Origin of the sequence: Exiguobacterium qingdaonense, assembly GCF_018617855.1 — a bacterium.
Taxonomy (GTDB): Bacteria; Bacillota; Bacilli; order Exiguobacteriales; family Exiguobacteriaceae; genus Exiguobacterium; species Exiguobacterium qingdaonense.
Genome location: NZ_JACSKY010000005.1, coordinates 115,343 through 170,319 on the forward strand (window position 1 = coordinate 115,343; position 54,977 = coordinate 170,319).

Annotated in this window: 70 protein-coding genes (2 of these 70 running past the window's edge); 21 read left to right on the top strand and 49 right to left on the bottom strand. The window is 50.3% G+C overall.

What is annotated here, in order from left to right:
* From KNP00_RS07855 to KNP00_RS07885, 7 genes are all read left to right on the top strand, one after another.
* Positions 1-94: the end of a hypothetical protein gene (locus tag KNP00_RS07855; RefSeq protein WP_215143872.1), read on the top strand. It extends 1,628 nt beyond the left edge of the window; 94 of the gene's 1,722 nt are visible here — the last part of the coding sequence; its start codon lies beyond the left edge, outside the window; it ends in the stop codon at positions 92-94.
* A gap of 9 nt (positions 95-103) precedes the next feature.
* Positions 104-394, top strand: coding sequence for an EscU/YscU/HrcU family type III secretion system export apparatus switch protein (locus KNP00_RS07860; protein WP_215143874.1), 291 nt, complete (start codon positions 104-106; stop codon positions 392-394).
* Positions 391-771 carry a flagellar export chaperone FliS gene (locus KNP00_RS07865; RefSeq protein WP_215143881.1) on the top strand — a complete coding sequence of 127 codons (381 nt, stop codon included), beginning with the start codon at positions 391-393 and terminating at the stop codon, positions 769-771. The genes KNP00_RS07860 and KNP00_RS07865 overlap by 4 nt, the downstream gene beginning before the upstream one ends.
* Complete coding sequence (locus KNP00_RS07870; RefSeq protein ID WP_215143883.1) at positions 755-1,657, top strand: flagellin N-terminal helical domain-containing protein; 903 nt, start codon at positions 755-757, stop codon at positions 1,655-1,657. The genes KNP00_RS07865 and KNP00_RS07870 overlap by 17 nt, the downstream gene beginning before the upstream one ends.
* A 25-nt stretch (positions 1,658-1,682) precedes the next feature.
* Entirely contained in the window at positions 1,683-2,126 is a 444-nt protein-coding gene (locus KNP00_RS07875) for a YaaR family protein (RefSeq protein ID WP_215143885.1), read from the top strand.
* A 9-nt stretch (positions 2,127-2,135) separates the two neighbouring features.
* The gene (locus KNP00_RS07880) at positions 2,136-2,801 is read left to right on the top strand and encodes a DUF2225 domain-containing protein (RefSeq protein ID WP_215143887.1); all 666 of its coding nucleotides are present in this window, start codon (positions 2,136-2,138) and stop codon (positions 2,799-2,801) included.
* A gap of 292 nt (positions 2,802-3,093) precedes the next feature.
* Positions 3,094-3,594, top strand: coding sequence for a DUF1572 family protein (locus tag KNP00_RS07885; RefSeq protein WP_215143888.1), 501 nt, complete (start codon positions 3,094-3,096; stop codon positions 3,592-3,594).
* Here KNP00_RS07885 and KNP00_RS07890 read toward each other — a convergent pair.
* From KNP00_RS07890 to KNP00_RS07900, 3 genes are all read right to left on the bottom strand, one after another.
* Positions 3,582-4,103 (bottom strand): DUF402 domain-containing protein, encoded by a 522-nt coding sequence (locus KNP00_RS07890; protein WP_215143891.1) that lies wholly within the window; start codon positions 4,101-4,103, stop codon positions 3,582-3,584. The genes KNP00_RS07885 and KNP00_RS07890 overlap by 13 nt on opposite strands.
* Before the next feature lie 99 nt (positions 4,104-4,202).
* Positions 4,203-4,829: a hypothetical protein gene (locus KNP00_RS07895; protein WP_215143893.1), complete on the bottom strand. Its 627-nt coding sequence runs from the start codon at positions 4,827-4,829 to the stop codon at positions 4,203-4,205.
* A 135-nt stretch (positions 4,830-4,964) separates the two neighbouring features.
* Positions 4,965-5,150, bottom strand: coding sequence for a hypothetical protein (locus tag KNP00_RS07900; RefSeq protein ID WP_031422829.1), 186 nt, complete (start codon positions 5,148-5,150; stop codon positions 4,965-4,967).
* A gap of 160 nt (positions 5,151-5,310) precedes the next feature.
* Here KNP00_RS07900 and KNP00_RS07905 point away from each other — a divergent pair, with 160 nt between their 5' ends.
* On the top strand, positions 5,311-5,688 hold the full coding sequence (locus KNP00_RS07905; protein WP_215143896.1) for a DUF3021 family protein: 378 nt from the start codon (positions 5,311-5,313) through the stop codon (positions 5,686-5,688).
* Between the two features lie 33 nt (positions 5,689-5,721).
* Here KNP00_RS07905 and fliT read toward each other — a convergent pair whose 3' ends face one another.
* The 5 genes from fliT to KNP00_RS07930 all read right to left on the bottom strand — a co-directional run bounded on the left by fliT (position 5,722) and on the right by KNP00_RS07930 (position 8,803).
* Entirely contained in the window at positions 5,722-6,075 is a 354-nt protein-coding gene (fliT, locus tag KNP00_RS07910) for a flagellar protein FliT (protein WP_215143898.1), read from the bottom strand.
* Complete coding sequence (gene fliS, locus KNP00_RS07915) at positions 6,072-6,446, bottom strand: flagellar export chaperone FliS (protein ID WP_215143900.1); 375 nt, start codon at positions 6,444-6,446, stop codon at positions 6,072-6,074. Before fliS ends, fliT begins: the two co-directional genes overlap by 4 nt.
* A gap of 14 nt (positions 6,447-6,460) precedes the next feature.
* Positions 6,461-8,155, bottom strand: a complete 1,695-nt coding sequence (fliD, locus tag KNP00_RS07920; RefSeq protein WP_215143902.1) for a flagellar filament capping protein FliD — start codon at positions 8,153-8,155, stop codon at positions 6,461-6,463.
* Positions 8,156-8,167: 12 nt separating this feature from the next.
* Entirely contained in the window at positions 8,168-8,524 is a 357-nt protein-coding gene (locus KNP00_RS07925; protein WP_114165849.1) for a flagellar protein FlaG, read from the bottom strand.
* 81 nt (positions 8,525-8,605) lie between these two features.
* Positions 8,606-8,803 (bottom strand): hypothetical protein, encoded by a 198-nt coding sequence (locus KNP00_RS07930; protein ID WP_215143904.1) that lies wholly within the window; start codon positions 8,801-8,803, stop codon positions 8,606-8,608.
* 142 nt (positions 8,804-8,945) lie between these two features.
* On the opposite strand from KNP00_RS07930, the gene KNP00_RS07935 reads away from it, so the two are divergent.
* A complete protein-coding gene (locus tag KNP00_RS07935) occupies positions 8,946-9,782 on the top strand; it encodes an endonuclease (protein ID WP_215143906.1) in 837 nt (278 codons plus the stop codon).
* A 443-nt stretch (positions 9,783-10,225) separates the two neighbouring features.
* On the opposite strand, the gene KNP00_RS07940 is transcribed toward KNP00_RS07935, so the two are convergent.
* The 7 genes from KNP00_RS07940 to KNP00_RS07970 all read right to left on the bottom strand — a co-directional run bounded on the left by KNP00_RS07940 (position 10,226) and on the right by KNP00_RS07970 (position 15,874).
* Positions 10,226-11,587: a flagellin N-terminal helical domain-containing protein gene (locus tag KNP00_RS07940; RefSeq protein ID WP_215143908.1), complete on the bottom strand. Its 1,362-nt coding sequence runs from the start codon at positions 11,585-11,587 to the stop codon at positions 10,226-10,228.
* 298 nt (positions 11,588-11,885) lie between these two features.
* Entirely contained in the window at positions 11,886-12,167 is a 282-nt protein-coding gene (locus tag KNP00_RS07945; protein WP_215143910.1) for an amino acid kinase family protein, read from the bottom strand.
* 2 nt (positions 12,168-12,169) lie between these two features.
* A complete protein-coding gene (locus KNP00_RS07950) occupies positions 12,170-12,547 on the bottom strand; it encodes an amino acid kinase family protein (protein ID WP_215143912.1) in 378 nt (125 codons plus the stop codon).
* Between the two features lie 197 nt (positions 12,548-12,744).
* Positions 12,745-14,037, bottom strand: a complete 1,293-nt coding sequence (locus KNP00_RS07955; RefSeq protein ID WP_215143913.1) for a methyl-accepting chemotaxis protein — start codon at positions 14,035-14,037, stop codon at positions 12,745-12,747.
* Positions 14,038-14,159: 122 nt separating this feature from the next.
* Positions 14,160-14,483 carry a hypothetical protein gene (locus tag KNP00_RS07960; protein WP_215143915.1) on the bottom strand — a complete coding sequence of 108 codons (324 nt, stop codon included), beginning with the start codon at positions 14,481-14,483 and terminating at the stop codon, positions 14,160-14,162.
* Between the two features lie 10 nt (positions 14,484-14,493).
* Positions 14,494-15,321, bottom strand: coding sequence for a GNAT family N-acetyltransferase (locus tag KNP00_RS07965; protein WP_215143917.1), 828 nt, complete (start codon positions 15,319-15,321; stop codon positions 14,494-14,496).
* 67 nt (positions 15,322-15,388) lie between these two features.
* Positions 15,389-15,874 carry a hypothetical protein gene (locus tag KNP00_RS07970; protein ID WP_215143919.1) on the bottom strand — a complete coding sequence of 162 codons (486 nt, stop codon included), beginning with the start codon at positions 15,872-15,874 and terminating at the stop codon, positions 15,389-15,391.
* A 156-nt stretch (positions 15,875-16,030) separates the two neighbouring features.
* Here KNP00_RS07970 and KNP00_RS07975 point away from each other — a divergent pair, with 156 nt between their 5' ends.
* Positions 16,031-16,525 (top strand): hypothetical protein, encoded by a 495-nt coding sequence (locus KNP00_RS07975; protein ID WP_215143921.1) that lies wholly within the window; start codon positions 16,031-16,033, stop codon positions 16,523-16,525.
* Positions 16,526-16,562: 37 nt separating this feature from the next.
* Here KNP00_RS07975 and KNP00_RS07980 read toward each other — a convergent pair whose 3' ends face one another.
* On the bottom strand, positions 16,563-16,850 hold the full coding sequence (locus KNP00_RS07980) for a putative quinol monooxygenase (RefSeq protein WP_215143923.1): 288 nt from the start codon (positions 16,848-16,850) through the stop codon (positions 16,563-16,565).
* Between the two features lie 118 nt (positions 16,851-16,968).
* Here KNP00_RS07980 and KNP00_RS07985 point away from each other — a divergent pair, with 118 nt between their 5' ends.
* Positions 16,969-17,883: a YitT family protein gene (locus tag KNP00_RS07985; protein ID WP_215143926.1), complete on the top strand. Its 915-nt coding sequence runs from the start codon at positions 16,969-16,971 to the stop codon at positions 17,881-17,883.
* Positions 17,884-17,939: 56 nt separating this feature from the next.
* Here KNP00_RS07985 and KNP00_RS14325 read toward each other — a convergent pair whose 3' ends face one another.
* From KNP00_RS14325 to KNP00_RS14330, 17 genes are all read right to left on the bottom strand, one after another.
* Positions 17,940-18,995, bottom strand: coding sequence for a GGDEF domain-containing protein (locus KNP00_RS14325; protein WP_215143927.1), 1,056 nt, complete (start codon positions 18,993-18,995; stop codon positions 17,940-17,942).
* Between the two features lie 92 nt (positions 18,996-19,087).
* A complete protein-coding gene (csrA, locus tag KNP00_RS07995) occupies positions 19,088-19,315 on the bottom strand; it encodes a carbon storage regulator CsrA (protein WP_012726976.1) in 228 nt (75 codons plus the stop codon).
* Positions 19,315-19,752, bottom strand: a complete 438-nt coding sequence (fliW, locus tag KNP00_RS08000; RefSeq protein ID WP_215143929.1) for a flagellar assembly protein FliW — start codon at positions 19,750-19,752, stop codon at positions 19,315-19,317. Before fliW ends, csrA begins: the two co-directional genes overlap by 1 nt.
* Positions 19,753-19,767: 15 nt before the next feature.
* Positions 19,768-20,322: a DUF6470 family protein gene (locus tag KNP00_RS08005; protein ID WP_240542784.1), complete on the bottom strand. Its 555-nt coding sequence runs from the start codon at positions 20,320-20,322 to the stop codon at positions 19,768-19,770.
* 27 nt (positions 20,323-20,349) lie between these two features.
* Complete coding sequence (gene flgL / locus KNP00_RS08010) at positions 20,350-21,282, bottom strand: flagellar hook-associated protein FlgL (protein WP_215143934.1); 933 nt, start codon at positions 21,280-21,282, stop codon at positions 20,350-20,352.
* 6 nt (positions 21,283-21,288) lie between these two features.
* Positions 21,289-22,779 (bottom strand): flagellar hook-associated protein FlgK, encoded by a 1,491-nt coding sequence (flgK, locus tag KNP00_RS08015; protein WP_215143936.1) that lies wholly within the window; start codon positions 22,777-22,779, stop codon positions 21,289-21,291.
* 12 nt (positions 22,780-22,791) lie between these two features.
* On the bottom strand, positions 22,792-23,148 hold the full coding sequence (gene flgN / locus KNP00_RS08020) for a flagellar export chaperone FlgN (protein WP_215143938.1): 357 nt from the start codon (positions 23,146-23,148) through the stop codon (positions 22,792-22,794).
* A gap of 113 nt (positions 23,149-23,261) precedes the next feature.
* Entirely contained in the window at positions 23,262-23,513 is a 252-nt protein-coding gene (locus tag KNP00_RS08025; protein ID WP_215143940.1) for a flagellar biosynthesis anti-sigma factor FlgM, read from the bottom strand.
* Positions 23,514-23,536: 23 nt separating this feature from the next.
* On the bottom strand, positions 23,537-23,923 hold the full coding sequence (locus KNP00_RS08030; protein ID WP_215143946.1) for a flagellar protein: 387 nt from the start codon (positions 23,921-23,923) through the stop codon (positions 23,537-23,539).
* An 18-nt stretch (positions 23,924-23,941) separates the two neighbouring features.
* Positions 23,942-24,610 carry a ComF family protein gene (locus KNP00_RS08035; RefSeq protein WP_215143948.1) on the bottom strand — a complete coding sequence of 223 codons (669 nt, stop codon included), beginning with the start codon at positions 24,608-24,610 and terminating at the stop codon, positions 23,942-23,944.
* Entirely contained in the window at positions 24,607-25,764 is a 1,158-nt protein-coding gene (locus tag KNP00_RS08040; RefSeq protein ID WP_215143950.1) for a DEAD/DEAH box helicase family protein, read from the bottom strand. Before KNP00_RS08040 ends, KNP00_RS08035 begins: the two co-directional genes overlap by 4 nt.
* A gap of 120 nt (positions 25,765-25,884) precedes the next feature.
* Positions 25,885-27,519, bottom strand: coding sequence for an alpha,alpha-phosphotrehalase (gene treC, locus KNP00_RS08045; protein ID WP_215143952.1), 1,635 nt, complete (start codon positions 27,517-27,519; stop codon positions 25,885-25,887).
* 81 nt (positions 27,520-27,600) lie between these two features.
* The gene (gene treP / locus KNP00_RS08050; RefSeq protein ID WP_215143959.1) at positions 27,601-29,049 is read right to left on the bottom strand and encodes a PTS system trehalose-specific EIIBC component; all 1,449 of its coding nucleotides are present in this window, start codon (positions 29,047-29,049) and stop codon (positions 27,601-27,603) included.
* 202 nt (positions 29,050-29,251) lie between these two features.
* Positions 29,252-29,959 carry a trehalose operon repressor gene (treR, locus tag KNP00_RS08055; protein WP_215143961.1) on the bottom strand — a complete coding sequence of 236 codons (708 nt, stop codon included), beginning with the start codon at positions 29,957-29,959 and terminating at the stop codon, positions 29,252-29,254.
* Between the two features lie 48 nt (positions 29,960-30,007).
* A complete protein-coding gene (locus tag KNP00_RS08060) occupies positions 30,008-30,856 on the bottom strand; it encodes a DegV family protein (RefSeq protein ID WP_215143963.1) in 849 nt (282 codons plus the stop codon).
* 95 nt (positions 30,857-30,951) lie between these two features.
* Positions 30,952-31,644, bottom strand: a complete 693-nt coding sequence (locus KNP00_RS08065; RefSeq protein WP_276312654.1) for a response regulator transcription factor — start codon at positions 31,642-31,644, stop codon at positions 30,952-30,954.
* Positions 31,645-31,666: 22 nt separating this feature from the next.
* Positions 31,667-32,791 (bottom strand): sensor histidine kinase, encoded by a 1,125-nt coding sequence (locus KNP00_RS14330; RefSeq protein WP_215143965.1) that lies wholly within the window; start codon positions 32,789-32,791, stop codon positions 31,667-31,669.
* Between the two features lie 179 nt (positions 32,792-32,970).
* Here KNP00_RS14330 and KNP00_RS08075 point away from each other — a divergent pair, with 179 nt between their 5' ends.
* Positions 32,971-33,612, top strand: coding sequence for a YigZ family protein (locus KNP00_RS08075; protein WP_215143967.1), 642 nt, complete (start codon positions 32,971-32,973; stop codon positions 33,610-33,612).
* 41 nt (positions 33,613-33,653) lie between these two features.
* Entirely contained in the window at positions 33,654-34,661 is a 1,008-nt protein-coding gene (locus KNP00_RS08080; RefSeq protein ID WP_215143969.1) for an LCP family glycopolymer transferase, read from the top strand.
* Between the two features lie 46 nt (positions 34,662-34,707).
* Here the strand turns inward: KNP00_RS08080 and KNP00_RS08085 are convergent, their stop codons facing one another.
* The 6 genes from KNP00_RS08085 to KNP00_RS08110 form a co-directional block, all read right to left on the bottom strand.
* Positions 34,708-35,754 carry a glycosyltransferase family 4 protein gene (locus KNP00_RS08085; RefSeq protein ID WP_215143971.1) on the bottom strand — a complete coding sequence of 349 codons (1,047 nt, stop codon included), beginning with the start codon at positions 35,752-35,754 and terminating at the stop codon, positions 34,708-34,710.
* Between the two features lie 119 nt (positions 35,755-35,873).
* Positions 35,874-36,281 carry a Rok-like winged helix domain-containing protein gene (locus KNP00_RS08090; RefSeq protein WP_215143973.1) on the bottom strand — a complete coding sequence of 136 codons (408 nt, stop codon included), beginning with the start codon at positions 36,279-36,281 and terminating at the stop codon, positions 35,874-35,876.
* A gap of 219 nt (positions 36,282-36,500) precedes the next feature.
* On the bottom strand, positions 36,501-37,166 hold the full coding sequence (gene pgmB, locus KNP00_RS08095) for a beta-phosphoglucomutase (RefSeq protein WP_215143974.1): 666 nt from the start codon (positions 37,164-37,166) through the stop codon (positions 36,501-36,503).
* 199 nt (positions 37,167-37,365) lie between these two features.
* Entirely contained in the window at positions 37,366-37,701 is a 336-nt protein-coding gene (locus tag KNP00_RS08100) for an Asp23/Gls24 family envelope stress response protein (RefSeq protein WP_215143976.1), read from the bottom strand.
* 74 nt (positions 37,702-37,775) lie between these two features.
* Positions 37,776-38,831 (bottom strand): acyltransferase family protein, encoded by a 1,056-nt coding sequence (locus tag KNP00_RS08105; protein WP_215143978.1) that lies wholly within the window; start codon positions 38,829-38,831, stop codon positions 37,776-37,778.
* A gap of 18 nt (positions 38,832-38,849) precedes the next feature.
* A complete protein-coding gene (locus tag KNP00_RS08110) occupies positions 38,850-39,404 on the bottom strand; it encodes a hypothetical protein (protein ID WP_215143980.1) in 555 nt (184 codons plus the stop codon).
* Positions 39,405-39,655: 251 nt separating this feature from the next.
* Here KNP00_RS08110 and KNP00_RS08115 point away from each other — a divergent pair, with 251 nt between their 5' ends.
* Entirely contained in the window at positions 39,656-40,144 is a 489-nt protein-coding gene (locus KNP00_RS08115) for a hypothetical protein (protein WP_215143982.1), read from the top strand.
* A gap of 5 nt (positions 40,145-40,149) precedes the next feature.
* On the opposite strand, the gene KNP00_RS08120 is transcribed toward KNP00_RS08115, so the two are convergent.
* Entirely contained in the window at positions 40,150-40,749 is a 600-nt protein-coding gene (locus KNP00_RS08120) for an alpha/beta hydrolase (RefSeq protein ID WP_215143984.1), read from the bottom strand.
* On the bottom strand, positions 40,746-41,690 hold the full coding sequence (locus KNP00_RS08125; protein WP_215143986.1) for a VOC family protein: 945 nt from the start codon (positions 41,688-41,690) through the stop codon (positions 40,746-40,748). Before KNP00_RS08125 ends, KNP00_RS08120 begins: the two co-directional genes overlap by 4 nt.
* A gap of 115 nt (positions 41,691-41,805) precedes the next feature.
* Between KNP00_RS08125 and KNP00_RS08130 the strand changes: the two genes are divergently transcribed.
* The 3 genes from KNP00_RS08130 to KNP00_RS08140 all read left to right on the top strand — a co-directional run bounded on the left by KNP00_RS08130 (position 41,806) and on the right by KNP00_RS08140 (position 44,372).
* The gene (locus KNP00_RS08130) at positions 41,806-42,696 is read left to right on the top strand and encodes an ABC transporter ATP-binding protein (RefSeq protein ID WP_215143992.1); all 891 of its coding nucleotides are present in this window, start codon (positions 41,806-41,808) and stop codon (positions 42,694-42,696) included.
* Positions 42,686-43,879, top strand: coding sequence for an ABC transporter permease (locus KNP00_RS08135; RefSeq protein WP_215143994.1), 1,194 nt, complete (start codon positions 42,686-42,688; stop codon positions 43,877-43,879). The genes KNP00_RS08130 and KNP00_RS08135 overlap by 11 nt, the downstream gene beginning before the upstream one ends.
* Positions 43,880-43,943: 64 nt before the next feature.
* Positions 43,944-44,372: a hypothetical protein gene (locus tag KNP00_RS08140; protein WP_215143996.1), complete on the top strand. Its 429-nt coding sequence runs from the start codon at positions 43,944-43,946 to the stop codon at positions 44,370-44,372.
* A 50-nt stretch (positions 44,373-44,422) separates the two neighbouring features.
* Here the strand turns inward: KNP00_RS08140 and KNP00_RS08145 are convergent, their stop codons facing one another.
* Both KNP00_RS08145 and KNP00_RS08150 read right to left on the bottom strand, forming a co-directional pair.
* The gene (locus KNP00_RS08145) at positions 44,423-45,022 is read right to left on the bottom strand and encodes a helix-turn-helix domain-containing protein (protein ID WP_215143997.1); all 600 of its coding nucleotides are present in this window, start codon (positions 45,020-45,022) and stop codon (positions 44,423-44,425) included.
* Positions 45,023-45,112: 90 nt separating this feature from the next.
* Complete coding sequence (locus KNP00_RS08150; RefSeq protein ID WP_215143999.1) at positions 45,113-45,613, bottom strand: PTS sugar transporter subunit IIA; 501 nt, start codon at positions 45,611-45,613, stop codon at positions 45,113-45,115.
* Positions 45,614-45,821: 208 nt separating this feature from the next.
* Between KNP00_RS08150 and KNP00_RS08155 the strand changes: the two genes are divergently transcribed.
* The gene (locus KNP00_RS08155) at positions 45,822-47,516 is read left to right on the top strand and encodes a M3 family oligoendopeptidase (protein ID WP_215144001.1); all 1,695 of its coding nucleotides are present in this window, start codon (positions 45,822-45,824) and stop codon (positions 47,514-47,516) included.
* A gap of 32 nt (positions 47,517-47,548) precedes the next feature.
* Here the strand turns inward: KNP00_RS08155 and KNP00_RS08160 are convergent, their stop codons facing one another.
* From KNP00_RS08160 to KNP00_RS08175, 4 genes are all read right to left on the bottom strand, one after another.
* Complete coding sequence (locus tag KNP00_RS08160; protein WP_215144002.1) at positions 47,549-48,616, bottom strand: TIGR00341 family protein; 1,068 nt, start codon at positions 48,614-48,616, stop codon at positions 47,549-47,551.
* A 132-nt stretch (positions 48,617-48,748) separates the two neighbouring features.
* The gene (locus KNP00_RS08165; protein WP_276312655.1) at positions 48,749-49,642 is read right to left on the bottom strand and encodes an aldo/keto reductase; all 894 of its coding nucleotides are present in this window, start codon (positions 49,640-49,642) and stop codon (positions 48,749-48,751) included.
* Positions 49,639-50,142 (bottom strand): cupin domain-containing protein, encoded by a 504-nt coding sequence (locus KNP00_RS08170; protein ID WP_215144004.1) that lies wholly within the window; start codon positions 50,140-50,142, stop codon positions 49,639-49,641. The genes KNP00_RS08165 and KNP00_RS08170 overlap by 4 nt, the downstream gene beginning before the upstream one ends.
* An 81-nt stretch (positions 50,143-50,223) precedes the next feature.
* A complete protein-coding gene (locus KNP00_RS08175; protein ID WP_215144006.1) occupies positions 50,224-50,550 on the bottom strand; it encodes a winged helix-turn-helix transcriptional regulator in 327 nt (108 codons plus the stop codon).
* A 263-nt stretch (positions 50,551-50,813) separates the two neighbouring features.
* On the opposite strand from KNP00_RS08175, the gene KNP00_RS08180 reads away from it, so the two are divergent.
* The 3 genes from KNP00_RS08180 (at position 50,814) to KNP00_RS08190 (ending at position 54,168) form a co-directional block, all read left to right on the top strand.
* Complete coding sequence (locus tag KNP00_RS08180) at positions 50,814-52,016, top strand: MFS transporter (RefSeq protein WP_215144008.1); 1,203 nt, start codon at positions 50,814-50,816, stop codon at positions 52,014-52,016.
* A gap of 10 nt (positions 52,017-52,026) precedes the next feature.
* Positions 52,027-52,974 (top strand): TIGR03571 family LLM class oxidoreductase, encoded by a 948-nt coding sequence (locus KNP00_RS08185; protein ID WP_215144010.1) that lies wholly within the window; start codon positions 52,027-52,029, stop codon positions 52,972-52,974.
* 84 nt (positions 52,975-53,058) lie between these two features.
* A complete protein-coding gene (locus tag KNP00_RS08190; RefSeq protein WP_215144012.1) occupies positions 53,059-54,168 on the top strand; it encodes a low temperature requirement protein A in 1,110 nt (369 codons plus the stop codon).
* Positions 54,169-54,205: 37 nt separating this feature from the next.
* On the opposite strand, the gene KNP00_RS08195 is transcribed toward KNP00_RS08190, so the two are convergent.
* A complete protein-coding gene (locus tag KNP00_RS08195) occupies positions 54,206-54,634 on the bottom strand; it encodes a CBS domain-containing protein (protein ID WP_215144014.1) in 429 nt (142 codons plus the stop codon).
* Between the two features lie 254 nt (positions 54,635-54,888).
* Positions 54,889-54,977, bottom strand: partial view of an alpha/beta fold hydrolase gene (locus KNP00_RS08200; RefSeq protein ID WP_215144015.1) — the final stretch only. Its footprint extends 712 nt past the window's final position; 89 of the gene's 801 nt are visible here — the last part of the coding sequence; its start codon lies beyond the right edge, outside the window — the gene reads right to left on this strand; it ends in the stop codon at positions 54,889-54,891.

The window sequence follows — 54,977 nt, forward strand, 5'->3', positions numbered from 1 at the left end:
TGTCGTGACCCAATTCAAACCGCTCACGAAAGTCGAGCGCGTCATCGAGGAGCCGACGGTGACGAAGGCGACCGGTTATGACTTTAGAATCTAGGAGGTCCCCATGTACCAACGCACGGATTTGACGAAACGGAAGACGGCCGCGGTCGTCCGCTATGACGAATCGACGGACAAAGCGCCCGTCGTCGTCGCCCGCGGGACCGGAGCCGTCGCTGAAAAGATTTTACAGGAGGCCCGTGCCCGGGGCGTGGCCGTTGAGAACGACCACTCCTTGCTCGGACACCTGCTCGACCTCGACTTAGGGGACGCCATCCCGCCGCAACTGTATGACGTGATGGCGGAAGTACTGTTATTAATAGAAGAACTCGATTCGATTAAAGGAGATCAAGGATGAATTCAACGCAACTATATGAGATGAGGCCAGAAGAACTGACGCAGGCGATGCTACATGCGCTCGTCTATCATTATGAACAGGCGCAAGACACGACGATCGCCGAACGGAACCGCCACCTTCGCCAAGCCCGCGAGCTGTTGGTCAAGCTCCACCAAGGACTCCATGACGGCGGGGGGATCATCGCGGCACAGCTTGATGAGATCTATTTGTATATGGCGAACGCCAGCGTCGAGGCGATCATCGATCAGGATATGAAAAAAATCGCTGAACTACATTCGCTCGCGAGCGACCTCGACAAAACGTGGAGCGAAGCGATGGAACGTGCCAAAATCCAACCCGTCCCGACTGGAGGAAACCGTTATGAAAATTACCAATAACGTGCAAGCCTTAAAGGCCTACACATCCCTATCCTTGAATCAGGCATCGATGAAGAAGACGATGGACCGGCTCTCGAGCGGCGTTCGCATCAACAAGGCGTCGGACGACGCGGCTGGCCTCGCCATCTCCGAGAAGATGCGGATGCGACTCGACTCGCTCTCGATGGCCGAACGCAACACGCTCGACGGCATCTCGCTCACCCAGACGCTTGAAGGTGGAATGAACGAGACCCATTCCCTTCTTCAGCGCATGCGCGAACTGTCCGTCCAAGCGGCGAACGGAACGCTCAGCGAGGAAGATTCGAAAGCCGTCCAAGAAGAGATCAACGCGTTGACCGCCGAAGTGACACGGATCGCCGAGACGACCGAATTCAACTCGAAGAAGATCATGAACGGGGAATACATGCAAGGGAAGAGTACGCTCTTCTTCCAAATCGGTGCCGGCAACAAAGAAGCCGTCATCTTGAACGTCGAAGATATGCGGGCGCATGCGCTCGATATCACGACGACAACAGCAAGTGGCGGGGAACTGCCTGCCGTCGATCACGACAATGATCAGGCGACAGCGTCTGAAACATACTACGCGCTGAGCGTATTGACACCATCAGATGCGGCCGATGCCATTTCGAAATTCGATGCGGCCATCAACAAGGTGTCGCTCGAACGTTCGAAGCTTGGTGCCATCCAAAATCGACTCGAGGCGAACGTCAGCGTCGTCGCCATCGGCTCAGAGAACTTGACGGCGTCCGAATCCCGAATCCGTGATGCCGATATGGCCCGTGAAATGATGGACTTCGCCCGTCTGAACATCTTGAACCAGTCCGGCATGGCGATGATTGCCCAGTCGAACGCATTGCCGCAAGGCGTGTTACAATTATTGAACTAACCTTTAAGAAAGGACGGTTGCCCATATGGACATTCGTCGCATCATGGAGACGCAATCGCTCCTCGGCTCGGGTAAGGCGAAACGCCCCGACGTCGAACCGGGCGTCTCCTTCCAAAACGTGATCGGCCAGAAACGCGAAGACCGCGAGCACGAGCGCTTCCAGCGTCAAATCGCCGCAATCCATGAACAAGGAGAACTCCTCGCCGAGAGCCAGACTGTCGAGGCGCTCGCCGAATATAAACAGATGATTAAAGACTTTATGAAAGAGGCCGTTGACGCGGCACTCCGCCTCGAGGACAAACGCGGATTCAACCGCCGCGGGCGTGCGAAGATCTACAAGGTCGTCGAACAAGTCGACCAAAAACTCCTCGCGCTGACGGATCAGGTCATCTCAGGGGAGGCCTCCCGCCTCTCCCTACTCGACCAGGTCGGTGAGATTCGCGGATTGCTCGTCAACGTCTATGTGTGAGGTGTCGGAATGGCAGAACATTTGTTTTTGAAAAAGGTCAAATGCCCATATTGTTTACAGGAAAGTAAGACGAACCGTGTCTTGTCCCGTCACATCCGTCCGCTCGAAATCGAGAAGGACGGGTATACGACGTACGATGGCCCGAACCCATACTTGTATGAGCCGTCCGTCTGCGGCCATTGTCATCTCGTCTTTCACGATTCGTTCGACAAGGTACGAAAACACAATCGTGAATCGCTTGAGACGCACTACTTTAATCAAGTGAATGCGGATTTGTTGAAAGGTGACCGTACACCTGAACATGTGATCTTCTTGTATAAGTTCGCGGTCATGACGGCCCAATTGAGCGGTCAAAAGCCGTCTGTCGTCGCCATGCTCGGGATGCGGATCGTGTGGATGTACCGATTGATCGGGGATACGGCGTCTGAGAAGGAATGGATGCAGCGGACGCTCGATAAATACAACGAGGTGCAGGAAGCGTATACGGACCCGGTCCGGACCGGGCTACCGTACGACCAGCTCATGTTGCGAATCGCCGACCTCTCGGCCGCGCTCGACTACTATGAGGATGCGCGTCGTTGGTATGGGATTCTCCTTAGCAGTAAAGAAGTATCGGAGCGCATCCGGAATCAGGCCCGCGATCATTGGGAGGATTTTCGGTTGGAGCATACATAACGAGAAGTGTGGGACCTTGTGTCTCACACTTTTTGCATACAAAAAAATCGCGCTCATCCACTCTCGGACAAACGCAATCGGCACGATTGATAGGTGAGCCTCCAAACCGAAAAGAGATACACGCGACATGACTCACGTGAAAACCAAAACAAGGCACCCTCATGCCGACTACGCGGTGGCGTCTTGCACGATAAGTTTAGTATAACGTTTTTTATAATATTACTATAGTTTTTGACCGAGATGAATGTGGGGTATAGTGAAAGCAGATACATACGAAAAGGAGGATGTTTTTATGTTTGAAACAAAGTACCTCGAGACCGTACGTGCCACATTCAAAAGCCAGAAACAACTCGCCGAGCGCGCGCTCGTCCAAGTGAATGACGAGGACCTGTATAAGACGCTTGCACCGGATACACTCTCCCTCGCCCTCATCATTCAGCATATGACGAACAATATGAAGTCACGTTGGACCGACTTCTTGACGACGGACGGCGAAAAGCCGGACCGAAACCGGGACGCCGAGTTCGAGGACCAGCATCTGTCCCGTGAGGAACTCATGCACGTATGGGACGAGCGTTGGCAGCTGTTAGACGATGTCTTGGCCGATCTGACGCCGGACGATTTAGGGAAGGACGTGTTCATTCGCGGGGAAGCCCACTCCGTGATCGATGCGATTGAGCGACAAGTGTCGCATTACGGGTATCATGTCGGGCAGATCGTCTATCTGTCGAAGCTATTCGCCGGAAGTGACTGGGACGTGTTGTCGATTCCGTTGCCGCATCAGCGGAAGTGAGACGTCTTTGATTGGGAAAGTTCGAGGAGACGTCGCTCTAAGGAACCGTCAAACGGGAATTGCTGATGCTCGATTCGTCTTTTCACCTCAGCGACGGTTTTCCAGACGTAGGAAATCAACGCATTCGGATAGCCATATCGTACTCGGTTGAACTCCAACTCTTCTTCGTCGACGAGTCGCCACTCATTCGGTTGCTCTGCAACAAAGTCTAGATCCAAATCAACAAAGTGAATCGCCTCGTCGGTCATGGTCGGTGGAAGCCCAATATTCGAGTACCAACGCATCGTCCCGTCGTGCTCTAAATCGAGTTGGAGCGTGAATCCTTCATGTCGCATAAAGCACTCGAGCGAATGAGAATCATATGTATAACAGGCACCTCGCGTATGATGTTGAAGCGTTCGCCCCGGTCCTGCATACAACAACACATAATCATCCGATTCTTCAATGACGTGACTCGACCATTCATAATGGAGCTGTTGGTCGTATTTGAGTAAAGAGATGTTCTTCATCACTGACCTCCTAAAAGATGGGTTTTCTTCATTATCCTCTATCGCTCGGGTTTAGACTAGACAAATAGGGCGTGCCGATATCACTCGGTACGCCTACTTTCATTTTGTTACATTGATGGTGAATTCGTATCGCTCTTCTGCCACTCTCTCAAACGCTTCGTTCGAAGGTCCACTCGTGAAAAATTTCACTTCAGTCAGCTCTTCAGGTTTTGCTTTGACGAAGAAGAGAACATTCCCTTCCTTCTTCACTTTCCCTAAAAATTCGCCACCAACGTCGTCCGAGAAAAAGAGGTCTGCCTCGACCTGCTCGCCGGTATTCGTGACAATTGTACCTTGATCGGGGTAAAAACTAATTGCATCGTCGATAGTATTCTCTGCAATCACATTCATGGCAACGACCGTCACTTCCTCAGCTCCATCAAATGAATCACGATATACCTCATTTACTTGCAAGCGTGACGTCTGTACCTTGTCGATGGCGAACTGGATTGGTCCCATCGTCTCCGTGATCGTGAGCGCCTTATTCTTCATATAGATCTTGTTTGTGCCGAGTTCACTCTCTTGAACGTCCGTCTCTTCAGTTGATGATTCTTTAGCCGTACTCGCTTCCGCCTCTGCCACTTCTTCCGTATCCGTGGCCGTCGTCTTCAGTTCATCTGCTTCTCCGCATCCAACAAGTAGTGCGAGCGGCACCGCCACCAGTAAGCCAAATCGTTTCATGTTCATCTTCATCTCTCCCTTTCCAAAATCAAAGTGATGTGGTTAAGACGAATATAACGAATTGATAAACGGTACCGTATTAAGAAAAAGTTCCAGGTAAAATAAAAGCCAAGGTCCGGAATCGAACCTTGACACATATACTTATCCTCTTGATTTCAGCTCTTCTTCCTCGTATGGGTCAGGACGATCCTCAAACGGCGTATCGTCCTCGACGTACGCCTCGAGTTTCGGGTCCCGTTCGACGTATTCATCGTACGCTCCCTCTGGACCATAGACGAAATAACGGCGCTTCCGTGACGATACCGGTTTAGACTCTTTCTCACGCATCTCGTTTCCCTCCTCTTTCCAGAAAAGAAGCAACGGCTACATTGATGTTTACCCGATTATAGCGGAAAACAGACGTCATTTCACCCTCGCTTTTAATCCGAAACCTTTTTTGCATGATGTTCGTATATATTCATACCAATCCAACGAAGGGATGATACATATGCAATTATTAAAGAAAGGGTTCGTACGAAGTCTCTTATGGTCACTTCCGTTTGCGATCCTCGCGCCCTACCAAGGATGGTCAGGAAATACAGGCGGCGTACACGCCATGCTCGTCTACGCCGGGGTCGCGTTCTTTCTCGGGCTGACGAGGGTCATTTATGAAGTTAAACAGTGGTCGTTCAAAAAACAGATTTTCATCCACTGGAGCGTCATGCACGTGACGATCTTGCCACTTCTCTGGTTCGGTGGGTCTACGCCAGTCACGTCACTTCAAGACGCCGTGCGCCTCTATTTAAACTTTATGGTAACTGGTTTGATCTTGTTTACCGTCTCGTACTTCATCATCCGGATACGTCGACAAGTCAAAGCCTCTTAACACAAAAGCTCGAAGGCATGTGCCTTCGAGCTTTTACGTCTGCTGGTCGAATAGACCAGAAAAGTTGGAATCAACGTCTTCATAAGGGTCGACGTAGGACTTGACCGTCTTTCGTTCCATCCGGGCCGTCCCGAGCGTCATCCCGAGACGCTGATGTTCGGCCCCAATGAGACGGGCAATCTTTTGACTGTCGTCGACAAGTTGTCGGAGGACCGTCTGATCGGCTTTCTCCAGATCAGGACCGTGCGCCGCGAGCAACTGTTCGCGGTCGTCCAAGAGCTCATGGATTTGTTCCATCCACGTATCATACGTCGGCTCTTCTGGGACTTTCGCCAGCAACTCTTTTAAGCGCTGTGTCTTTAAGATAATCTCATCGATTGGTCTCATGACTGCTTCGCGAGTTTCATCGCTTCCTTCCACGTGTCACGGAGTTCCGTTGTGAAGTCGAGCACCTCGTCGAGGATGGTCGTGTCGTTCTTGACGTTCGCATCGACGAGACGGCGCCACATATAGTCATAGAGCGAGTCTAGGTTTGCCGAGATGGCGATGTCTTTATTGAGTGTGAGACGAAGTTCTTGGAAGATGGCTTGCGTCTTTTGAATGTTGATGTTCTTCAAGTCAGGGTTTCCCTGGTCGATTGCAAGCTTGGCGAGGCGCATGAACTTGAGCGCCCCGTCATAAAGCATAAGCGTCAGTTCCTGTGGGTTTGCGGTCGTGACCGCGCTGTTTTGATATGTTGCGTATGGATTGGCTACCATTTAAATTCCTCCTCTTACATGCCTCCGCCTAAAAACTGTTGAAGTGAAGCGGCTTGTGAGTTCGCCTGGTTCATCGCCGTTTCCATCGCGGCGAAGCGACGGTAATAGGCGTTTTCTTTATCGATGAGTAAATCATTCAGTCGTTGAATTCGTGAGTCGATTTGGGTCATCTCGCGACCCATCGAGTATGATGGGGCGCCTGCTCCATCTGCGCCCGCAATCCGAGTGATGTTTGACCGTGAAGCAGCTGCCGTGTCACGGATTTGCGGAAGGAGTCCCGTTTCTTCATCCGTGAAGAGCTTATACACTTGTTCCGGATCTTTCTCAATGGCTGCTTTTAACTTCTCTTCATTCAGCTCAATCTTTCCGCCGTTCGTAAAGTCAGAACCCGTGGAGAGACCGATTTGGAACAAGCGAGACATGCCTACATCATTCGTGCTCGATGTCGCGCTCGACCACTTGCTACGAAGCGTGTCCATCGCCCCGCGGAGAATTGTATCCCCTCGAAGCATCCCGCTCATCGCTTTTTCTTCCCATTTCTTGATCTCATCTTCAGACAACTCATCACGCTGTGCCTGTGTGAGCGGTGCAAAAGAACGGAATCGTTCTTCGCGTGTCTTCTTGTTCATGAGATCAATCGTCTCATTATACTTATCGACAAAACCTTTGATGTTGTCAAAGATTTTTTGGGTGTCAGTAGCGGCTGATAGTGTGACAGGTCCTCCTGTTTCGAGGAAAGATGATTTCAGTGTCAACGTCATATTGTCAATCGTCGTCGTGTTCGAAGCACGTTCGACTTCAATTCCATTCACTTTAAACTTCGCATTTTGTCCAGTCGAAGCAACCGTCCCCATACTAAAGGCAGATTTGAAGTTAGTATCAAATTGAATGGTCGAAGTGGCTCCGGTCTCTTTCGTCGACAAGGAGATTTTTCCGGTAGAGGATTCAAAGAAAGCAGAAAGTCCTGTTTCTTTACTATTTAACTTGCTCATCAATTCTTTTACCGTTGCGTCCGCACCTAATTCAATCTTTTGATATGTCCCGGCTGTACTAGATTTGTACTGAATTTCAAAGCCAGTCCCAGAGGAGAACGAAGCAGAAACATCTTTTGGAATGACTCCACCAGGATAGTTTGTTGTATTGGTGGCAGTGACTTTACCAGCCGCTGCGTCATACGCAAAGTCCGTAGAATCTAAAACGTTTCCTGCCGCATCTTTTAAGACGACTGTCGAAAAGTCCAAATCTTTCGGAATCGTTAACTCGGTTCCAGCCGTCTCTTGAATGACACGCTTTTGTCCGGCAACAAATCCATTCATGTCTGATAATTTTGTTGTACTCGTCAACTTTTGTCCATTACGATCGACAGCATCTAAAATCGTCGTCGCCGAACTGGCCAACTGTGTAACCGAGTCAATCCGAACCGCACTATTACCACTTGATGGTCCAGCAGTCACGCTGATTTTTGACTCATCCGACGAGCTAGACGTCTTCGCATAGAAGTTTCGGCTGAACATCAAGTCGACCGCACTATTCCGCAATGTCATGAGGGACCGGTTGATTTCGCGATACGCATCGCGCTTCCATTCTGTCGTTTGTTTCTTCTGCTCAAGTTTATCAATCGGCGCTCGCTCGACCTGCATCAGTTGCTTAATAATCGTATCCGTATCGATTCCACTGGCGAGTCCGCCAAATCGGATTGGTGTCGTCATAAGAATCCTCCTTTATACCCGTTCATCGAAGAGTTGATTGAACTCCATGAACGCCGCAAAGAAATCGAGGGACTTCTTGCTTGGGATTTCGCGGATCACTTCGTTGTTCGTATCCACGATTTGAATATAATAGTCGTTCAATTTTTCATGCTTCATAAATTTTAAACCTGTACGCTGTTGTTCTAGGACTTGATTCGCCTTCTCGACGGCCGCCTCTAGCTTGGTAACGTGTTGAGGCGTCGGAAGAATGACGATGCCTTCGTCGGCGAGCTTCGCTTGATTCGCTTCGACGAACACGTTTTTCGTTTGTTCATACGGCAAGACGGAAGAAGGTAGGTGAAGCCGGACTTCTGAAATGGTCGGGTTCATATAGGTCTACTCCTCTTATAATTGTTCTCATGGACTTTATCGGTAGAAATGTAGTGAGTTTATAGTAATTTAGTCAATTGACTATCGTTTCTGAGCTTCAAGAAATTTCACTTGTGCTTGTAGATCTTCAAATTGCTTTTGTAAATGATCTCTTCTTTTCTCATCACACGTTATCGCTTCACATGCAATCGATCGCATCGTTATTAGTAGGTCTTCTAATTCAGCTAATCGCTTTTGTTCGAAAGATATAGCTTTTAATTCTATTAATAATTTTTCCAATCGACAACACCTTCTCTCGCTCTACTTATCGACATGTCAATCAAAATTTGAACGTAAGTCCATGAATTATTAGCACAGGTCATTCGAATAAATCGGGAATGATTTAAGAAAGGTAAAAAATTTGATGAAGGAGAAACACGTCATGGACTGGGAAGGACTATCCGAAGAACAAGTCGCTATTTTGGTCGCTAGTATTTTGGGGGATGGGGAAATCACAAAGTGTTATGCGTATGACAGAAGAATAAACAACAGTTACCGGGAACATTTTAGTTTAGGTCAGTTGAGTTATCGGGAGTGGAAACAGCGAAAACTTCCAAATTTGCTTTATTTACGTAGAGACAATTTAGTGTCACGATCGATTCCACTCATGACAAGACTATTTCCTCTTTTTTATCCGAACAATAAAAAGCACATCCCCTTCGAACTACTGAAAGATATTCATCACCCAGCATGTATACTGACACTTTATTTAGACGACGGTTCGCTTCTTCTCAGCAAACGTTTTAATCATAAAAAGAAGGAAATTCAATTTACACCACATATCGCTTTCTATTTACAAGCCTTTTCGAAAGAACAATTAGAGCAACTCGCTGAATGGATGAAAAACCATTACAATATCAACGTCCGCACATCAGGTACACCGAGCGGAACCGGCTATTACCTAAAGACGACAAAAGTGACCGATACATTTGATATTTTAAATTTACTTCAACCTTACCAAGCTGAACTTCCGGACTTTATGTACAAATTGTCATGGGAAAACCGTTTAGACGCTGAGGTGAATCACTATAAACAAACACACCCTGACTATACGATTCGCGTCTCGATTCCTGCAAGACCTTATAGTCATGAAGACATCGCATCACTGATTGAATGGAAACAGCAAGGTGTGACCGATAAAGAAATTGCCCAACGTTTAAATCGAACGTATTGGTCCGTCGTTTATAAATGGCAAGACGTGAAAAACCGTGAAGCATAAGGCTCCACGGTTTTTAGTATAACGATTAAATACTCAATTGCTATATTAACGGAGCAATTGAAGTACAGCCTGAGGCTGTTGATTTGCTTGCTGGGACCCATATTTTTCAATATGGCCTAGACTATATCTTCACCCTTTTACAATATAAATATATTATTTATTACTATTGCAAAATAGGGGCTGGGCACTTCCCTCGCCGTTTACGAGGTACGGATCTCATAACCATGGACTAGTCAGTCGGTAGGTCGTTCATCCTAGTCGTTGAACCTTCATCACAGTTTCCTGACAGATGCTTGGCTGCTGATTGTCCAATCCCTTCCTTTTTTTCAAAACGTTCACGCTCACCGTTTCCAGTCACGTTGTCGTAAGGAGGGCTCTAAGGAGTTCCAGCAATTCACCCAGTTATATTCTTATCCGTTACCAGATAAGACGCCCGTCATTCCTTACCGAAGGAGTTGAAGTACTGCCTGCGGTGCAGAGTTGGCTTGAGCTAACATTGCTTGTGAAGCTTGGTTGAGGATGTTGTTCTTCGTGAAGTTCATCATCTCTTTCGCCATGTCTACGTCGCGAATACGTGATTCAGCTGCTTGGAGGTTTTCTGCAGATGTGCTCAAGTTATTGATTGTGTGTTCGAGACGGTTTTGAGTAGCACCCATTTTTGAACGTTCTGCAGAAACAGTCTCAATTGCATCATTGATTGTTGTGACTGCCGCACTTGCTGAAGATTGGTTTGTAACATCGATATTTGCTACACCTAATGATTTAGCTCGCATATCATTGATGCCAACACTGATGTCTTGTCCTGCATTTGCTCCAATTTGTAGTTTTAAAGCATTATTTGAGTTGACAGTGATACTAACGTTAGCATCTGCAGTTAATGTGAATTCGAGTCCTTTGTAATCTCCACTAGTCACGGTAACTTTGTTTCCAGTAGCATTGTAAGAACCTCCTAATTCACCAAGATCCATTACTGCATCTGTACCTGTAGCGTTATTTGTAGCAGATGTGCCTGCAAATGTTCCTGTACCAGTTCCAAATTCAATTTTTGTAGCAGAACCTTCACCAACCGATGTAAAAGTAAAACCAGTTCCATTTGCCCATTCTGCTGTTACGCCTGTAGCTGTTGCTTTTTCATTGATTACATCTAAAACATCTTGAACTGTATCAGTTGTTGCAAAGCTAAACGATGTCCCGTTGATTTCAAGAGTACTTGCCGAACCAATAGCTGTACCTGTGTTTGCTAGTGAAGCAGAAGTTGCATCAACATGTGATGCTTTCGATGCTAAAGTAGTATTAGCTGCAGTCAAATTGATTACCCCAGCCTTGGTATCTGCTGTTCCAGTAACATTCTTGACTGTAGTGTTTGATGCAGTAATGTCTACACCAGCACTACCGTTCAGTAATTTTTTAGTGTTAAATTCAGTGTTTTCACCGATTCGATCGATTTCTTGTGTAAGTTGATTAATTTCTTTTTGAATTTCTGTACGATCTGCATCAGTGTTCGTGTCGTTCGAAGATTGTACCGATAGTTCACGCATACGTTGAAGAATTGAATGGGTTTCATTCAAAGCACCTTCAGCTGTTTGAATGAGTGAAATTCCGTCTTGAGCATTACGTGTCGCTTGATCTAAACCACGAATCTGTCCACGCATTTTTTCAGAGATTGCAAGACCAGCTGCATCATCTCCAGCACGGTTAATACGAAGACCTGAAGACAATTTCTCCATTGCCTTACCAGTTTGCGTTGTGTTGAACGACATATTACGGTGTGCGTTCATTGCATTCATGTTATTGTTGATAATCATTGTGATTTCCCTCCATAGGTTTAAAGTTTTTCCGCTCTTCCAAATCCTTTTGTCCGAGCATACAAGGTTTAGGCCGGCCCCTCACCTTGCATTGTTTGGAACGTTTTAGCGTTTCCATACTCTATATCGGAGTCCATCACCATCTGTTTAGTCTTTTTGAAAAAAATCTTCTCATTTTGTGGATTTCTCTTCATTTCGTGTGATTCGACCAATTCTCGTTTGACGCCACTCTCTTTCCTATCACTCACGACACATCCCCCTCTCGGTATGATTGATTCGATACCAAAAGGGGGACTCTTTAGTTCACCATGATTTCTTTCACAAATCTCGTTCCTGTCTTCCCTTCAATCGCCTCGCCAGCTCGTTCGAGCGACGTGATGATGGCTTCACGAACTGGACTTGACATGACGAACGATAGGGCCGACTCTACTTTCGGCAACATACTCCCAGGAGGAAACTGTCCCTCTTGAATATATCGTCTCGCTTCTTCGATTGATACATGATGGAGACCGCACTGCGTCGGCTTTCCAAAATCGATTGCAACTTGATCAACGGCCGTCAAGATGAATAGGACGTCCATATTTAGTTCTCGTGCGAGCAGTTCACTCGTCCGCTATCTTCAACGAAGACCATCCCTTTCTTTTCAAACCGCCCAACTTCATCTTTCTTGTAAAATTGGCCGATTGGCTTAGTCGGCTTTTGAAACGCCGAATCGTCAGAGTCGACGAGCGTCTGCGTCACGACCGAGGCGACCGCCTTGTCGATGCCGCGCTTTTGCAATTCTTCGCGGAGCGCTTGCTGCAGGTGATAGCCGATATACCCTTGACTCATCGCCACGGCCTCCGCCATCGGAACGTTCGGCATCTGTTCGGCTTCATCAAATGCTTGGTGAATCATTCCCACTTGTGGCCCATTCCCGTGTGCGATCACGACCCCGTGTCCCGCTTCACAATGTGCCATTCACGTATTGATGACTTTTCGAATGTCGATGCCAAGTGGTGTACCACGAAAGTCGAGTGTCGGGATGGAGAAGAAAAAACAAGGAGCGTCACCCTTGATTGGGACGACGCTCCTCTGTTCAAAATTGTTTTGAGTTTTTCAGTACCTTCTTAAATATTGGCTTCTCATTACCGACCAACAATGAGATAAGTCATTTCCTACACTTCCACCTTCACTTGCCCCGTCTCATTCTGCAAACTCTCCGCAACCCGAACGAGCTCTGTCATCGCCCCATTCACTTCACCAAGACTTGCCGCTTGCTGGCTCGCCGCTGACGTCACTTCATTCGCATAACGCGATGCCTCTTCGACCATGCCGACGATGCCTGCCGAGTTCGTCACGACCGAATCGATTTGACCGCGTGAGTCATCGAGGAGTGAATCGACCGAATGGACATGGCTGTATACTTCATTTGCCGAGTTGTGGATCGACGCGAACGCACCGCCTGCTTGTTCAACTAAACCGACACCTGTCTCCACTTCTGCTTTCACGTTCGCCATCGACGATGACGTATCGCCAACGAGACGTTTCACGTCGACGATGAGATCTGTGATTTCTTGAGTCGAGTTCGCTGTTTGTTCCGCGAGCTTTTTCACTTCTGCCGCAACGACTGCGAATCCACGTCCATGCTCACCGGCACGTGCCGCTTCAATCGATGCGTTCAAGGCAAGCAAGTTCGTTTGTGCCGAGATGTCACTGATGACATCCGTAATACGTGAGATCTCACCAGTCATTTCTGTCAACTGGCTGTTGAGTGTCGAGGATTGCTCCACTTTCCCAGCAATCGCATGCATCGCGTTGACGGAAGACGAGGCGAGGCCTTTCCCGCTCTCCGCTTCTTGTTGCATCTCGCTCGCCGAATCAAGCGCCGACGACATCTCTTGGCGGATGCTCTCCATCGTCCGTGCGACCGCTCCGAGTAAGTCCATCGAGTTATACGTCGCACTGACGTTGTCCTCTAACATCTTGTTGAGCGAATCCATCGCCGAACGGATGCTTTCGCCGGCAACATTTCCTTCTTGTACGGAAGCTGCAATCTCTTGTGCCGAACCTGTCAATTGGTCTGCTGTGTAACGCATGTTCGTGCCTTGTTCCCGAAGGTGTTCAACCATGTTGTCCATCGACAAGAGCAGACGTCCCATCTCTGAACGATCTGTCGTCTTCTCGCTTGCGAACTGTACCGTCAAGTCGCCGTTCCCGACCTCGACCGCTTTTTCAGACGCCATCTCGACCGCCTTCAATGGACGACGGGCGATCAAATAGATGACGATTCCGCCGAGTGACGAGATGAGTAACGCCACGACCGTACCGACGAGCATGACCTGTCCTTGCTCCATGTCGAGTTCAGTCAACAAGAGTAACGTGATGTAGCCGACCGCCCCGCCTGTAACAAAGGATGTGACCAAAATCCATGCAAGCAATTGCGTCGTAAAGTTTTTAAATACTTTCACTGTGTGTTCCTCCTCATTGTGTTCATCACTTACTATATCGTCCATTTTCCAAAGAATGTATAGCGTTTTCAGTTGAACGTTTGGTCAATGAAAAAACGTACCCCGTAAAGGAGTACGTTCCGTCAAAACGCTTCATCGTCACGTTCGACGTGCGCCAGACGGCGTGGCGTCGTCGCCGCATCAATCGCGAGCGTGATCGCTGCCGCCCAGTGGAGCATCATTCCGACAAACGGGATAATGCCGAGGACCGACGCCGCAATTCCGACTGCCGCCCCGTACGAGAATCGATTCAGTCGAGTGAACGACAGAATCAATACGATCACGTGGTACACGAACATGAATCCGAGGGGAGAATAGCCCATACTGATGATAAACAGACCACCGAGAAGTGGGATTCCGAGAAATGCTTCAAACGCCGCGCCGAGCCATTTCATATTTTTCACCATGTGATTCACCTCATATTTCGATCATATAAAACTCATAGCCGCCATTTTCCGCAAAACCGGCACGTTTATAAATCTCGAGCGCCGCCTTGTTTTCCGTCTCGACATCGAGCTCGACTTTCGTCCGGCCCATGCGGAACAACTGCTGGACCATCTGCTTCAACATTTTCGTGCCGTAGCCCTTGCCTTGCTCACCCGCTTTGACACCGAACGCGTGGATGCTCGCCGCATCCTCATCTACGAGAAGAGCACGGATAATGCCGATCGGCTTGCCGTCGACTTCCCCGATGTACGTCACACGGTCCGGTGTGTCGATTTGTTGATAGATGTTCTCCGTCACATCGACCGGGTCGCCGAACGCCTCGCTGAGCGTCGCGATGATGAGCGGGCGGTCGTCTGCCGTCGCCTCACGTAGCGATACCTCATCCGACTTCAAGAAGAGCTCCGCCTTTTTCAAGACGAGATTGTATTCCGAGAACTGGTACGTCGCCTGAAGATGTTCGAGTACCGCCTTCCCAGATGCCGAGTTTCGGTCGATGACGAACGTGAACGCTTCGCAACCGTTCAGTTTCGCGTCCTGTTTCGCCGTCTCGAGAAGTGCCGTGAAGACACCTTGTTTCCGATATTCAGGGTGGACGAGTGCATTCACCTCATACTCGTTCGGGAGATACGGGAAGAGCATGAGATAGCCGACGAGCGTCTCCCCGTCGTATACCGCATAATCGTTCTGACCGACCGACTCATGACCGACTTTGACATCAATCTTGTCGTTTGCGTTGACCGCCTGTTCTAACGCTTTGACGTCATCTGCCTGTCTTACTTCTTCTACTGTCCAATTCATTCACATCACCTCATCTGTATTGTAGCACAAAGGAAAAAGCCCGCCGTAGCGAGCCCACTTACGAGACTTATAACGTCCGAAACTCTAGCTCAGGGAGCGTCCCGATCAACTCGGCAATCTCATCCGTATGTGCCTCGGCACCCGGGACGGCCTCGGTCGGTTCGACCCAGAAGAACGTCTTATCGTTCGCCCCGAGGTAGTTGCCGTATCCGACCTCTGTCGCGAATGCCTCTTCCGTCAACTCACGGTCGATCAAGTCCAGGTGGAACAGCAGTTGGTCGTCCCCGTCTTCGACATCATAGTACAAATCGAACGTGCCGTAGCTCTTCGTGTCCCCGATGTCGACGACATCTTGCGCCTTCTCGATATAGACGTCCCCCCGCTCGATCGCCTCGACGATTTTTGACGGTAAGACGATCTCATAGCCGAGCTCACGGTCACGAATCGTCTGCGTCGTATCCTCGGTCCGCCCTCGGGACGAGACGACACCGACCGTCGCCACCAATGCACCTGTCACACCGAGCGCGAGCGCCCATCTCATCGATTTGTTCACAAGAACCACTCCCTATTTGTTTATATCCTCACTTGATTATCCCATAAGTCGATGACTTTTCATTAAATATTCTGAAAAAATGTTTCCCCTTACATTGACGACTGTCCGTCAATCCCATACGATGGTAATAACGTACTATAGAAAAGAGGAACTGACATGTCTAACGAAACTACTTTGACGCGCGCCCAGCTCGACGCGCTCTTGAAAAACGTCTTCGCCCTTCAAATCCCGGTCATCGAGAAATTCATGACGGATTTATTTAAGCAGTATGTCTCGACGGCATCCACGTTCAAACAGGATATGGACACGATGAAAGCGACAGACTGGCATAAACACTATTTCGGTCAAAAAGTGATGCCGCACCTCTTCATCGAGAACCTCGGCTTTGGCGCATCATTCCGCCATCAAGGTCAAGAGAAGGTCGTCAACATCCCGGAGAACATGACGGTCGTCAAACCGGACTCGGACGCACAAATCAAAGAGATTCTAGAAAATCTCGACAAGACGCTCGCGTCGATGGACGGCGTCAAAAACAAAGGGCTGGTCAAAAAGTTCTATAAAGAGACGCTCGAACTCATCTGCCAACTCGGTAGCCGTACCGGTATGATGGATGACTTCTATGACAAAGTAAAAGGCAGTCTCACGTCCTGATCCATCACCTCTCGCCTCTCGTATAGGCGAGGGTTTTTTATGTCCGCAGTTCGAGCGCGGCGACCCGCTCCACCCGATCGAGGATTGGTTTCGCCTGATCGATATATTCCTTCACCTCAGGTAGTGATAACGACGCCGCATGAGCCTCCTCACTACGCCATACCTCATAGATGAAGACCGTGTCCGCCTCGTCGAGCGATACATGGACCCGATACGATTCACAGTCCGCTGTCGCCTCCATCTCACGCGCCGCTTCCGACAGAATCGCCACGAGCCTGTCGCGTTGCCCCTTTTGCGTGACCATCTTCCCAATCAATGCATACATCCCTCATCCTCCCCTTTCTCTTGCCTCGTCTCATTCCACTTTCCATGTCAGATTTCCTGCTTTGGCGGTTCATATGTCTCTTTGCTATACTGAAGGAAATGAAAAGGGGGCAACACGTATGCAGCGTACACCCATGCCTTCCCCGACACCAGAGGAAGTGCGGCGCTTAAAGCGCGAACATAATCCGATCAAGGCGTCCGAGCTGTTTGCGAAAGCCGTCCTCTTGCTACTCGGCTCCCTCATCTTCGCCGTGGGACTAGAGGCGTTCCTCGTCCCGAATCAGATTATCGACGGCGGGATTGTCGGCGTTTCGATCATCGTGTCGTATCTGACTGAAACGAAGCTCGCCATCTGGCTCGTCTTGTTCAACTTGCCGTTCATCTATTTCGGCTATCGACAAATCGGGAAGACGTTCGCCGTCGTCACGTTGACGGCGATCCTGCTCATGTCGGCCTTCACCATCGTCTTCCATAACATGAAACCGTTCACGGACGACCTGTTGTTATCGACCGTTTTCGGCGGTTTTTTACTCGGGGCCGGGATCGGGCTCGTCATCCGGGCCGGTGGATCACTCGACGGGACGGAGATTCTCGCCGTGTCCTTCACGAATCGGTTGCCGTTTTCGGTCGGGGAGATCGTCATGTTCTTCAACATCTTCATCCTCGGGACGGCCGGGTTCGTCTTCAGCTGGGACCGGGCGATGTACTCCCTATTGACATATTTCATCGCCTTTAAGACGATCGATGTCGTCTTGGAAGGGATCGATCAATCGAAGGCGGCATGGATCATCACGACCGCTCCTGAAGAGATCGGACAGGCCATCATGGACCGACTCGGCCGAGGGGTGACGTACTTACACGGAGAAGGTGCCTTCTCCGGAGACGGGAAGAAAGTCGTCTTCACGGTCATCAGCCGACTCGAAGAGACGAAACTGAAAGACATCCTCGATGACTATGACGAGACGGCATTCCTCGCCGTCGGTAACATTCATGACGTCCGGGGTGGACAGTTCAAGAAAAAAAACATTCACTAAACGTGAAATCCCCTATAACCGTTGGACAGGATTCGCCAACGGTTATAGGGGAATTTTCATGCAAACCTAACCTGGTCTCGACCATTTCGCTTCGCCACGTAAAGCGCCTCATCCGCTCGCTCGAACACGACCATGCTCGGTTCGTGTCCCGCGACCGCCGCCCCGATGGAGACGGTCATCGGGATGACCTCGTCTTGAAAGGTGAATGTCGTATGTCGCACCGTCTGCACGATGTCTTCTGCCACCTTTTCCATACCTTCACTACCTTCGATGACGAGCAAAAACTCTTCTCCGCCATATCTTCCGACAAACCCAGATGGCGGACAACTCCGCTCCAATGTCTGTCCGATCTGACGTAACGCCGCATCCCCCGCCAAATGCCCATACGTGTCATTCAATTGCTTGAAATGGTCGACATCGATGACCAATAGCGACCACGGCTTCCCGGACATCTCCAAGTCGTTCATGTGTTCAAGTGTCCGATATCGGTTCGGCAGCCCCGTCAATTCATCGATGGTCGCCCGATGCGTATGTAATAGATACATCCAGAGATGCGTCTCGAGCTTCTTCGAGCCCCAATAACAGAGCCATGCCCCGAGCGACAACATAAGGAAGTACGGGACGAACACGTGGAGGAATACAGTTTGATCCACACTCGCGGTCACCTGGATCAAAACGAGGAGCGCACCAAACCCGACATAGATGGCGTACCCTCTTCCCCGATGAATCGGGAAGCGTGACACGACGAGAGAGAATAAGTAAAAGACGATAAACATGAAGATCGCGTCAACGAACGGGGCGCTCATCCCGTGGATCGTCATGCGGCCGATGAAGATGAGACCGAGCGTGACGATTGTCCCGAACGGACCAGCGTACGCGGCCGAGAGCGCAATCGGAATGAGTCGAAGGTCGATTCGTGCGTCACCGAGTTCGATGGCATTGATGCTTAACAGGATGGCCGTCAACCCGTTCGACACCCCGAACCAAAATCGGACGAACCGCGGTGAGGTCGGTTGAATCGGCAAGACCGTCCGCATCACGTAGAGCGTGAGTGACGTGAATAAAAAGAGAAGACTAATATTGATTACAAAGTGGTTGATGACGACTCCCACCGTTTCCCCTCCTTTCGTTCCGTTTCCATCCTATCCCAACCTACCGAGCACTGTCACTCCCAAAGATTGATTTTATAGAAAAAGTCGAAAGCTCACGCTTCCGACTGCTTTTGAATCATCTGCTTCATCAAGTTGGCACTGTTTCGTGCTGACTCGTTTTCTTCCTGCATTTGAATGTACACTTCATGACGATGGATGTCGATATGACGCGGGGCATCGATACCGAGCTTCACTTGATCGCCTTCGATGGCGAGCACCGTGAGCGTCACATCGTCCCCGATATGAATCGCCTCGCCCTGTTTTCGTTTCAATACGAGCATCAGCGCACCTCCGCTTTCGTGCCGCCGAGCGGATAACGGGCCGGATACGCATCGTCTAGGATGACCTGTTTCCCGCGACGTTCCTTCGTCTCGATGACGATCGGCGCCTTCAAGTTGAGCGTCGACGATTCGAACGGTTCGCGAAGGGTGACGATTGAATAGACCGAGACGTGTTCCGCCTCCTCGATCCCGAGCTGCTCCTTCGCGCCATCCGACAATTCGAACGCATAGTCCGACTTATGCCAGAACGGATTCGTCACGACGAACGCGCATGCCTGTTCCTCGATCGACTGAAGCGACCAAAACGGCAACTCTTTTCCGTATGGGATCAATACGAATGTCTTCGACTCCGGGAATCCCGGAATCTCACTGACGAACGAGATCGTCTCCGCTTCATTTATTTCAATCTTGCCAAAGTAGTCTGTTTCAATGAACATGGATTGTCCTCACTTTCAACGCGTTTCATCATACATCCCACCGACTGGCCATATCTCGAGCGACGCCTGTTGACGGAGCGAGATGTCCGTCGTCCATGGTGTGAACGAGATGTCCGCCGGTGTGAGCGATACATCAATCTGTGGCGGTGTAATATTCCATTCGATTTTCACATCCGCCGGTGTATACGTCAACTTGACACGGTCGATCGATTTCGGCATATAGCCCATCTCGACGATCGGATACGGGTCATTCACTTTCTCCGCCGCCATCGACGGGATCGGATTCCCGTTCTCGATGCGCATGAGACGGTCCCCGTCCCGGGCGATGTTTGCCATCGCCTCACGGGCCCCTTGCTCTCCCAGCTGACCGAGGTGTTTCCCAAGTTCAAGCGTCCCTTTCAGGTTACTCTCACTTCTTGCCACCGACGAGTCGACCTCGAGCTTCCCGGGTGTCGTCTGTTGCGTCATCTCGGCCTTCCCTTGCTGAATGGACAGATCGGCACGCCCTTGCCGCATCTCGAGCACCGGTCGATTCGATGTCATCTGGATTGCGGCATGGGTCTGCCGCATCTCAAGCCTCGCAAGATTCATGAGCGCTTACCGGAGGAAGTCGAGGAGCGTCGGCTGGATGATGCGGGCACCCGCAGAGAGCGCCGCACGGTGTACGGTCTCATGCGACTTCAGCTCCATGATGACTTTCTCGACGTCAATGTCTTCGTTGTCGGACATGATCGTCTTCGCGATAATCTCATGGTCTTGCAGACGGTTGTCGACGAGTTCTAGTCGGTTCGCTCGGGCACCGAGTTCGGCACGCTCTGTGATCAAGTTTTGACCGAGTGTGTCAAGCGTGTCGAGTTCAGCCGATAGGTCGGCGCCACCCGTCGCCGGATCATTCAGAAGGGTACTCAACTTATGAAGTCCTTCGAACAGTTCTTTGCCAAACACTGTCTCGGGTTGCATGTTTACTTGAACGTTGATTCCTTTTGACACTTCGAATTCAATCTTCCCGCTCGCTGCCGGGGCCGTCCCACTCTCATAAATCGAGTCGACAGAGCCCGTTGGATTCGCTAAATAGGCTTTCAATTGGTCGATATCAATCAATGGTTGATCCGTTTTCGTCCCGTTGTAAATATATTTCTCGCCCGCTTTCGAGTTGGCGAGAGAGCCGATATGTTCGATTAACTGATCGACCTCACTCTTGATGATGGCGCGTTGCGATGATTCATACGTATCGTTCGCCGCTTGTGTCGTCAATTCACGAATCCGTTTGACGGCCTCCGTCACTTCATTCAATGTCGAGTCCGTCATATCCATCCAGCTCGTCGCCTCGCTGACGTTACGGCGGAATTGATCGACTTCTCGTACCTCGGTCCGGTACCGGATCCCTTGCATCGCGACGACCGGGTCCTCCGATGCTTTTTGAATCCGTTTCCCGCTGATGAGTTGTTCCTGGACACGAGCGAGCGTGTTATAGCTACTTGATAAGTGTTTCAAGTTCGTCTGTGTGAGCATCGTCTGTGTGACACGCATCAGTCATTACCTCCCTACGACACCCATGCCGTTAATGATTTTGTCGAGCATCTCGTCGACAGCCGTGATATTACGTGCCGCCGCGTTGTATGCGTGTTGATATTGGATCATCATCGTCATCTCTTCATCGAGCGACACCGCGCTCACCGACTGGCGGCGCTGGTCCGAGCTACTCAAGAGGGCGAACGTGCTCTTCGCGAGGTTCGCGTTCTGGCTCGCCTCGACAGCCATGTTCCCGATGACGTTTTGATAGTATTTTCCGATCGAAGTCGAGGTCGTGACGGATCCATTAAAACCGAGCGAACTTTCTTTCAACTTCGCGAGCTCAAGAGCTCCGCTCCCATCCCCGATATTCCCGTCTTTCGATGCGGCAATCAAATCTAAGTTCTTCATAAAATCATCGTTGACAGTGATGGTCGCAGCGCTTGTCATTCCTACGAAGAAGTCAGTTCGTCCAGCGTTCCCGTCAGCGTCCATATTCGTTCCGTGCGCCGTGTTGAAGGCTGAGGCGAAGACGTTCGCCATTTCATCCAAATCTTTCAACATGTTCGTATACGAACCATCTACTCCTTCAGGACCACTCGCGCTTCCGTACATTTCAACTAAAGCTTTCCATTTCCCGTTCGGCATGTCGGCATGCGTCAAAGAGGTGTTCACACCCGCCGCGTCCGTCATGGTCATATCTTCCATTTTTCCGACGCCGCCCGTGAGACCGTCCACGAGCTTAACTTCTGTGCCTCCGATGACCACACGAATATCAATCCGACCTTCCGCAACACGTTGCGAGTTCCCACGTGTGCTCCCGTTCAGGTAATCGACCGGCACTCGCTCGAACTCGATGTATTGCGACAACTCATCCATATAGCGGTCGCGCTCGTCATACAGTTCGTTCGGCAGGACACCAAGCGGTTCCGCGTCCCCGATTTGACGATTGACGTCACCGATTTTTGTCAACAGGTCATTGATTTTTTTCGTAACGACGCCCGCTTCTACTTTCAAGTCCTCTTGTACTTTCGATAACGAGGAAGACATATAGTTAAACGTTTGAGCGAGCGTCAACGCGCGCTGCCGGACGACGCTTCGTGCACCCGTATCGTCCGGGTTGACCGACAAGTCTTGGAGCGATGCCCAAAACAAGTCGAGTGATTTGGCGAGCCCGTTCTCCGACGGTTCGTTGATGATATCTTCCATCCGACCGAACGCCGCCTCTTTCGTCGCATAAAATGCGTTCTTCACCGACTCGTCACGATACTGTTGGTCGATCATGAGGTCGCGAATCCGGGCGAGCGTTTCCCCGCGCACCCCGGTCCCGAATTGTCCGGCTTTCGTCCCGCCGAAGTTGACCGAAAGCTGTTCGGTCATCCCGAGTGTGAGACGTTGGCGTGAATAACCAGGGTTTGAGGCGTTCGCCACGTTGTTCCCGGTCGCTTGAAGCGCCCATTGGTGTGTCGATAGACTGCGGCGTGCCGTCTCCAACCCCATAAATGTTGAACCCATTCCACTTCCTCCTTAAACGTCACGGCTGAACGAGCGTGTTTCGAACGCCTGTTGTCCGTATGTGAAATCATCTGCTTCCGGCATGAGCATGTCCAAATGCCAGGTGATATACCGAAGGGATTGTTCGAGTAGCGTCGCATTCAATTCATTCTGTCGCTTCAACTCGAACAACACCGTTCTCAATTCCTCTATCTCTTCATCGTCCATTTCATACGTCCCTTGAAGTCGTTCCGCTTCTTTTTGTGAGATTTGTCGGACGAGTTTCGCTTCTTCTTTGACGAGCGTGCTAAATGCGACCATGTCGTTCCCAATGAGAAGCTGTTCTTTTGCGTAAGCTAATTCGAGTAAACGTTTATGTAATGTGAGCATGAGTCTCTCCTTTTCCAAAAAAAGAGCCGACTAAAGAAAGGGGTGCCCCTTATTTAGTCAGCTTCCGTGCCGTGTTATTCAGTGCGAAGGCCTCAAACGGACCTCGCTTCCATTCATCCTTGTAGAAAGCGTTTGGCGATATCGCGCGCGTCCCGTGAATACGTCCCCGCATGAATCTCCGCTTTCAAAGCGTCGATTTTTGCGATACGGTCCGGATGTTTCACCGGTTCTTCAAACCGGGCGCGGGCTTCCGCCGAGATTGACAATTGGTCCGTTTGGCGTGATTGCGCGGGCTTCGGCTCGACTTGCGTTTTCTTTTCATAAGTGTTTGGTAAATGTACCCACTTGGCTGAATCGATGCGCATGCGTCTTCCCCCTCTTCATGATGTTAATCCAAACGATAAGCGCGGTGACTTGACTGTTTCGTCAAGCTATCCTGTAGACTGGTCAGTTCGTTCTGCATCTCTCTTTGGCAGTTCGAACAAATCTTCCCTTCGTTCGTCGGTTGACCACAACGGACGCAGCTGATCGCAAGCGCCGGATTGTCCTTGATGATCAAGCGTCCTTCATGGATATATCGCGTGATATCAAGTTCAGATACACCCGTCGCTTCGACGAGGGCTCCGATGGTCGTTTGTTTGTTGGCCGGCTCACGAATGAAGTCCCGGACTCTCAAAAAATTTTGAAAGTCGATCTCACTGCATGACGGACAGTACGGTGAACGACCCTGCTTTATAAACAAGCGTCCACACATTTGGCAAGTTGCTGCATCCATTGGTTTCACCTCTGCTCTTTATATCGGACGCGTTTTTGATTTGTTTAGCGCCCGAAACAAGCAAATCGCAGAAACTTCTGTCGCACCTGCCTGACGTAACGAAAATGCCGCCTGATGAAGGGTCGTCCCTGTCGTATAGACGTCATCTACGAGAATGATTTTCCCACACTTCACCGAAGTCGGTACAGTGAAAGGATTCGTTCGGTGTCGTCTTTCTTCTTTCCCGAGTTCACGTTGACTTGAAACATCCAATTTTCCCAGGTAATTTTTTGTCATACCGATGGACCGCGCGAGCACCTCCGCCTGATTGAATCGTCGCTCACGAAGCCGTGCCTCACCGAGTGGGACGGGAACATAGGTCACGCCAGACGAGCGCAACCGCCGTAATGCTTGTGCCACCGACGAAGCGATGACGACATCTCCACTAAACTTGAAGCGGTGTAGCCATTCCACGCCCGCCTCGTCATAAGCGTATAGGCATCGAACGGTCAAATCGAGACCGAGCGCGAGCCAACGGATGCAGTCCGGGCACGTCTCACCGGTCTCGTTCGGTTGACCGCAACGTGGACAGCCCGTCCCGAGCGGCGTCAGTCTCGTCTCACATGAGGAGCACACCCAGTCCCGTCGCCATAGCGTGGCGGGCGTCCACGGGACGGTCATCGGTTCGTTACATAGAAGGCATCTCACCGCCGATTCGCCTCCTTGATCTTCTGAATGGCAACATCTTGACGGAACGTCCGCTCCCCGTAAAAGAAACAGACCTCTCCTGTCGGCGCATCCGGCTTCCTTCCGGCCCGGCCTGCCATTTGAATGAGTCCTCGTGCTGAGAAGAGGCGATGCTCGCTCTCGACCACCCCGACTTGCACGTCCCGCACCGTCATACCCCGCTCCCAAATCGAGGTCGCGAGGACAATCCCGTTCGTCTGTTGGAGCCAGTCTAGCGAGTCCGTCCGCTCCTCAGTCTCGGCCGACACCGTCCGACACGTAAACCCAGCCTCTTCTAATGTCTCACGATATCGTTCCAAGCCCGACTTCGTCGGCACGAACAAGAGGCGCGGTTTCGAAGCATGTCGTCGACAGAAGTCGAAGAGTTGCTCGTCCGACTGTTTGACGAGCGTTGGGACGGGCAAATCAAAGCCGTGATAGCGCCGTGACAGATGGACGGTCGGGAACAGGATCTGCCAGACGGTCGGAGTCGCCGTGATGAACAAGAAAATACCTTTCCCCGCCCGTCGTATCGTGTTCCATAATGACAGATCGAAGGCGAACGGGAACGCGTCAGATTCATCGACGAGCACGTAATCGAATACATTCCTTAAATTCATGAGTAACGGCGCGGTCGCCACTGTGATCATTCCAATCGTCTCTTTCTCCCCGCCCCCGTAACGTCTCGTGACGGGCACCGTGAACGCCTGTTCGAGCCGCTCGACCCATTCAAGCGCGACGTCCCGTCGTGGAGACACAATTAGCACTCGCCCTCCTTCGTTCACGACCCGCTCGATCACGGGGAACGTCATCTCGGTCTTCCCTGCGCCACACACCGCATGGACGAGACCTGTCTGTCGTTCTTCCCACCAAGTGAGCAGTTGACTCGCGACCCGCGCTTGGTCGGGTGCGAGCTCGAACGGCATCGTGAGTTCTGTCGTTTCGAGTGGTGTCGTGATGTCCCGTTCTTCTAAAAAGTCACAACGACAGACACGTCCAAGATAAAGACAGTTCCGACAGTACGCACATGTTCCGTGATGACAGGTGAACGTCCGGACGTCCGTGCTAAGACAGCGTTGGCAGATGCCGAAGCGGATGGCCCGTTTCCCTGTCGGAGCGATACTGATTTCTCCCATAATCGAACTCCTTTTTGTCATCACGCTAGCATAACGGCTATATGAATGCGATTCGACTTATATGGGACAACACATCCTATTCAAACAAATAGGACCCAACGAAAAGTCGGGTCCCTCCTGTTATTTCTGTTTGTAGAACATGATCGCCTCGTACGGACGAAGGGATAACGTCGCACCATCGAGCTCAGGCACGTCGTAGTTGTGACTGACGACGCTCACCCGCTCAAAACCTTCTGGAATCGTGTACGTCGTTTCGGTTCCATAGAAGTTGGCGACGACGAGGATTTCCTCGCGGTCGGTCTTCCGTGTATATGCCCAAACGTCTAACGAATCAGGCGTGAGGAGCGTGTAGTCCCCGTCCGTCAAGACGTCAAGTTCTTTTCGTAATGCAATCAAGTTTTTGTAGTGATAGAACACCGAGTTCGGATCATCGAGCGCAGCTTCGACGTTCACATCTTCATAGTTCGGCGCCACGTTGATCCACGGCGTGCCGTCTGTGAAGCCGGCATGCGGACTCGCATCCCACTGCATCGGCGTCCGCGAGTTGTCACGCGATTTTTGTTTGATGGCGGCCATCATGTCCTCATGCGATACGCCCTCTTCCCGCTTCAACTTGTAGATGTTGAGCGTCTCGATATCACGATACTCGTCAAGCGAGTCAAAACCAGGGTTCGTCATCCCGATCTCTTCTCCTTGATAGATGTACGGTGTCCCTTGGAGGCCGTGGAGAACGGTCGCGAGCATCTTCGCGCTCTCGACGCGGTGGTTCGTGTCATTGCCGAATCGGCTGACGACACGCGGCTGGTCGTGGTTACACCAGAAGATGGCATTCCATCCCTTCCCATGCATCCCGCGTTGCCACGTCGACATGATGTCTTTCAATTGAATGAAGTCAAACGGTGCCGCGACGAACTTTTCGCCGTTCGGGTAGTCGACTTTCAAGTGGTGGAAACTGAACGTCATGCTGAGTTCGTTCTCATCCGGATTCGAGTATCGGACGCAGTGGTCGAGCGTCGTCGACGACATCTCGCCGACCGTGATGACATCGTGTCCGTCGAACACTTCGCGGTTCATCTCTTTCAAATATTCATGGATGCGCGGCCCGTCCGTATAGAACTTCCGACCGTCCGACTCGTCTTCTGGGAAATCCTGTTCCTTTGAGATGAGATTGATGACGTCGAGTCGGAACCCTTTGATTCCTTTCTTACGCCAGAAGCGCATCATCTCATAGACGTCCTCGCGCATCTGTTCGTTCTCCCAGTTCAGGTCGGCCTGCGTCACGTCGAACAGGTGGAGATAGTATTGTCCGCTCTTCTCATCATACTCCCACGCGTTTCCGCCGAACTTCGATTCCCAGTTCGTCGGTTCGTCGCGCCAGATATAGTAGTCACGATACCGTTCGTCTCCTGCCAATGATTTCTGGAACCACTCATGCTCCGTCGACGAGTGGTTGACGACGATGTCCATCATGAGGCCGATGCCCCGCTCCTCCGCCTCACGAATCAATTCGTCGAGGTCTTCCATCGTTCCGTAAGACGGGTCGATATCATAATAATCACTCACGTCATATCCGTTATCATGTTGCGGTGACTGATAGACAGGCGTCATCCAAATATATTCGATGCCGAGTTCTGCCAAGTAATCCAGCTTCGCCGTCACCCCTTTAATCGATCCGGTCGCGTTCCCTTCCGGACTATAAAAGCTTTTCGGGTAAATTTGATAGACGACTGATTTGCGCCAATTTTTTTGTGTCATCAACGACATCTCCTTTTGTAAGAGTTTTCATTTCAATAAGAAAGAGGGAAGAACTGCCGTCCCTCCCTCCCGAGTCATTCATTATGCGACTTTATTTTCTTCAAGTTCACCTTTCTTCATGTAGCGCTTCGACAAGATGAATGTGAGCGCGAACGGAACGATGATCGCGATGAACATCCCGACGATGAAGAGAAGGATTTTATCTGTGAAGATCGAGAGGAATCCCGGGAGTCCTCCGACACCGATTGCGATCGCTTGCACATCGTTCAATGTGATGAAGATGGCAGCAGTCGCTGACCCGATCATGGCTGAGTAGAACGGGAACTTATTCGGTAAGTTGACCCCGAACATCGCCGGCTCCGTAATCCCGAAGTAGGCCGAGATCGCTGAAGTCGATGCCATGCTCTTTTGTTTCGCGTTGTGCTTGTAGATGAAGAACATTGCGAGTGCGGCCGAACCTTGCGCGATGTTTGAGAGCGCGATCATCGGCCAGATGAACGTACCGCCCGTGTCTGCGATCAACTGAAGGTCGATGGCGATGAACAAGTGGTGCATTCCTGTGACGACGAGTGGTGCATAGAACAATCCGAAGAGGAGTGCCCCGACGACCGGTACCGCTTCAAACGTGTTGACGAGTCCTGTCGCAATCAAGTTACCGATTCCGCGTGTGACAGGTCCAACGATTGCGAGCGCGAGGAAACCAGTGACGACGATTGTCGTGATTGGGACGACCAAGAGCTGAATCGCGTTCGGTACACGTTTTTTCAAGAAGATTTCAATCTGACTCAAAATATATGCTGCTGCGAGGACCGGCAAGATTTGACCTTGATAGCCGACCTTCTCGATTTCGAAGAGTCCGAGGATATCGAACGTTGGGACTTCACCTTCAAGTGCTGCCGTCCCGTAACCCCATGCGTTCAAGAGGTCCGGGTGGACGAGCAAGAGACCCATGACAATACCGAGTACTTCGCTTCCCCCGAAACGCTTCGTCGCCGACCAACCGACAAGTGCCGGTAAGAAGACGAATGACGTGTTCGCCATCATGTTGATAAGATCCCAAAGCCCTTGTAGGTTCGGGTATGCTTGGATGAGTGTCTGTCCTTCGATGAAGAGACCTTCTGAAGCGAGTAAGTTGTTGATCCCCATGAGGAGACCGGCTACGATGATGGCTGGAATGATTGGCATAAAGACGTCAGAGAACACTTTGACGAGTTTTTGAAGCGGATTCATTTTCTTGCCGCCTGCTGATTTGACCTCAGCGACTGTTGCCGCCTCAAGTCCAGCGAGCTTGATGAATTCAGCGTAGACACGTTCGACATCACCGGCTCCGATGACGATTTGATATACCCCTGAGTTCTCGAACGCCCCTTTGACGAGATCGATTTCTTTTACACGTGCCTCGTCAACTTTTGATTGATCTTTTAGCGAGAGACGAAGACGCGTCACACAGTGTGCGGCCTTGTCTACATTGTCTTTGCCACCGATCGCTTCTAAAATATCCGCGGCAATTTGGCGATAATCTGCCTTCATGTTTATTGTCCTCCTTTGTTTGAAAACTGCTTATGAAAACGGTTACTTATGATTACAAACAAAGTATAACTTATCTATATAAGTTAAGTCAACAACTTATATAGATAAGTTATGTGTGAACTTTTTGTGACGTGCCCTATTTGAAAAATACCCCTATATCCCGTTCGTTCAAACAAAAAACCTCCTTCTTTTCGAAAGAGGTTTACCGCCTTGCGACGTCGCTGAACTGAAACTTATCCAATCGGTGGCGCGACTCCGTATATTCAAATTGTTGTCCTTCATATAAGAACGTATCGTTCGTGATGACGATCACGTATTCGTAGTCGTACAGATCGAGCCGCATCCGATCAAGCTCGGTCACGTCCTCGGCCGCGATTTTCCGCTTGGCGTAACTGATTTGTTGGCCGAGCTCCCGCTCGATATATTCATAGATTGATGTCGCCGCAATCTCTCTCGTCAATCCCGGGACAAGGTCTTTTACGAAATAATTGATGTCTAGGATGACATTCTCCCCGTCAAAGTTTCGGACCCGCTCGATCCGGAACACGTGCGTCCCCGGCGTCAGGTTCATCCGCTCAACGAGCCAGGGCGGTGCCTCCATCTCTTCGAACGAGGCGACATCGGTTCGGATGGATCGGCCGAGCATACTCGCGTACACTTCCGAGAAGCTGACGATCCCATTAAAATGAAATTCGATCTGGTCTCGCTTCAAGACGAAGACGCCTTTACCGTGATGCTTCCTGACGTACCCGTTTTCCTGCAACAAATCGAGCGCCTTCCGGACCGTGCCGCGGCTCGCCTCGAACTGATGCATCAACTCCGTTTCAGACGGGAGTTTGGAGTCTGCGGGTCTCGTACCATTCCGCATCTCTTCGGCGAGTTTTTCAAAAATGTGTCGATACTTCGCCATCGCATTCCCTCCTCCATTGAAAAAGACGACCTTAAGCGGTCGTCTCCTTTACCATTCGCGACGATACCATGTGATGCCGATCGCACCCGGTCCGAGATGTGTCCCGATGACCGGCCCGAAGTGACTTCCCGAAATGTGTGCTTTCGGGAATTTCCGTTTCATCGAAGCAATCTCTTCTGCCTGACGCTCGGGGCAGTTCGCATGAATGATGCCGATGCAATATCCCTCGCCGTCCCCGGCAATGGACTCGTCCATCATCTCTTCGATTCGACGTACAGCCTTCTTATATGTCCGAATCTTTTCAAACGGGACAATCAATTTATCTTGGAAGTGAAGAACCGGTTTAATTTGTAAGAAGGAACCGACGAGCGCTTGCGCTGCGCTCAGGCGCCCACCACGTTGTAGATGGTCGAGGTCGTCGACGACAAAATAGGCACGAATCGAGTCGCGCACCGTTTCAAGTCGGGCGACAATCTCCTCGGCCGTGGCACCGGCTTCACGGAGGTGTAACGCCTCTTCCACAAGAAACGCTTGCGGCATACATGAGATCTCTGAATCAAACGCATGAACGGTCACATCGACCATGTCATTTAACGCGACCATTGATTGGTATGTACCGCTAATGCCACTCGAGAGCGTGATCACAACCACGTCCGTCACATTGTCCGGCAAACTCTCAATCAGTTCGACCGTCTCGCCGATGACCGGCTGGGATGTCGTCGGCAGGTTACCCGCCTCGATTCGCTCATAGAACGTATCAGTCGACATATCGATCGACTCACGGTATGATACGCCATCGAAGATGACACTGAGTGGTGCGACATGGACGTCGTGTCGCGCCAAAAAATCATCCGACAAGTAGGCGGTACTGTCGGTTAAAATCGCAATGTTTCCCATACTATATCCTCGCTTTACATCGTTTCATTTTTCCAACTATGTTAGGATTCCATTCCATATTGTAACACAAAAACGAGGTAAAGCATCGGTGACGCTCAAATCTCGACCCAACCTCGGCGAATTGCATCCACAACGGCTTGCGTACGGTCGTTCACATCCATTTTACGAAGGACGGAAGAGACGTGGTTTTTGACCGTCTTTTCGCTAATAAAGAGCATGTCACTGATATCACGGTTCGAGCGCCCGTCTGCGAGCAGGTGCAACACTTCGACCTCACGACGTGACAGAAGTTGATAGACCGGATCGTCCGTACGGCTGTCGACGCCGCGTCCTGCCTGTTCCCCTCGTGATTGTAAGAGACGACGATACTCTTTCAAGACGTTTGTCGTCACTTTCGGATGAAGGTAAGCCCCATCCCGTGCGACGGCACGGACAGCTGAAATGAGTTCTGTGGATGCGACTTCTTTAAGCAAAAATCCGCATGCGCCCGCTTCGAGCGCATGTGTAATATACGATTCATCGTCATGAATCGAGAGGATGAGGACACGGGTCTCTGGTGAGAGGAGTGACAACTGTTTCGTCGCCTCGATTCCGTTCATGTCGGGCATGTTGATATCTAAAATCATGATCTCAGGTTTTTGTTCTCCCGCGATCCGAATCGCTTCGCGCCCTGTGCGGCCTTCCGCGACTACTGAAAATTCATCCTCTAAATCAAAAATCCGCTTCAATCCTTCACGGAACAATTCGTGGTCATCCACGATCGCAATACGTGTCTGTGTCAAGTTCATGTTTGTCTTCCCCCTTGTTCTCTCACGGAATCGGAATCGACATCCGGACTGCCGTTCCCTTACCGATTTCCGAGTCGATGGTGATACTCCCGTTCACCAACTCAATCCGTTCGCGCATTCCGACGATTCCAAACGACGATTCGCCAATCGCATGCGGTTCAAAACCGATACCATAATCGCGAACGTGTATGTGGATCACATCGCTCGCCTGTTCGACGTTCACGATGATTTCCGTCGTCTTCGCATGTTTGATTGCATTCTGTACCGCTTCTTGAACGAGACGGAACACGTTGATCTCTAACTTCTCAGGCAGACGGGCGCGTGACCCGCGATAATTGAGGCGCATTTTGATCGAGGTATACTCCTCTGTTTGATGGAGATAACGCTCGAGTGTCGGTAAAAATCCTAAATCGTCAAGCGACATCGGGCGCAGATCATAGATCAAGCGACGCACATCGACGAGAGCCCCCCGGATCAACTTTTTCAAATCATGTAATTCGGCAAACGCCTCGTCCTTTCCTCGCTTGTCGAACGTCTTTTCAATCAGGTCGGCCCGAATCAAAATATGCGCAAGCGACTGCGCGGGACCGTCATGCATCTCGCGGGCGAGGTGGCGCCGTTCACGCTCGGCCGCCTCGAACACACCGATGGCCATTTCTTGCTTTTTCATCATGTCCGAATACTCTTGTTGCAGATCATCGCGTAGGAAGTTCAGGACGACGCTCACACGACCGATCAACTTTTCGGCACGTTCGATCGTATCCTCTAATACGAGCAGGCGACGTTCTAAGTCGTTACGTCTTTGTTGCGCCGCCATCTCCTCTTTTTGAGCAAGAAAGCGTTCGAGTTGCATTTGATTCGCCCGTTCATACGCTTCACGAATCTCTTGTTCACTATGTATATGAAACTTTTTACTCACTTGCACGAGCCTGGCCTTTGCAGCTTTCACGAGTCGCTCGAGTCGATCGGACTCCTCGATGTAGAACTCGATTTTATCCGACAATTCTTTCAACTCGTTTTGAATTGCTGAATATTCAGTTGCTGAACTTTCGGTTATACGGACAATCTCTTCTTTACTTTCCGTCACCGTATCAATCATATTTGTTATGATATGTTCTAGAGCTGTCCGATCGGTAATATGATTCACGATGCCATCCCCTAATAATTCAATAGTTAATCCTCATCTATCCTTATATATCGTCCACCATACATAGGTTTACAGTGGCCATGAGAGATTTTCTACATATTCCATTCGCTATATGAAGCGTTTGTGCCTACTTAAATTCTAAAAAAAATAGTTGAAAATAGAAAGGAGAATGTTCAGAAATGTCTAGTGAGTTAAATTATACTATAAAACAAAGTGGAACATACGAAGTCATTATACAAAAGTCAAAATTTATCGCTCATTTTAAACGTGTCGAGACAGAGGACGAGGCGCAAGCGTTCATTCAAGCGATCAAGAAAGAGCATTGGAGCGCGAATCACAACTGTTCTGCCTATATCATCGGAGAGCGAAACGAGCATCAAAAGGCGAACGACGACGGGGAGCCGAGCGGCACCGCCGGCATGCCGATGCTCGAGGTGTTGCGCAAACGGAACTTAAAGGACACGGTCGTCGTCGTGACACGCTATTTCGGAGGCATCAAATTAGGAGGTGGCGGTCTCATCCGAGCATACGGCGGCACCGTAAGCGAAGGGCTCGACGCGGTCGGTATCGTCGAGCGTCTACAGATGCAACAAGTCACACTCACCGTCGACTACACATGGATCGGTAAAGTTGAAAACGAGTTGCGACAGTCCACATACCTGCTCGATGACATCACCTACGCCGACCTCGTCACGTTTCATATCTCGGTACCCGTGGAAGAGACAGATGAGGCGCTCGCTTGGTTGACAGATTTGACGAACGGTCAAGGTCAGCTTCAAACTCACACTGTTCGCATCATCGAACGTGATTTCAAACGCTGAAACGCCTATAATAAAAGAAACGACTGAAATGAGGAATTAACATGGACACACCCCCACGCAAGAAAAAAACAGCTTGGAAGATCGTCCTCATCGTGTTGGGTGTCATACTACTAATCGGCGGTTCCGCTTTCGGCTATTTTGTGTTCAAAGCGAATGAGACGGCCGACATCACGAATAAAGAGCTAGAACGCGGCGACAAGTCTGAGCGCCGCGAGGAGACCATCGATTTGACGAAAGACCACTTCTCCGTCCTATTGGCAGGAGTCGATGGCGGCGCCTCACTTGAAGAGGGACGGAGCGACTCATTGATGGTCGCGACGTTCAACAAAAAGTCTCGTCAAGTGACACTCGTCAGCATTCCACGCGACTCGTATGTGGAGATCGTCCTTGACGACGAGGACCCGTTCAAAGACAAAATCAACCATGCATATGCATATGGTGGCATCGACGTGACCATCTCGACCGTCGAGAACCTGCTCGACATCCCGATCGACTATTATGCGACCATCAACTTCGACGGAATTGAAGACTTGGTCGATGCAGTCGGCGGTGTTGAAATCGACGTCCTCGTCCCGATATCAGGAAAGGCGACCGGGAACGTCGAGCTCGAACCAGGTGTACAAGTCTTGAACGGAAAAGAGGCACTCGCCTACTCACGTATGCGAAAGCAAGACCCTGCCGGCGACATCGGTCGAGCCGGTCGACAGCAACAGGTCATCGAGGCCATCATCAATGAGGCAACGACGATCAACTCCTTCACAAAATTGAACCGAATCATGAACGCGGTCGGCGAGAACATTCGGACGAACATGTCATTGTCAGAAGCCGCCCAACTTCAACCGTACGCAAAATCACTCAAGTCCTTCAATCGTCAAACACTCGAAGGAAGCGATTTGACGTTGAATGGCGTCTACTATTATGAACTCGACCCCGCCGATTTACGTGACACGCAGGCTTTACTGCAAACAGAACTCGGTATGCCTGTCACCGCGGACGAACCGACAACGGATGAGACGGATGACTCGATGACAGAAACGACGACCTATTAAAAAGAACAGCCGCTATCGCTTGGCGATGTCGGCTGTTCTTTTGTGTTCATGTCCGACCGAGTAATCGTCTCGACGTTCGGATAATCGGCTTATAGTTTGGATGGATTAGTTCTGTCGACTCGACAATCAATTCGATGACAATGAGGACGACAACGAATGTAATGACCGCACCGAGCATCGTCGTCTTCGCGAACAGAATGGATGAGATCCCAAAGAACAGGGTCATCCCATACATGAGCAGGACGGCTTGTCGCGTCGTGAAACCCATGTCAATCAACTGGTGGTGCATATGCGATTTATCAGGCGACATCGGCGGCCGCCCTTGGACGAGTCGGCGCACGATGGCGAAAATCGTATCTGAAATCGGTAACCCGAGCAATAAGACCGGTACGACGAGCGAGAACAACGTCACATTTTTAAATCCGATCAGCGAGAAGACAGCGAGCATATACCCGAGAAACAAGGCCCCCGTGTCCCCCATAAAGATCTTTGCAGGGTAGAAGTTATGGACGAGAAAACCGAGCGTGCTCGCAAGGAGCAGGAGCGCCATCATTGTCAAATAGACGTTCCCTTGAATGATGGCAAGGACGGAGATGGTTGCGAGCGCGATGCTCGAAACGCCTGCGGCTAGACCGTCGAGACCATCGATCAAGTTGATCGCGTTGGTGATCCCAATCAACCAAAGGACCGTGACCGGGATACTCCATGACCCGAGATACAGTTGCTGGTCGAACGGAAGGTTGACAAGTTCGATGCGCATCCCCGAGTTCAAGACGATGACCGTCGCAATCATTTGGCCCATCAGCTTCACACGGGCCGATAACTGGAATCGGTCATCGATCAGTCCGGTAAGGAGAATGACGACTGCCCCGATCAAAATGGCATCATTGTACCGGCTCGTCGGAAGCAACAGCGCATAGCCGATGAAGAAGGCGATGAAAATCGCGAGCCCACCGATTCGTGGCATCGTTCGTAAATGTACTTTTCGTGCGTTCGGATGATCGACCGCACCAATGAAAAATGCGAATCGACGAACGAGCGGTGTAATCAAGATGGCCATCACAAAACTGACCAACATGGCAATCCATAACATGGGCCGACAGTTCCTCTCTCAAAAAAATAGACTCTGGCGCATTATATCATATTTCGTATCGATGAGTGGAAAGTCCGTTTACAACAAAAGCCGATTGGGCATTCCCCATCGGCTCAGACTCAAGAAAGTGTAGCTGCCACTTCTTCTTTTGGTTCATATGTATATAGGCCGCGCCCGATTTTTTTGATGTCAGGGTTCACCCCTTCAATCTTCACCATCAGTTGATAAATATTGCTGATATGGTGACGGTAACGAAGCTCAAGCTCCATCTGGATATCACGTACACTCATCGTCTGACGCTCCTTCAATAGATCCGTCACTTGATGTACGTATACTTCAAGCGGATAACGTTGATTCACGCGCCGTGGACGTAGTCGTTTCGACGCATCGGGCATCGGGTCTTTTTCCTCTTTATCCCGGCTCAATTCCGCGAGCAAGTATTCCGCACGGCGTTGCAGTTGCCGATACGATTCCTCGATCTCCATTAGCTCTCGATAAATGTGATCGTTTACATTCGTAGATTCCATACACAAATCCCCTTCTACATCCAATTATAATTCGAGATTCCCTATTTTAATTCAGTAATTCCTAATAATCCCTTCTTATCTTCTATAAAAGTGTAACGGATTTGTAATGAGTTTGTCATCTCTTTTTGGGCAATTTTGTCTATTTAGGACTTTTGACTCAAAATAAAGACGGCGACTGTTCGGGGCAGTCGCCGTCTCACGGAAGATGATTGTAGTCCTTTACACTTGAACGCGTTCGAGGATGCGTTCGAGTGAAAGTTCGTCAGTCGAATGGACGATGAGGTCTGCATGACCGAGCATCGCTTCTTCTCCGACGGCGACAGCAAACATGTTTGCCGCTTTGATTGCAGTCACGCCTGCAGCCGCGTCTTCAACGCCGATGGCGAGTTCGGGTTTCACGCCAAGGGCAGATGCGGCCTTCAAAAACACTTCGGGGTGTGGTTTTGACTCGGCAACGGTTGCTGCATCGACAATGTGCTCGAAGTAATGACGGACGCCTAATGCGTCAACGACCGCGAATGCGTTCTTTGAAGCCGAAGCCATTCCGATTTTGAGTCCCGCCTCTTTGATTTCATCGAGGAATGAAACGATGCCTGGGAGCAGATCGTCTGATGAGATATGTTGAATGAGTTCAACGTAGTGCTCGTTTTTCTTTTGCGCGAGTGCTTCTTTCTCTTCCGGTGTGAAGTCGTTCTGTCTTCCGCCGAGCGCAAGAATCCGCTCGAGCGATTCGGTCCGACTCACGCCTTTGAGCGTTTCGTTGAACTCGCGGTCAAATGGAATCTCGAGCTCTTCACCGAGCTGCTTCCAAGCGAGATAGTGGTACTCTGCCGTGTCAGTGATGACACCGTCCAAATCGAAAATCACTGCTTCAATCGTTGACATACATGCTTTCCGCCTTTCCTTCAAATGTCTGTGTCGTCAGACTACATTTAGGGAACTTGACAAGTACCCGTCGCACGTTTGGTCATTGATGCAAACGGTTGCACTTGTTCGATTTCTATTATAAATGAAAACGTTATCTTGATGCAACCGTTTTCGCAAAAATCAAAAAAGGAAGGGCTCATCGCCCTCCCTTCCACAATTAAAGCTGAATGCCGACCACTTTCACATTCACAGAACGTGGTGTCATTGCAAGCATCGTATCCATGTCTTGCGTGATCCGCTCTTGAACAGCCGTCACCGTCTTGATAATCGATCGCCCGTATGCGATGTAAAGAGACAGGTTGATCGTAATGCCTTCCTCTGACTCTTCGACTTTCACATGCTTCATGAGCGCTCGCTCTGACAATTTCGTGTCTTCTTGTGTGAACGAGACGTATTTCGTTTCCTTGACCGCGACCGCGGCAATCATTTCAACGACATGACGTGATACATTCACGTCGCCTTCTGTGCTGTACATTCCATTTTCGTATGGCATAAGGTCACTTCCTTAACTCTAATTTCGTGTCTTCTCTATAAAGTGTAGCTGAAATGATGTGTTTAGAAAAGACTTTACCCTTTAACACTTCTCGTATTTTGAATGCGTTTCACGTCAATCTCGACGAGCGGGCGCAACAGACGGACCATCGGCGGACTAATAATGAACAGGACCATCACGAAGGCGACAGCGAACAGGACGAGTAGCTGCATCCAGGATGTCGGCATAAATCCGGCCGGCACGAACGCCTTCCAGGCGACGACGAGGAATACATGGACGAGGTACACATACAAGCTATATCGTCCCGCCCTCGAGAAGACCGGTAGTTTTCGTCCCGGAATGATGAGTGCGAAGCTAATCGACATAAGGAGTGACACCGTATAGACGATCAAGAAAGCGAACGGTCCCCCCCACATCGCTTCCGGCAAGGCCGTGTCATAAGCGAAGCGGAACTTGAACAAGTTCCCGATATGATAGAACGTATCGGATTGTTGGACACGCATCGAAATCAAGAGCCCGACCGTGAGCGTGAAAAATACAATCGCTCCGCCGATCCGGTAACGATTACGTTGTTCGGCCCGCTTCGGCAACTCAAAGAAGTTGAGCGTATTGCGTTCGGACATCCAGTTCCCAATCAAAAAGAACGGATAGAACATGATCACCTTACGCAATGCGAAATAGCCTGTCGCCTCGGCTTGGAACCCGAAAAGAAGCGCAAACAAGAGCGCGTATAGCACGTACCCTTTCAATTGCGTGACATACGGGGTGATGATGTACCAAAAGATGATTGCCATCAAGTACCAGAGCGCCCAGTATGGTTTCAATAGATTGAATCCCGGGTTTTCAAGCGAAAAGATAGGGATCCCTTCCGTGAAAGCGAACCACGACCCGAGAATGATCTGCCAGATGACATAGACGATGAACAACTGGATCACGCGCAAATACCGGTTCTCCCGATAAAAATAACCGCTGAGCATGATGAATAGCGGCATATGGAACGTATACAAGAACAGATAAACCCATTTCGGAAGGATGTCATCATAAACGCCACGTACATCGGTCAATAAGTGCCCGAACACGACGAGCAGGACAAGCACACCTTTAATATTGTCATACCAATAATTTCTCATCATATTTCCTCTAGTTCTTTAATCGATATTTTCTTTCACCCATGCCTTTTGACGCTCCCAAAACGCGACGATTTGTTCGCGCTGATGGATCGGGAACTCATCGAGTAAATCGTCTACTCGACCTTTTATCAAATAAAGCGTGTACGGGTCTTCCTTCATCCGCTTGAGCACTTTGTCAAACTCACCAAAAAAGATTTCGAGCTCTTTCGGGGCACTCACTTCTAACAAATCACCCATTTCTTCAACATACGGACTAAAATAATTTAAATAAAAGACACGAACGCCTTCCGAAAATGCTGGCTCTTTGAAGTAGTCCGCTTTCTTGACGATGGCAGCGCCGTTTTTTAGAAGCGTCAGATTATTTGAACCCCGCGAGGCACTTTCACTTAACCGAATGATATCCCGGATTAGCTCATTCATGACATCGCCTTCAAACTCTTCGATGAAATAACGGTTCAACGTCGTCTTCACCTCGGCGTGTTGTTTATACAGACTGACGACGAGTTCAATCAGTTCCTCTTGAGTAAATGATTTCAACTCTTTTCTTAGTTCTCCGACCTTCATTTTTTTCATTCCGCGCCACCTCACTCCATTTTCCTTCACCTATCATAATCGATTCCTCTTCAAAGTGAAATTACGTTTCAACAAAATTTTCATGTCTTCACTGTCATCATTCCCATAATTCGACGAATACAAGCCGAAACGTCAAGAAATCCTCAAGATATAGCGTGCTTTCAAAGTATTCAAATGGACGGGATTGGGTAGAGTATAGTATAGTGGTGTTACTAAATATTCTGAATATTCTAACAAAGGAGGTGGAGAGAATGGCTTCGATCATCCGGAATCGACACCATATGGTGCATGACCCGAAACGTTCATTCTCTAATTTCGGATTTTGGTGGTTCGTCAGCATCTTTTCCGTCGGGCTACTCCTTGTTGCCTTTGAGTCAGTGCGCAGCGGTTTTTCTGCCATTCACCCCGTATTGTCCGGTATGGCCTTCCTCGGCCTCACATTCGTGCTCGGTGTCGGTGCCAAATTGGTCCGTGACGTCTGGTGGCTCAATCACTTGTTAGAGCGTACGCAGAACCGTTACTTATACATCGGCGGAGACACGCTTCAAAGTTGGCAGTATACGCTCGACTCGATTTGGTTACTGACGCGCACCTCACAAAAAAAGCTCGGCCGATTGTATATTCAAATCGACCGAACTGTCCGTGCTGAGGAGGCGAAACGTTTGTTTGCCGCCTATTTGATTGACCGTGGTGTCCTCGTCGTCTATTCTCGTCCGAGTAAATTTAAAAAAATGGCTTGAACGACTTAGTCGAGGTGAGCAGCGATCCATGACCGGGCTGCCTCGACTTCTTCCATGCGAAGTTCATGACCGCCCGTGTGATAGAAGAGTTCGACGTCCGCTCCGGCATTCCGGAGTGTCGATGTCAGCTCTTCTGTTTCTGTTTTCGGGCAAATCGGGTCACGCTCTCCTGCCGAGATGAACACGTTCGTCCCTGACAGGTTCGGTAGTGTCAACGAGCGATCCGGTACCATCGGATGGAACAAAAGAGAAGCGGTGAAAGCCGGTTGACGATAGAGTGACGAACCGATCAAGTTCGCCCCGTTCGAGTATCCGATTGGGATCATCTTCTCCCGGTCGATGCCGTACTCTGTCGCCGCCTCGTCCAAAAAGCTTAAAAAGCGCTCCGTTTGCTTCTTTAAATCTTCTAAGTCGAGCACCCCTTCTGCATGACGACGGAAGAAACGTGACATCCCATTTTCAATGACGTCTCCTCGAAGCGTCAAGATGTTCGCCTCTGTCGACAATTCTTTCGCGAGTGGGATCAAATCTTGCTCGCTCCCTCCTGTTCCGTGCAACAAGACGAGCGTCGTTTCTTTCGTTCCTTGAATGAATTGATGAATCATATCCGTTCTCCTTTCGGTAATTCAATGGTTGGCAATGTACGAGAAATGTGGTCCCGTTTTTCTTCTAGCCATGATGGCAAACGAAGCGTCTCACCGAGTGAATCAATCGACTCGTCAACAGTGAATCCAGGTACGTCTGTCGCAAGTTCGTGCAGGATGCGTCCGGCATCATGGAAATAGACGGAGCGGAAATAGTTACGTTCCTTCACCTCGGTCGGTCTTAGCCCAAGATCAAAAATCGCATCTTGCCATGTCGGATACTGTTCACCGTCCGCAACGCGCCATGCGATGTGGTGAACCGTTCCTGTGCCTGGAACCCCGTTCGGTAAAACCGTTTTCTTCACATCGATGACGTTCGCGTAATCGGCTGACCCGATCAGACGGACCCATTCCCCATCTTCCGCGACCCGTTCAAAACCTAACAGTTCGGTCAACAGACGAATGGTCTCGTCCGGATCCTTTGACAATAACGTCGCGCCGGCGAATCCGACAATCGCCTCGTCCTTTGTGATTCCTTCGACGACCCAACGTGTCTGTTTCGAACTCGGTCTCGCGACGAGCTCGACGACGAGTCCGTCCGGGTCTTCAAACAGAAGCGACGCCTCATCGAACCGTGTTGTCGCAACGGTCGCGATGCCGTGCTGCTGTAATCTTTCTTCCCAAAACGGCAAACTTCCTGCCGGCACGAGATATGTCGTTACGCCGACTTGACCGCTCCCGACCTTCCCTTTCCCTAATCCTGCGATTGGAAAGAATGTGATGACCGTCCCCGGCTCGCCGGTTTCGTCCCCGAAGTAAAGATGATACGTGCCCGGGTCATCAAAGTTGACGGTCTGCTTGACGAAACGAAGGCCGAGCACCTCGCCATAAAAATCTAGTGTACGTTGGGGGTCTTGTACCATCGATGAGATGTGATGAATCCCCGTGGAGTGCGTTTTCATAATCATCCTCCTTTGTTATCTTGATTTCAAGATAAATCATTGACCAGAAAAAGTGAAACTTTTTGCTCACAGTGGCGTACGATAGAGGTGAGACTTTTTAAGGAGGTACATGAACATGGCATTACATATCGAACGTGTCACGAAAGAGTTTGGTGACTTTAAAGCCGTCGACGACCTCACCTTCCGTGTCCCACAAGGTGAAATGTTCGGACTGCTCGGCGCGAACGGCGCCGGAAAGACGACGACGTTCCGGATGATTCTTGACATCTTGAAACCGACGGATGGAAGCATCACCTGGAACAATCAGGCGGTCGACCATCGAATCGTCGGTTATTTACCCGAAGAGCGAGGTCTATATCCGAAGTCGCAAGTTCGCGAACAGCTCGTTTTTCTCGCGAGTCTGAAAGGTATGCGATCGAGCGACGCCAAGCGTGCCGTCAAATCATGGCTCGAACGCCTTGAAATCCCCCAGTATGAGACGATGCGCGTCGAACAGCTTTCGAAAGGGAATCAGCAGAAGATTCAGCTCGTCGCCGCCCTCATTCACAATCCTGAACTCCTCATCTTAGATGAACCGTTCAGCGGACTCGACCCGGTCAACGTCGAAATTTTAAAACGCGAGGTGCTCGCGTTACGTGACTCCGGGACGACCATCCTCTTCTCGAGTCACCGAATGGAGCATGTCGAGGAGCTCTGCCAGCATGTCGGCATCTTGAAAGGCGGACGTGCCGTCGTGAGCGGTGACGTCCCGACAATCAAGTCACGCTATGCCGAGCCCGCCCTCTTCATCGAGACGGACCAGATTCACGTACTTGATTCGCTCCCTGTCATCGAATCGATCGAGCCGCATAAATCTGGTCATTTAGTCCGTCTCCGTTCATTCGATGATAGCGACGCCGTCCTGTCGGCACTCGTCCGTCATCAGGCGAACGTCAAGACGTTCATGCGTCAACCTGTATCGCTCAACGATATCTTTATCAAGGAGGTCGGTCAGCATGTTTCATAACTTTGGGCCACTCTATTCGTTCACACTCAAATCCCGGATCCGTTCGAAGGCGTTCATCATCTCGACGGCGTTGACGATTCTTTTCATCTTTGGTTTCACGAACATCGACCGGATCTTGTCGACATTTGAAGATTCCGAGCAAGCGAGCGCTCTCGTCGTCTCCGAGAACACAGAACTCGTCGATACGATGCAGTCGCTCGGTTACGAAGACGTCGCCTCAAGCGAGATCACGGAAGAAGAGGCGCGCTCCGGTATAAGCGATGGGGAATATGGCGTCGTCGCGTTCGTCGATGGGTATGATGCCCGTGTCATCTCCGAACGCCCGGAACAAGAATTTACGACCGTCTTGCAAACGTCGTTGCAACAGTTGCGAAATGCAGAGCTGATCGAATCATCGGACGTCGACCCGGCAGTCATCGCCGCCCTCAGCGAACCGATCCAACTTGACGAGTCCTATCTCGGACGTGGAGGAGAGAACTCGGACGAACTCCTCTCTTCATCGGCACTCGTCTATGTCATGCTGATGCTCCTCTATATTTCCATCATCACGTACGGGTCGATGATTTCAACGGAAGTGACGACCGAGAAATCATCACGCGTCATGGAACTTATCATCTCGACGACACACCCGGTGACACACATGCTCGCAAAAGTGACGGCGATCGGGACGCTCGCTCTCATCCAGATCGGGATTTTTCTTGGATTCGGTTATGTCAGCGCGAGAGGCAGTGAGCTCGCGACGACGGTCCTCGAGAATGCAGGGAATGCCAGAGCTGTCATCTATTTGCTCGTCTTCTTCCTGCTCGGCTACTTGTTATATGCGTCCCTCTTCGCCGTCCTCGGGTCGCTCGTCAGCCGCGTCGAAGAGTCACAGCAAATGGTCATGCCGGTCATCATGCTTCTCGTCGCAGCGTTCCTCGTCGCGATGTTCGGCTTGAACAATCCAGATGCGACGATTGTGACGGTCCTCTCGTTCGTCCCGTTCTTCGCACCGATGCTCATGTTCCTACGCGTCATGCTCGTCGATGTGGCCGTTTGGGAAGTGGCGCTCTCCATCGGATTGCTCATCGGAACGATTGGGCTGACGTTATGGATCGGCTCGAAATTCTACCGTGGCGGCGTCTTATTCTATGGAACGAACGCCATTAAACAATGGCGACAAATATTACAAAACCGTCAATAACGTTTACAGCAAATTCGTTTTCGTTTACTCTAAAGAATGTGCAAAATGAGGAGGAAAACGAACTATGCGATCACGATTACTCGCAGCCCTAATCTTTACGTTTATGACGACGCTCACGACGTTCATCTGTTACACCGTCTTCTTAGACGCGGATGCGTTATGGCAAATCCTGCTTGCTTATGCAGGCAGTACGTTCATTGGAACGCTCGCGTTTTGGTATCCGGTCAGCAGACGTTCACAGACGTCTCGCTTCGGCGGCGCATGGATCGGCATCATGATTACTGCAACGACACTCATTGGCTTCACCGTCATCCGCTTCACTTTCCGTGGCGACGCGGCAGCATTGCTCGAGTGGCAAACGATGCTCGCGAGTCTCGCCTACACATTCGGATATGTCGGATGGGTGCTCACCATCTTGAATATCGTGCTCGGCTTCTTGCTTGCCGGTACACGGCCAAAAGTACGCTATGAAGCGCGCCAGGCGCGCCCATAATGTAAAGTGACCAGGAGAATCGCTCTCCTGGTCATTTTTTCATATTTACATCATTGTAATTTATACGATTTGTCGCTGACGCCATGCTCTGCATATTGGAGAGAGCTCCTCCCGGGTTGATCGGGGACGAGCCGCTCGACATAGCGGGCGAACGGGACGATGTGGTGATTTGAATCGTGTGACCGCCCAAGGTCGAGGACCGCATCGACGAGTGCTTCGAGCGCGTGATGAGACGACGGCTCTTCATCGTCTTGAAAAATGCGTTGCAGTTCCTCTTCATGCATCAAATCAAAGATGCGCATCCGTTCTTCAAGCTGACGCTGCATCTCTTCGACTGACTTCCCGTGCATCGCTTCTTCGTAGGCGAGTTTCATCTGCTCGAGCTCAGGCACTTTTCCTCGCATCAACACTTTGAGCGATTCGCCCGTCCATATGTGGCGTGCCAAGTAGTTCGGGTCGATTTGTAGCGTTTCGGCGAGCGCCTCTATGTAAGGCATTGTCGGATAGACCTCGCTCAGTTCGGTGCGCCGAATAAAATAAGGTGCCACACCAATCTGTTCTGCAAGCGTCTCAATCGATAATCCGGCCCGCTCTCGTAATATTCGAATCCGGTCTCCATATCCCCGATAAGGTGCATTTTTTCCATCCATCTCATTTCCCCCTTCCCTCTCTCCATTATAATTCCCGCATTCACAAAAAAATACTCGGAAGCATAAGCTCCCGAGCACGAAATCATCATCTTATTTCTTTGTCAGTTCGACAACTTCTGAAGAACCGGCTGTCACAGCGTCGCCTTCTGCGACAAGTTTGTTCACGCCGAAACTGTCGTGGTTCGTAATAATGATTGGCGTGATTGTTGATGGGGCGTTCGCTTTGATAAAATCAAGGTCGAATGTGACGAGCGGGTCTCCTGCTTTGACAGATTGCCCTTCTGTTACGTGCGTCTCGAAGCCTTCCCCTTTAAGGTTGACCGTATCGAGACCGATGTGAATCAAGTACTCTGCTCCGTTTTCAGCGTTGATGCCAATCGCGTGTTTCGTCGGGAATACCGTTGCGATCGTTCCGCTGACCGGTGAGACGACTTTTCCTTCTGTCGGCTCGACAGCGATCCCGTCACCCATCATTTTTTGCGAGAATACTTGGTCCGGTACGTTCGTGATGTCGACGACCTTTCCTGTAAGCGGTGAAACCGCGTTGAGTTGTTCTTCTTTACCACCAAAAAGTTTTTTAAAGAATCCCATAGCTTAATCCCTCCAACATGTTCTATTCAATCAAAGTCTCCACTACAATACCCGAAAAGCTAAGACTTCAATCCCTGCCTTATTCACGGTATAGTGGTAACAAGGCAGTGCGAAATCGTTATACACATCGTAAGAATACGAGTGTGCAATCGCTTTTGCAAGTCCTTTTTACGCTTTGTAAAAAAAACACACAATGGAGGCGCTTACAATGACGACTTTCACAAAATTGTCATATGAACGACCCGACTTGGACGCTTTAAACAGCAGATTGTCGGACTATTCTGCCGAATTACAGCAAGCGAGTACACTCGAAGAAGCGAACGAACTCATTCGCCAAATCAACAAGGAACGTAACGACTTCGAGACGCACAGTCAGCTCGTCGCGATCCGACATTCGGTCGACACACGCGATTCGTATTATGAAGAGGAGCAGGCCTTTTTTGACGACGCACTTCCGGTCTATGAGAAGGAAATTCAAGCGTACTACCGTGTCTTGACGAACCACGAGCTTCGCACCGAACTCGAGGCAGAATGGGGAAGTCAATTGTTCTCTCTCGCCGAACGCGCTCTCGAGACGTTTGAAGAGTCACTCATCCCGAAATTACAAGAAGAAAACCGATTGGCGACAGCTTATCAAAAAGTCATGTCCGCTGCAGAAATCGAGTTTGACGGCAAGACGCTCAACTTGTCACAGTTCGGTCCGTATCTCCAGTCACCAGACCGTGATGTCCGAAAAGCCGCATCCGTCGCCCGTTATACATACCTTTCAGACAACGGTGACGAGCTCGACCGGATTTATAGTGAGTTGGTACGCGTGAGAACAGACATTGCCCACGCACTCGGCTTCCCGTCGTTCGTTGAACTCGGGTATGCACGGATGCAACGCGTCGGCTATGACGAGTCGATGGTCGACAACTTCCGGAAACAAGTCCGTGACGTCATCGTCCCACTCGCATCTGCTTTGAAAGAAAAGCAGGCGAAGCGAATCGGCGTCGACCACCTCTATTACTACGATGAGTCGTTCGTCTTCCCAGACGGAAACGCGACACCACAAGGGGATGAGTCGTTCATCATCGAAGGCGGAAACAAGATGTATCGCGAGCTCTCAAACGAGACGGACGAGTTCTTCCAATACATGCAGGAACGCGGCGCCCTCGACTTGACGGCAAAGCCAGGGAAATCCGGCGGCGGATACTGCACGTACTTACCGTCTGAAGGACTTCCGTTCATCTTCTCGAACTTCAACGGGACGGCCGGCGACATCGACGTGCTCACGCACGAAGTGGGTCATGCCTTCCAAGTGTATGAAAGCCGTCATTTGACGACACCGGAATACGCCTTCCCGACGTATGAGGCGTGCGAGATTCACTCGATGTCGATGGAATTCTTCTGTTGGCCGTGGATGGAGCTCTTTTTCGGCGACCAGGTCGACAAGTATAAGTTCAACCACTTGGCCGGTAGCATGACGTTCCTTCCATACGGCGTGCTCGTCGATGAGTTCCAACACGTCGTCTACCGCAACCCGGAAATGACGGCGGCGGAGCGTCGCCAGGCGTGGCGTGACTTGGAGAAGGTTTATCTCCCGCATCGTGACTACGAGACGAACGACTATCTCGAATCAGGTGCATGGTGGCACCAGCAAGGTCATATTTTCCAAAGCCCATTCTACTATATCGACTATACGCTCGCACAAGTGTGTGCGTTCCAGTTTTGGGTGCGCATGCACGACGATCGCGAGGCGGCATGGAGCGACTACCTCACTCTCTGTCAGGCAGGCGGAAGCCGCTCGTTCCTCGAGCTCGTCGAACTCGCGGGTCTCAAGTCCCCGTTCGCAGACGGTGTGTTGAAAGAAACGATTGATCAAATCGAAGACTATCTCTTGAAACATCCACTCGCGAACTAACAAGTAAGACCATCGAAAAAATCGATGGTCTTTTATTCTGGATTCACTTCATTCTGTAGTTCGAACGGAATGTCCTCAAGATCAACTTGACGACTGTCGAACAAGTTGAACTGTTGCAGTCGACTCTCTAAATATTGTTGCAAGATTCGGGCAGCCTGTTCGCCGGATAACCCATTCAAATCAGGCACTTGCGTCACGGAGAGTTCAATCGCATGCAGTCCATAGTCAGGTAACCTCGACTCGATATCCGCCAATTCTTCCTGGGTCAACCGCTCCCCTGTCGTCGTCACGAGAAGAAGGTTGTCATCCTCTTCATAGTCTTGACTAATAATAATCGCTTCTGAAAACTCTTCTTCAATAAAATTGTTGATTCCGGTGCGAATGATACTGTCTTGAACGAGTGTCGCCGCCGAAACAAGACTCGGTCCGACGATGAGAACCGAAACACCGATTAAAATGCGATTGATTTTTTTATGGTTCGCGTCCTGCTTCGTCAATTCCTCTGAGATACCCATGAACTTGACCCCGATGAACGTCGCAATGGCGATGAACGCACAATTGATGACGAACAGATAGCTCGACCCGATCAAATAGTCGAGATTACGTGTCGCAATCGAATAGCCGACCGTACAGAGCGGAGGCATCAAAGCGGTCGCGATGGCGACCCCTGGGACGATATTGTTGCTCACCTTCTTCTGCGCCCCGATAATCCCGGCAGTCCCCCCGGCGAAGGCGATGATGACATCCCAAATCGTCGGTTCGGTCCGGGCGATGATTTCATTGCTCGCATACGTGATGGGCGAAATCGCAAAATAGATGGTCGCTACCGTAAGACTGACCGCGACCTGAACGAGTAGTAAACGTACGCCGGCTCGAAATAGTTTCATGTCATAGAGCGACAAGGCGAGCCCGATACTTAAAATCGGCGTCATGAGTGGCGAAATCAACATCGCTCCGATGATGATTGGAATGGAGTTCATATTCAATCCGATCGAAGCGATAAAAATCGAGCACATTAAGATGACGGAATCACTCGGTCGTACTTTTAGGTTCGAATACATCTTATCTTTGAATTCTTCAGCCGTGTACGTCTGTTCCATTCTGTTTTCAGCTCCCTTGTCGTTCCATCTCCTCTACAAACAAGTCATTCCTTTATTTACCCGCAACCTGGAAATGACAATCGATTTCGTCAAAAGAAAAACTGGACCGATTGATTGGTCCAGTTCACTCCGTCAAATGACGTCTAACGGCTGTTTCGTCGTTGGTGGCGGGAACGCCTCATCGAGCGCTGCAACATCTTCCTCGCTCATGTCGAGTAAGAGTGCCGCCGCATTCTCTTCGACATGTTCGGTCTGCCCGGCTTTCGGGATGGCGATGACGTTTCCGCTCCGAACCGTCCAGGCCAGGAGAATTTGAGCGACAGAGGCACTATACGTCTCAGCGAGTCGATTGACCGTCTCGTTATTGAAGACGTCCTCTTTCACGTCACTTCCTTCTGCGAGTGGTGCATACGCCATGACGGGAATCCCCTGCTCTTTCAAATAAGGAAGCAGGTCATATTCAATCCCTCGGCTACCGAGATGATAGAGGACTTGATTGACGGCACAGTTATCTCCGTTCGGTAAGGCAAGAAGTTCTTTCATATCTTTGACGTCGAAGTTTGAGACCCCCCATGCCCGAATCTTGCCGTCCGCCTTCAGTTGTTCCATTCCGGCAATCGTCTTCTCGAGCGGGGCATCGCCTCGCCAATGAAGCAAGTACAGGTCAAGATAGTCCGTCCCGAGCCGTTCGAGCGACGCGTCGCATGCCTTGACGAGTTTGTCACCGTACGCATTGTATGGATACACTTTTGAGACGAGGAAGACGTCCTCTCGACGGTGTTGGATCGCTTCACCGACCAACTTTTCAGATTCCCCGTCCCCGTACATCTCTGCCGTATCGATGACGTGGAGTCCGCAATCGAGTCCTGTCCGAAGCGCCTCGACTTCGGCGTCATGTTTCGATTTGTCTTCTCCCATCCGCCACGTGCCTTGCCCGAGTGCGCGCATCACCCGCCCATCTTTCAATTCGACGACGTTCTGTTTGAGCGCCGCAAGTAATAAAGAATGGGGTAGTCGTTGATTCATATCGTTTCCTCCTTTGTCCATGCTTCATGCAGCGGTCCCGTCGTCCCAAAGACGGGGTCAAACGTCGGCTTCTCGACTTGTTCAATCCGATTGATGTTATCTGGGCGTTCTTCCGGTTTCCCGGTCAACGTGTCGTAGTCACGACCGTCCGGATAGGCCCCGACCACTTGAAAACCTTCACTCGCCTCGATGCGACGATGCCCTGTCCCCGCCGGCAAAATCAGGACATCGCCTGCACAGACGCGTACGAGGTCACCGTTTGTCCCTCCGAGTTGCAGCGACGCTTCACCGTGTAACACGCCCAACACTTCATGCGTATTGCTATGGTAGTGATGATAGTCGAACACCCCGTTCACCCAACTGTTCGTCCATTCATTATGGGCGAACGTCTCTCTCATCCCGCTCGGGTCATCAAAGACACCGCGATAGAGGAGCGCCGGATAATCCGGGTGGTTCGGGATGGATCCATCATCTGTGAATCGAAAGGTCATTAAATCCATCAAAACTCCCTCCTTGTCTCTGTCCATTTACCCGACTTCTCCATACAAAAAACGGTCGCCCGTATTGGACGACCGTGATTGTTATGAAATGACCTCTTCACCGGTCTGATCGATATGGCACTCGCCCCAGGCGCACATGGCGTCCAAGATTGGCTTGAGTGACCATCCGTACTCCGAGAGCGAATAGATGACTTTTGGCGGGACTTGTTCGTATACCGTACGTACGACGACGCCATCCGCTTCGAGCTCACGCAACTGTTGAGTGAGCATCTTTTGGGTGATGTTCGGCATGAGCTTACGCAGTTCACTCGTCCGACGCTCACCTTTAATCAAGTGACACATGATGACGACTTTCCATTTACCGCCGATGACGTCGAGTGTCGCTTCAACCGGAATATTATATGGCATATCATTTCCTCCATTTCTCCCATAGGCACTTTTTGGTGCCTACCGCACTAAAAAGTACGTACTTCTCAAACTGTTTTCATGCCCTTATGATAGCGACTATAGCAAATCAATACAAGTTCATTTCGCTCGTAACATCCTTTTGAGACGGTAGGGTACTTTTTCGACCGTACTGAACAATAGAGGAAAGTGAAGTGTCTTTGCTATCCGGAGACGAAGGGCCCTCGTCTTCCAAATCATTTTTATTCAACTAGGAGGTACTACTCATGAATCAACCATATACGCAACCTGTTGAAGAACAGGCACCTAAAAATGGAGGATTGGCGTTACTCGCTCTCGCCATCAGCGCTTTCGGCATCGGGACGACCGAGTTCGTTCCTGTCGGATTGCTCGCATCCATCGCAAGTGACTTAAACATCGGCATCACACTCGCCGGTCTCATTATTTCAGGATACGCCATTGGTGTCGCTGTCGGTGCACCGATTTTGACGGCACTGACGAATCGGATGAACCGCAAGACGTTACTCATGGCACTCATGGTCGTCTTCATAGGCGGAAACTTAGTGTCGGCCATGTCGACCAGCTTTGAACTGTTGATCGTCGCCCGATTTATCACCGCGTTCTCGCACGGTGTCTTCTTCTCGATCGGTGCAACCATCGCCGTACAGCTCGTACCACCGCATAAAAAAGCGAGTGCCATCGCACTCATGTTCACAGGTTTAACTGTCGCGACCGTCACAGGGGTCCCACTCGGTACCTTCATCGGACAAGCGTTCGGATGGCGCGCCACCTTCTTCGCCGTCGCAGCACTCGGTATCGTTTCAATCATCGCAAGTTCCTTCTTGATCCCGAAAGATTTGAAACAATCACCACCTGCGAAGTTCTCAGATATGAAGAAATTACTCACAAACGGTCGTCTCATGCTCGGGTTCTTGATCACAGCACTCGGTTACGGCGGAACGTTCGTCGCCTTCACGTACTTGACTCCAATCATGCAAGACGTGACAAAGATTAGCCCGAGCTTAATCAGCGTCGTCTTACTCGTCTACGGAATCGCGGTCGCTATCGGGAACGCGGTCGGCGGAAAACTAGCAAACGAAAACCCGGCGAAAGCATTGTTCTATATGTTCATTGTTCATGCAGCGGTCATGATCCTCATGTCGTTCATGATTCCGTTCAAAGTGGCAGGTCTGATCGCCATCGTCCTGATGGGTCTCCTCGCTTTCATGAACGTGCCTGGACTTCAACTGTATATTGTGCAATTGGCTGAAAAATATGTACCGGCCGCTGTCGATGTCGCATCCGCACTCAACATCGCGGCCTTCAACATCGGAATCGCCCTCGGTGCGACAATCGGCGGATTCGTCGCCGATTCAATCGGACTCGTCCACACACCGTGGGTCGGTGGCATCATGGTCATCATCGCCGTCATCTTGACAGCCATCTCTCGTCGTTTGGAAGCAAACTAAGGAGGCGCTTATGTTCAACAATCATACAAGCTACAATCGGATGTATCGGGAGGACGAGCTCACGCTCGGTCTCCACATCCCTTTAGAAAACTTTAAAATGCGTACCCCGACACTTGAACGTCAAGTCGAACTCGCTCAAAAGGCAGACGACTTTGGCTTCACGGCGCTCTGGTTACGGGATGTCCTACTAAAAGACCCGAACTTCTTAGACCCTGCCGTCGGTCAGATTTATGACATGTTGATCTATGGGACGCATTTACTCGGTCAAACGAAAAACATCGCGCTCGGTACGTCCGCGCTCGTCTTGCCGCTCCGTCACCCGCTTCGCTCGGCGAAGGAAGTCGCAACGATTGAAGCGTTGTTCCCGGAACGATTGATTCTCGGGATATCGTCAGGCGACCGTCGTGCCGACTTCAAAGGACTCGGAGTCAACCATCCGACACGTGGTGAACAGTTCAAAGAATCACTCCGCGTCATGGAGCAGGTGCTCTATAACAATTACCCAACGATTGACTCGCCTTACGGGGAGGTCGAACAGGCGACGCTTGTGCCGCGTCCGAAGAAACGGATCCCGACGATGATCACCGGATTCGCGCAGCAGGACATGGACTGGCTCGGAGCGAACGGAGACGGATGGATGTATTATCCGCAGGCACCTTTCGCGCAACAGCAAGTGCTCGACGCGTGGCGTACGAGCGGTGAAGCGCATGGTCGATCGTTCCGTCCCTTCTCGATGCCGATGCATCTTGATTTGGCGCACGACCCAGACGAGCCACCGACTCCGATTCGTCTCGGTTTCCGCCTCGGTCGCAACCACTTGATCAAGTTGCTTGAAGCATATCGTGCCATCGGAGTGAATCATCTCTTTTTCGCCCTCTTCGACGGAGAACGTCCGGCTGAAGAAGTCATCGATGAATTAGGAGAATATGTACTCCCACATTTTCCACCGCTTGATTGAAGTTTTCCTGTCATTCTCGAAATGAAGGGTTTTTTAGAAAACATAAGGGTAAATAGAAATGAATCCATGAAAAGGAGTTCTCCTATGCCCCCTCATCACGAAAAGGTAGAGAAAATTGAACTATTCTTTGATTTAGTTTTTGTTTTTACGTTCATTCAACTCACGTTGAAGCTAGAACATCATCTTACATTGCATACGTTTTTAGAGGTTCTCGTCCTCATGGCCCTGATTTGGTACATCTTCGAGGGGTATATCTGGTTGACGAATACGACTAAACTGACAAGAAGAAACCATCAAATCTTTATGACGCTCGGGATGATCGGATTTATGTTGATCTCTGTCGCCATTCCAAAAGCCTATGAGGAAGACGGGTTTATTTTCGGACTTGGCTTTTTAGTGATCGTCGCCGTTCATTCGACGCTTTTCTTGTTGCACAGCAATGACGACACAAAAAAAGCAATGCTCGCCGTCGTTCCGTATAACGTTTCGTTCAGTATCATCATCCTTGTCGCTTCGCTGTTCGAAGGGGACGTTCGCCTGATTGTATGGGGAATTGTCGCGATTGTCGCGGTATTGGGGCCTCTCGTGCAAAAGAACAGAGGTCAATTCGAAGTCGCATCTTGGCACTTCCTCGAGCGTCATTACCTCATCCTTGTCATCGCCCTTGGCGAGACGATTGCCTCGACCGGCCGAGCCGCGATTGATGAGGATTTAACGTCCGACGTCGTCTTGACGATGACCCTCGCGCTCACTCTGACCGTTCTTCTTTGGTATTCCTATGTGAAAGATGATGAAGAACGAGAAACTCGGTTTTACGACATGCATACAGATAAGCGAGATCAGACAGCCAAGGCCGGGTTCTATTGGTCACACCTTTCCATGTTCCTCGGCATCATCTTACTCGCCGTCGTCAAAATCACCATCGTACACGATCCGATGCAGACGCTCGACTTGGCACATCGAATCACGTTGTATGCTGCCATCGTCCTGTTCGGATACGGTGTCATTCACTTCAATCGTCTGTTTTTCAAAGTATCTTGGAAGCGTCTCGCTCTTCTTTCGTCCCTACTCATCATTCCATTGATTGCACCCTATCTACCGGCAATCATCCTTTTACTCGTCATCACCTTGATTTACTTTATCGCGATGATTGCCCCGTTTCCGTTCTTAAAAACAAAACGAGGCGACACGTAAAACAAGCCAGAACCGCGAGTCGGTTCTGGCTTGTCGATTATCGGACTTCATTCTCTAGTTGTTTCAACTTTGTCGAGTAATATTCGATGACGTCACGGCGTCGGATGATGCCGATGAAATACTTCCCGTCATCGACGACCGGTACGAAGTTTTGGTCCGTGATCGCATCGACGAGTTCTTCAATTTGTGCCGTAATCGAGACCGGCTTATAACGAACGCGTTGTTTAATGTCTTTCAGACGTGTTCGGAGCACTTTTTCATAGTCTTCTTCTCCGCGAAGCTGTTCGGCGAGTGCCCAGAGCAAATCCCCTTCTGTCATCGTCCCGGCATAAAACCCGTTCTCCGAAACGAGTGGGACAGACGTGAATCGATGATGCTTCATCTTTTCAAGCGCTTGTCGTACCGTTGATTCGGGGTCCAAATATTTGACGTCTTCTTTCGGATATAAAAAGAAAGCGATGTTCATTTAAATCTCTCCTCAATCTGTTAATCCACCACGTTATTGTACCACGAATGGCAGGACAGGTTGAACTATTCAGACAATCCGTTATCTTTTCTTCCCCCTTTCGTCAACACGGCACAACAAAACATCGTGATTCTAGTCACAGCGATGTTCCAGTGATTCAAAAAATGGAAAGGAACTCCAATTGATTTATACCCGTTTTCGTTGGTTCTTATCCATGTCGACATACAAATGACCCCCGATTCGGAGGTCATAAATTATTGAATAAACTGCAACAACGTATCGTTAAATTTCTCTCGTTCATCGAGCACGGTCCCATGTCCACTCTCTTCAAAACGTTCGATGC

Bases quoted from the DNA above. Each gene is read 5' to 3' on its own strand.
- KNP00_RS07860 (WP_215143874.1), top strand. From the start codon at position 104: ATGTACCAACGCACGGATTTGACGAAACGGAAGACGGCCGCGGTCGTC.
- KNP00_RS07865 (WP_215143881.1), top strand. From the start codon at position 391: ATGAATTCAACGCAACTATATGAGATGAGGCCAGAAGAACTGACGCAG.
- KNP00_RS07870 (WP_215143883.1), top strand. From the start codon at position 755: ATGAAAATTACCAATAACGTGCAAGCCTTAAAGGCCTACACATCCCTA.
- KNP00_RS07875 (WP_215143885.1), top strand. From the start codon at position 1,683: ATGGACATTCGTCGCATCATGGAGACGCAATCGCTCCTCGGCTCGGGT.
- KNP00_RS07880 (WP_215143887.1), top strand. From the start codon at position 2,136: ATGGCAGAACATTTGTTTTTGAAAAAGGTCAAATGCCCATATTGTTTA.
- KNP00_RS07885 (WP_215143888.1), top strand. From the start codon at position 3,094: ATGTTTGAAACAAAGTACCTCGAGACCGTACGTGCCACATTCAAAAGC.
- KNP00_RS07890 (WP_215143891.1), bottom strand. From the start codon at position 4,103: ATGAAGAACATCTCTTTACTCAAATACGACCAACAGCTCCATTATGAA.
- KNP00_RS07895 (WP_215143893.1), bottom strand. From the start codon at position 4,829: ATGAACATGAAACGATTTGGCTTACTGGTGGCGGTGCCGCTCGCACTA.
- KNP00_RS07900 (WP_031422829.1), bottom strand. From the start codon at position 5,150: ATGCGTGAGAAAGAGTCTAAACCGGTATCGTCACGGAAGCGCCGTTAT.
- KNP00_RS07905 (WP_215143896.1), top strand. From the start codon at position 5,311: ATGCAATTATTAAAGAAAGGGTTCGTACGAAGTCTCTTATGGTCACTT.
- fliT (WP_215143898.1), bottom strand. From the start codon at position 6,075: ATGAGACCAATCGATGAGATTATCTTAAAGACACAGCGCTTAAAAGAG.
- fliS (WP_215143900.1), bottom strand. From the start codon at position 6,446: ATGGTAGCCAATCCATACGCAACATATCAAAACAGCGCGGTCACGACC.
- fliD (WP_215143902.1), bottom strand. From the start codon at position 8,155: ATGACGACACCAATCCGATTTGGCGGACTCGCCAGTGGAATCGATACG.
- KNP00_RS07925 (WP_114165849.1), bottom strand. From the start codon at position 8,524: ATGAACCCGACCATTTCAGAAGTCCGGCTTCACCTACCTTCTTCCGTC.
- KNP00_RS07935 (WP_215143906.1), top strand. From the start codon at position 8,946: ATGGACTGGGAAGGACTATCCGAAGAACAAGTCGCTATTTTGGTCGCT.
- KNP00_RS07940 (WP_215143908.1), bottom strand. From the start codon at position 11,587: ATGATTATCAACAATAACATGAATGCAATGAACGCACACCGTAATATG.
- KNP00_RS07945 (WP_215143910.1), bottom strand. From the start codon at position 12,167: ATGGACGTCCTATTCATCTTGACGGCCGTTGATCAAGTTGCAATCGAT.
- KNP00_RS07950 (WP_215143912.1), bottom strand. From the start codon at position 12,547: ATGGCACATTGTGAAGCGGGACACGGGGTCGTGATCGCACACGGGAAT.
- KNP00_RS07960 (WP_215143915.1), bottom strand. From the start codon at position 14,483: ATGGTGAAAAATATGAAATGGCTCGGCGCGGCGTTTGAAGCATTTCTC.
- KNP00_RS07965 (WP_215143917.1), bottom strand. From the start codon at position 15,321: ATGAATTGGACAGTAGAAGAAGTAAGACAGGCAGATGACGTCAAAGCG.
- KNP00_RS07975 (WP_215143921.1), top strand. From the start codon at position 16,031: ATGTCTAACGAAACTACTTTGACGCGCGCCCAGCTCGACGCGCTCTTG.
- KNP00_RS07980 (WP_215143923.1), bottom strand. From the start codon at position 16,850: ATGTATGCATTGATTGGGAAGATGGTCACGCAAAAGGGGCAACGCGAC.
- KNP00_RS07985 (WP_215143926.1), top strand. From the start codon at position 16,969: ATGCAGCGTACACCCATGCCTTCCCCGACACCAGAGGAAGTGCGGCGC.
- csrA (WP_012726976.1), bottom strand. From the start codon at position 19,315: ATGCTCGTATTGAAACGAAAACAGGGCGAGGCGATTCATATCGGGGAC.
- fliW (WP_215143929.1), bottom strand. From the start codon at position 19,752: ATGTTCATTGAAACAGACTACTTTGGCAAGATTGAAATAAATGAAGCG.
- KNP00_RS08005 (WP_240542784.1), bottom strand. From the start codon at position 20,322: ATGCGGCAGACCCATGCCGCAATCCAGATGACATCGAATCGACCGGTG.
- flgL (WP_215143934.1), bottom strand. From the start codon at position 21,282: ATGCGTGTCACACAGACGATGCTCACACAGACGAACTTGAAACACTTA.
- flgK (WP_215143936.1), bottom strand. From the start codon at position 22,779: ATGGGTTCAACATTTATGGGGTTGGAGACGGCACGCCGCAGTCTATCG.
- flgN (WP_215143938.1), bottom strand. From the start codon at position 23,148: ATGCTCACATTACATAAACGTTTACTCGAATTAGCTTACGCAAAAGAA.
- KNP00_RS08025 (WP_215143940.1), bottom strand. From the start codon at position 23,513: ATGCGCATCGATTCAGCCAAGTGGGTACATTTACCAAACACTTATGAA.
- KNP00_RS08030 (WP_215143946.1), bottom strand. From the start codon at position 23,923: ATGGATGCAGCAACTTGCCAAATGTGTGGACGCTTGTTTATAAAGCAG.
- KNP00_RS08040 (WP_215143950.1), bottom strand. From the start codon at position 25,764: ATGGGAGAAATCAGTATCGCTCCGACAGGGAAACGGGCCATCCGCTTC.
- treC (WP_215143952.1), bottom strand. From the start codon at position 27,519: ATGACACAAAAAAATTGGCGCAAATCAGTCGTCTATCAAATTTACCCG.
- treP (WP_215143959.1), bottom strand. From the start codon at position 29,049: ATGAAGGCAGATTATCGCCAAATTGCCGCGGATATTTTAGAAGCGATC.
- treR (WP_215143961.1), bottom strand. From the start codon at position 29,959: ATGGCGAAGTATCGACACATTTTTGAAAAACTCGCCGAAGAGATGCGG.
- KNP00_RS08060 (WP_215143963.1), bottom strand. From the start codon at position 30,856: ATGGGAAACATTGCGATTTTAACCGACAGTACCGCCTACTTGTCGGAT.
- KNP00_RS08065 (WP_276312654.1), bottom strand. From the start codon at position 31,644: ATGAACTTGACACAGACACGTATTGCGATCGTGGATGACCACGAATTG.
- KNP00_RS08075 (WP_215143967.1), top strand. From the start codon at position 32,971: ATGTCTAGTGAGTTAAATTATACTATAAAACAAAGTGGAACATACGAA.
- KNP00_RS08080 (WP_215143969.1), top strand. From the start codon at position 33,654: ATGGACACACCCCCACGCAAGAAAAAAACAGCTTGGAAGATCGTCCTC.
- KNP00_RS08085 (WP_215143971.1), bottom strand. From the start codon at position 35,754: ATGTTATGGATTGCCATGTTGGTCAGTTTTGTGATGGCCATCTTGATT.
- KNP00_RS08090 (WP_215143973.1), bottom strand. From the start codon at position 36,281: ATGGAATCTACGAATGTAAACGATCACATTTATCGAGAGCTAATGGAG.
- pgmB (WP_215143974.1), bottom strand. From the start codon at position 37,166: ATGTCAACGATTGAAGCAGTGATTTTCGATTTGGACGGTGTCATCACT.
- KNP00_RS08100 (WP_215143976.1), bottom strand. From the start codon at position 37,701: ATGCCATACGAAAATGGAATGTACAGCACAGAAGGCGACGTGAATGTA.
- KNP00_RS08105 (WP_215143978.1), bottom strand. From the start codon at position 38,831: ATGAGAAATTATTGGTATGACAATATTAAAGGTGTGCTTGTCCTGCTC.
- KNP00_RS08110 (WP_215143980.1), bottom strand. From the start codon at position 39,404: ATGAAAAAAATGAAGGTCGGAGAACTAAGAAAAGAGTTGAAATCATTT.
- KNP00_RS08115 (WP_215143982.1), top strand. From the start codon at position 39,656: ATGGCTTCGATCATCCGGAATCGACACCATATGGTGCATGACCCGAAA.
- KNP00_RS08120 (WP_215143984.1), bottom strand. From the start codon at position 40,749: ATGATTCATCAATTCATTCAAGGAACGAAAGAAACGACGCTCGTCTTG.
- KNP00_RS08125 (WP_215143986.1), bottom strand. From the start codon at position 41,690: ATGAAAACGCACTCCACGGGGATTCATCACATCTCATCGATGGTACAA.
- KNP00_RS08130 (WP_215143992.1), top strand. From the start codon at position 41,806: ATGGCATTACATATCGAACGTGTCACGAAAGAGTTTGGTGACTTTAAA.
- KNP00_RS08135 (WP_215143994.1), top strand. From the start codon at position 42,686: ATGTTTCATAACTTTGGGCCACTCTATTCGTTCACACTCAAATCCCGG.
- KNP00_RS08140 (WP_215143996.1), top strand. From the start codon at position 43,944: ATGCGATCACGATTACTCGCAGCCCTAATCTTTACGTTTATGACGACG.
- KNP00_RS08145 (WP_215143997.1), bottom strand. From the start codon at position 45,022: ATGGATGGAAAAAATGCACCTTATCGGGGATATGGAGACCGGATTCGA.
- KNP00_RS08150 (WP_215143999.1), bottom strand. From the start codon at position 45,613: ATGGGATTCTTTAAAAAACTTTTTGGTGGTAAAGAAGAACAACTCAAC.
- KNP00_RS08155 (WP_215144001.1), top strand. From the start codon at position 45,822: ATGACGACTTTCACAAAATTGTCATATGAACGACCCGACTTGGACGCT.
- KNP00_RS08160 (WP_215144002.1), bottom strand. From the start codon at position 48,616: ATGGAACAGACGTACACGGCTGAAGAATTCAAAGATAAGATGTATTCG.
- KNP00_RS08165 (WP_276312655.1), bottom strand. From the start codon at position 49,642: ATGAATCAACGACTACCCCATTCTTTATTACTTGCGGCGCTCAAACAG.
- KNP00_RS08170 (WP_215144004.1), bottom strand. From the start codon at position 50,142: ATGGATTTAATGACCTTTCGATTCACAGATGATGGATCCATCCCGAAC.
- KNP00_RS08175 (WP_215144006.1), bottom strand. From the start codon at position 50,550: ATGCCATATAATATTCCGGTTGAAGCGACACTCGACGTCATCGGCGGT.
- KNP00_RS08180 (WP_215144008.1), top strand. From the start codon at position 50,814: ATGAATCAACCATATACGCAACCTGTTGAAGAACAGGCACCTAAAAAT.
- KNP00_RS08185 (WP_215144010.1), top strand. From the start codon at position 52,027: ATGTTCAACAATCATACAAGCTACAATCGGATGTATCGGGAGGACGAG.
- KNP00_RS08190 (WP_215144012.1), top strand. From the start codon at position 53,059: ATGCCCCCTCATCACGAAAAGGTAGAGAAAATTGAACTATTCTTTGAT.
- KNP00_RS08195 (WP_215144014.1), bottom strand. From the start codon at position 54,634: ATGAACATCGCTTTCTTTTTATATCCGAAAGAAGACGTCAAATATTTG.